The sequence below is a fragment of the Streptomyces sp. NPDC050211 genome, from assembly GCF_040656035.1.
Classification (GTDB): domain Bacteria; phylum Actinomycetota; class Actinomycetes; order Streptomycetales; family Streptomycetaceae; genus Streptomyces.
In genome coordinates this window covers 56,249-108,193 of the sequence record NZ_JBFALC010000032.1, presented here as the reverse complement: position 1 = coordinate 108,193, position 51,945 = coordinate 56,249, and the positions used below count along the sequence as shown (strand labels likewise).

The 51,945-nt window shown below is 69.9% G+C and carries 56 protein-coding genes (1 of these 56 running past the window's edge); 26 read left to right on the top strand and 30 right to left on the bottom strand.

What is annotated here, in order from left to right; translation table 11 throughout:
• The 3 genes from AB0I98_RS28430 to AB0I98_RS28420 form a co-directional block, all read right to left on the bottom strand.
• Positions 1-233: DNA cytosine methyltransferase (locus AB0I98_RS28430; RefSeq protein ID WP_362946765.1), on the bottom strand; the 233-nt coding region annotated here is incomplete at its 3' end.
• Complete coding sequence (locus tag AB0I98_RS28425) at positions 230-880, bottom strand: GGDEF domain-containing protein (protein ID WP_362946763.1); 651 nt, start codon at positions 878-880, stop codon at positions 230-232. The genes AB0I98_RS28425 and AB0I98_RS28430, both read right to left, overlap by 4 nt.
• The gene (locus AB0I98_RS28420) at positions 877-1,875 is read right to left on the bottom strand and encodes a DUF2637 domain-containing protein (protein ID WP_362946760.1); all 999 of its coding nucleotides are present in this window, start codon (positions 1,873-1,875) and stop codon (positions 877-879) included. Before AB0I98_RS28420 ends, AB0I98_RS28425 begins: the two co-directional genes overlap by 4 nt.
• Positions 1,876-2,045: 170 nt before the next feature.
• Here AB0I98_RS28420 and AB0I98_RS28415 point away from each other — a divergent pair, with 170 nt between their 5' ends.
• Positions 2,046-2,801: a helix-turn-helix transcriptional regulator gene (locus tag AB0I98_RS28415; protein WP_362946757.1), complete on the top strand. Its 756-nt coding sequence runs from the start codon at positions 2,046-2,048 to the stop codon at positions 2,799-2,801.
• 3 nt (positions 2,802-2,804) lie between these two features.
• On the top strand, positions 2,805-3,278 hold the full coding sequence (locus AB0I98_RS28410; protein ID WP_362946754.1) for an NUDIX domain-containing protein: 474 nt from the start codon (positions 2,805-2,807) through the stop codon (positions 3,276-3,278).
• Here AB0I98_RS28410 and AB0I98_RS28405 read toward each other — a convergent pair.
• The 9 genes from AB0I98_RS28405 to AB0I98_RS28365 form a co-directional block, all read right to left on the bottom strand.
• Complete coding sequence (locus tag AB0I98_RS28405) at positions 3,266-3,832, bottom strand: HD domain-containing protein (RefSeq protein ID WP_362946752.1); 567 nt, start codon at positions 3,830-3,832, stop codon at positions 3,266-3,268. The two genes, AB0I98_RS28410 and AB0I98_RS28405, sit on opposite strands and share 13 nt — an antisense overlap.
• 1 nt (position 3,833) lies before the next feature.
• Entirely contained in the window at positions 3,834-4,295 is a 462-nt protein-coding gene (locus tag AB0I98_RS28400) for a GntR family transcriptional regulator (RefSeq protein WP_362946750.1), read from the bottom strand.
• A 1,399-nt stretch (positions 4,296-5,694) separates the two neighbouring features.
• Entirely contained in the window at positions 5,695-6,318 is a 624-nt protein-coding gene (locus AB0I98_RS28395) for a TetR/AcrR family transcriptional regulator (RefSeq protein WP_362946747.1), read from the bottom strand.
• 96 nt (positions 6,319-6,414) lie between these two features.
• On the bottom strand, positions 6,415-6,828 hold the full coding sequence (locus tag AB0I98_RS28390; protein ID WP_362946745.1) for a hypothetical protein: 414 nt from the start codon (positions 6,826-6,828) through the stop codon (positions 6,415-6,417).
• A gap of 150 nt (positions 6,829-6,978) precedes the next feature.
• Complete coding sequence (locus tag AB0I98_RS28385; RefSeq protein ID WP_362946742.1) at positions 6,979-7,638, bottom strand: response regulator transcription factor; 660 nt, start codon at positions 7,636-7,638, stop codon at positions 6,979-6,981.
• A 79-nt stretch (positions 7,639-7,717) separates the two neighbouring features.
• On the bottom strand, positions 7,718-9,439 hold the full coding sequence (locus AB0I98_RS28380; protein WP_362946739.1) for a histidine kinase: 1,722 nt from the start codon (positions 9,437-9,439) through the stop codon (positions 7,718-7,720).
• A 91-nt stretch (positions 9,440-9,530) separates the two neighbouring features.
• Entirely contained in the window at positions 9,531-11,099 is a 1,569-nt protein-coding gene (locus AB0I98_RS28375; protein WP_362946737.1) for an alpha/beta hydrolase, read from the bottom strand.
• A 123-nt stretch (positions 11,100-11,222) separates the two neighbouring features.
• Positions 11,223-12,917 (bottom strand): bifunctional 3'-5' exonuclease/DNA polymerase, encoded by a 1,695-nt coding sequence (locus tag AB0I98_RS28370; RefSeq protein ID WP_362946734.1) that lies wholly within the window; start codon positions 12,915-12,917, stop codon positions 11,223-11,225.
• Positions 12,918-12,951: 34 nt separating this feature from the next.
• Complete coding sequence (locus AB0I98_RS28365; protein ID WP_362946731.1) at positions 12,952-13,719, bottom strand: Clp protease N-terminal domain-containing protein; 768 nt, start codon at positions 13,717-13,719, stop codon at positions 12,952-12,954.
• Positions 13,720-13,813: 94 nt separating this feature from the next.
• Between AB0I98_RS28365 and AB0I98_RS28360 the strand changes: the two genes are divergently transcribed.
• Positions 13,814-14,914 carry a DUF2786 domain-containing protein gene (locus AB0I98_RS28360; RefSeq protein ID WP_362946729.1) on the top strand — a complete coding sequence of 367 codons (1,101 nt, stop codon included), beginning with the start codon at positions 13,814-13,816 and terminating at the stop codon, positions 14,912-14,914.
• 6 nt (positions 14,915-14,920) lie between these two features.
• On the opposite strand, the gene AB0I98_RS28355 is transcribed toward AB0I98_RS28360, so the two are convergent.
• The 4 genes from AB0I98_RS28355 to rpmB form a co-directional block, all read right to left on the bottom strand.
• Positions 14,921-15,460 carry a DUF4232 domain-containing protein gene (locus AB0I98_RS28355; RefSeq protein ID WP_362946727.1) on the bottom strand — a complete coding sequence of 180 codons (540 nt, stop codon included), beginning with the start codon at positions 15,458-15,460 and terminating at the stop codon, positions 14,921-14,923.
• A 95-nt stretch (positions 15,461-15,555) separates the two neighbouring features.
• Complete coding sequence (locus tag AB0I98_RS28350; protein ID WP_362946724.1) at positions 15,556-16,035, bottom strand: hypothetical protein; 480 nt, start codon at positions 16,033-16,035, stop codon at positions 15,556-15,558.
• A 73-nt stretch (positions 16,036-16,108) separates the two neighbouring features.
• Positions 16,109-16,414, bottom strand: a complete 306-nt coding sequence (rpsN, locus tag AB0I98_RS28345) for a 30S ribosomal protein S14 (protein WP_362946721.1) — start codon at positions 16,412-16,414, stop codon at positions 16,109-16,111.
• Positions 16,414-16,650, bottom strand: coding sequence for a 50S ribosomal protein L28 (gene rpmB / locus AB0I98_RS28340; protein WP_210577944.1), 237 nt, complete (start codon positions 16,648-16,650; stop codon positions 16,414-16,416). Before rpmB ends, rpsN begins: the two co-directional genes overlap by 1 nt.
• Positions 16,651-16,712: 62 nt before the next feature.
• Here rpmB and rpmG point away from each other — a divergent pair, with 62 nt between their 5' ends.
• From rpmG to AB0I98_RS28315, 5 genes are all read left to right on the top strand, one after another.
• The gene (gene rpmG / locus AB0I98_RS28335) at positions 16,713-16,877 is read left to right on the top strand and encodes a 50S ribosomal protein L33 (protein ID WP_003999141.1); all 165 of its coding nucleotides are present in this window, start codon (positions 16,713-16,715) and stop codon (positions 16,875-16,877) included.
• Positions 16,878-16,886: 9 nt separating this feature from the next.
• Positions 16,887-17,135 (top strand): type B 50S ribosomal protein L31, encoded by a 249-nt coding sequence (locus tag AB0I98_RS28330; RefSeq protein ID WP_362946719.1) that lies wholly within the window; start codon positions 16,887-16,889, stop codon positions 17,133-17,135.
• Positions 17,135-18,343: a GTP-binding protein gene (locus AB0I98_RS28325; protein WP_362946717.1), complete on the top strand. Its 1,209-nt coding sequence runs from the start codon at positions 17,135-17,137 to the stop codon at positions 18,341-18,343. The genes AB0I98_RS28330 and AB0I98_RS28325 overlap by 1 nt, the downstream gene beginning before the upstream one ends.
• Positions 18,344-18,349: 6 nt before the next feature.
• Positions 18,350-18,583 carry a 30S ribosomal protein S18 gene (gene rpsR, locus AB0I98_RS28320; RefSeq protein WP_362946714.1) on the top strand — a complete coding sequence of 78 codons (234 nt, stop codon included), beginning with the start codon at positions 18,350-18,352 and terminating at the stop codon, positions 18,581-18,583.
• Positions 18,584-18,936: 353 nt separating this feature from the next.
• Positions 18,937-19,200, top strand: a complete 264-nt coding sequence (locus tag AB0I98_RS28315; RefSeq protein WP_362946711.1) for a DUF397 domain-containing protein — start codon at positions 18,937-18,939, stop codon at positions 19,198-19,200.
• Between the two features lie 116 nt (positions 19,201-19,316).
• Here AB0I98_RS28315 and AB0I98_RS28310 read toward each other — a convergent pair whose 3' ends face one another.
• Positions 19,317-19,820 carry an ATP-binding protein gene (locus AB0I98_RS28310; RefSeq protein WP_362946708.1) on the bottom strand — a complete coding sequence of 168 codons (504 nt, stop codon included), beginning with the start codon at positions 19,818-19,820 and terminating at the stop codon, positions 19,317-19,319.
• Positions 19,821-20,157: 337 nt separating this feature from the next.
• On the opposite strand from AB0I98_RS28310, the gene AB0I98_RS28305 reads away from it, so the two are divergent.
• From AB0I98_RS28305 to AB0I98_RS28280, 6 genes are all read left to right on the top strand, one after another.
• On the top strand, positions 20,158-20,982 hold the full coding sequence (locus AB0I98_RS28305; protein ID WP_362946788.1) for a helix-turn-helix transcriptional regulator: 825 nt from the start codon (positions 20,158-20,160) through the stop codon (positions 20,980-20,982).
• A gap of 89 nt (positions 20,983-21,071) precedes the next feature.
• Positions 21,072-22,532, top strand: coding sequence for an aldehyde dehydrogenase family protein (locus tag AB0I98_RS28300; RefSeq protein ID WP_362946706.1), 1,461 nt, complete (start codon positions 21,072-21,074; stop codon positions 22,530-22,532).
• Positions 22,533-22,645: 113 nt separating this feature from the next.
• A complete protein-coding gene (locus AB0I98_RS28295) occupies positions 22,646-23,194 on the top strand; it encodes a DinB family protein (RefSeq protein ID WP_362946703.1) in 549 nt (182 codons plus the stop codon).
• Positions 23,195-23,219: 25 nt separating this feature from the next.
• A complete protein-coding gene (locus AB0I98_RS28290) occupies positions 23,220-23,861 on the top strand; it encodes a PadR family transcriptional regulator (RefSeq protein WP_362946700.1) in 642 nt (213 codons plus the stop codon).
• Positions 23,862-23,934: 73 nt separating this feature from the next.
• Complete coding sequence (locus AB0I98_RS28285; protein ID WP_362946698.1) at positions 23,935-24,885, top strand: ATP-binding cassette domain-containing protein; 951 nt, start codon at positions 23,935-23,937, stop codon at positions 24,883-24,885.
• Entirely contained in the window at positions 24,882-25,643 is a 762-nt protein-coding gene (locus tag AB0I98_RS28280) for an ABC transporter permease (protein ID WP_362946695.1), read from the top strand. The genes AB0I98_RS28285 and AB0I98_RS28280 overlap by 4 nt, the downstream gene beginning before the upstream one ends.
• Positions 25,644-25,805: 162 nt before the next feature.
• Here the strand turns inward: AB0I98_RS28280 and AB0I98_RS28275 are convergent, their stop codons facing one another.
• Complete coding sequence (locus tag AB0I98_RS28275; RefSeq protein WP_362946694.1) at positions 25,806-26,432, bottom strand: Uma2 family endonuclease; 627 nt, start codon at positions 26,430-26,432, stop codon at positions 25,806-25,808.
• Between the two features lie 172 nt (positions 26,433-26,604).
• On the opposite strand from AB0I98_RS28275, the gene AB0I98_RS28270 reads away from it, so the two are divergent.
• Positions 26,605-27,366 (top strand): MerR family transcriptional regulator, encoded by a 762-nt coding sequence (locus AB0I98_RS28270; RefSeq protein ID WP_362946691.1) that lies wholly within the window; start codon positions 26,605-26,607, stop codon positions 27,364-27,366.
• Between the two features lie 21 nt (positions 27,367-27,387).
• Here the strand turns inward: AB0I98_RS28270 and AB0I98_RS28265 are convergent, their stop codons facing one another.
• Positions 27,388-27,753 (bottom strand): YbjQ family protein, encoded by a 366-nt coding sequence (locus AB0I98_RS28265; protein ID WP_362946785.1) that lies wholly within the window; start codon positions 27,751-27,753, stop codon positions 27,388-27,390.
• A gap of 135 nt (positions 27,754-27,888) precedes the next feature.
• Here AB0I98_RS28265 and AB0I98_RS28260 point away from each other — a divergent pair, with 135 nt between their 5' ends.
• Positions 27,889-28,749 (top strand): VTT domain-containing protein, encoded by an 861-nt coding sequence (locus tag AB0I98_RS28260; RefSeq protein WP_362946688.1) that lies wholly within the window; start codon positions 27,889-27,891, stop codon positions 28,747-28,749.
• Between the two features lie 105 nt (positions 28,750-28,854).
• On the opposite strand, the gene AB0I98_RS28255 is transcribed toward AB0I98_RS28260, so the two are convergent.
• Together AB0I98_RS28255 and AB0I98_RS28250 are read right to left on the bottom strand one after the other, a co-directional pair.
• Positions 28,855-30,522 (bottom strand): threonine/serine exporter family protein, encoded by a 1,668-nt coding sequence (locus AB0I98_RS28255; RefSeq protein WP_362946686.1) that lies wholly within the window; start codon positions 30,520-30,522, stop codon positions 28,855-28,857.
• 100 nt (positions 30,523-30,622) lie between these two features.
• The gene (locus AB0I98_RS28250) at positions 30,623-31,114 is read right to left on the bottom strand and encodes an inorganic diphosphatase (RefSeq protein ID WP_030599677.1); all 492 of its coding nucleotides are present in this window, start codon (positions 31,112-31,114) and stop codon (positions 30,623-30,625) included.
• A gap of 124 nt (positions 31,115-31,238) precedes the next feature.
• Between AB0I98_RS28250 and dacB the strand changes: the two genes are divergently transcribed.
• The 6 genes from dacB to folE all read left to right on the top strand — a co-directional run bounded on the left by dacB (position 31,239) and on the right by folE (position 38,792).
• Positions 31,239-32,810, top strand: a complete 1,572-nt coding sequence (dacB, locus tag AB0I98_RS28245; RefSeq protein ID WP_362946783.1) for a D-alanyl-D-alanine carboxypeptidase/D-alanyl-D-alanine-endopeptidase — start codon at positions 31,239-31,241, stop codon at positions 32,808-32,810.
• Between the two features lie 63 nt (positions 32,811-32,873).
• Positions 32,874-33,998, top strand: a complete 1,125-nt coding sequence (locus AB0I98_RS28240; RefSeq protein ID WP_362946683.1) for a zinc-dependent metalloprotease — start codon at positions 32,874-32,876, stop codon at positions 33,996-33,998.
• A gap of 210 nt (positions 33,999-34,208) precedes the next feature.
• A complete protein-coding gene (gene tilS / locus AB0I98_RS28235; protein WP_362946680.1) occupies positions 34,209-35,234 on the top strand; it encodes a tRNA lysidine(34) synthetase TilS in 1,026 nt (341 codons plus the stop codon).
• A 51-nt stretch (positions 35,235-35,285) separates the two neighbouring features.
• The gene (gene hpt, locus AB0I98_RS28230; protein WP_210578031.1) at positions 35,286-35,846 is read left to right on the top strand and encodes a hypoxanthine phosphoribosyltransferase; all 561 of its coding nucleotides are present in this window, start codon (positions 35,286-35,288) and stop codon (positions 35,844-35,846) included.
• 184 nt (positions 35,847-36,030) lie between these two features.
• On the top strand, positions 36,031-38,067 hold the full coding sequence (gene ftsH / locus AB0I98_RS28225) for an ATP-dependent zinc metalloprotease FtsH (RefSeq protein WP_210578032.1): 2,037 nt from the start codon (positions 36,031-36,033) through the stop codon (positions 38,065-38,067).
• A gap of 119 nt (positions 38,068-38,186) precedes the next feature.
• On the top strand, positions 38,187-38,792 hold the full coding sequence (gene folE / locus AB0I98_RS28220) for a GTP cyclohydrolase I FolE (RefSeq protein ID WP_362946678.1): 606 nt from the start codon (positions 38,187-38,189) through the stop codon (positions 38,790-38,792).
• 3 nt (positions 38,793-38,795) lie between these two features.
• On the opposite strand, the gene AB0I98_RS28215 is transcribed toward folE, so the two are convergent.
• From AB0I98_RS28215 to AB0I98_RS28190, 6 genes are all read right to left on the bottom strand, one after another.
• Positions 38,796-39,287 (bottom strand): DUF3180 domain-containing protein, encoded by a 492-nt coding sequence (locus AB0I98_RS28215; RefSeq protein ID WP_362946676.1) that lies wholly within the window; start codon positions 39,285-39,287, stop codon positions 38,796-38,798.
• An 89-nt stretch (positions 39,288-39,376) separates the two neighbouring features.
• Positions 39,377-39,988, bottom strand: coding sequence for a 2-amino-4-hydroxy-6-hydroxymethyldihydropteridine diphosphokinase (gene folK, locus AB0I98_RS28210; RefSeq protein ID WP_362946674.1), 612 nt, complete (start codon positions 39,986-39,988; stop codon positions 39,377-39,379).
• Entirely contained in the window at positions 39,985-40,344 is a 360-nt protein-coding gene (gene folB, locus AB0I98_RS28205; RefSeq protein ID WP_362946671.1) for a dihydroneopterin aldolase, read from the bottom strand. The genes folK and folB overlap by 4 nt, the downstream gene beginning before the upstream one ends.
• Positions 40,345-40,602: 258 nt before the next feature.
• On the bottom strand, positions 40,603-41,106 hold the full coding sequence (locus tag AB0I98_RS28200) for a nuclear transport factor 2 family protein (RefSeq protein WP_328359610.1): 504 nt from the start codon (positions 41,104-41,106) through the stop codon (positions 40,603-40,605).
• Positions 41,103-42,005 (bottom strand): dihydropteroate synthase, encoded by a 903-nt coding sequence (gene folP / locus AB0I98_RS28195; protein WP_362946669.1) that lies wholly within the window; start codon positions 42,003-42,005, stop codon positions 41,103-41,105. The genes AB0I98_RS28200 and folP overlap by 4 nt, the downstream gene beginning before the upstream one ends.
• A 92-nt stretch (positions 42,006-42,097) precedes the next feature.
• The gene (locus AB0I98_RS28190) at positions 42,098-43,909 is read right to left on the bottom strand and encodes a phosphatidylglycerol lysyltransferase domain-containing protein (RefSeq protein ID WP_362946667.1); all 1,812 of its coding nucleotides are present in this window, start codon (positions 43,907-43,909) and stop codon (positions 42,098-42,100) included.
• 223 nt (positions 43,910-44,132) lie between these two features.
• Between AB0I98_RS28190 and AB0I98_RS28185 the strand changes: the two genes are divergently transcribed.
• Both AB0I98_RS28185 and AB0I98_RS28180 read left to right on the top strand, forming a co-directional pair.
• A complete protein-coding gene (locus AB0I98_RS28185) occupies positions 44,133-45,260 on the top strand; it encodes an alpha/beta hydrolase-fold protein (RefSeq protein WP_362946664.1) in 1,128 nt (375 codons plus the stop codon).
• A gap of 97 nt (positions 45,261-45,357) precedes the next feature.
• Complete coding sequence (locus AB0I98_RS28180) at positions 45,358-46,638, top strand: hypothetical protein (RefSeq protein WP_362946662.1); 1,281 nt, start codon at positions 45,358-45,360, stop codon at positions 46,636-46,638.
• Positions 46,639-46,665: 27 nt separating this feature from the next.
• Here AB0I98_RS28180 and AB0I98_RS28175 read toward each other — a convergent pair whose 3' ends face one another.
• Both AB0I98_RS28175 and AB0I98_RS28170 read right to left on the bottom strand, forming a co-directional pair.
• Entirely contained in the window at positions 46,666-47,994 is a 1,329-nt protein-coding gene (locus AB0I98_RS28175; RefSeq protein WP_362946659.1) for a PH domain-containing protein, read from the bottom strand.
• Positions 47,991-48,494 carry a PH domain-containing protein gene (locus tag AB0I98_RS28170; RefSeq protein WP_362946656.1) on the bottom strand — a complete coding sequence of 168 codons (504 nt, stop codon included), beginning with the start codon at positions 48,492-48,494 and terminating at the stop codon, positions 47,991-47,993. Before AB0I98_RS28170 ends, AB0I98_RS28175 begins: the two co-directional genes overlap by 4 nt.
• A gap of 31 nt (positions 48,495-48,525) precedes the next feature.
• Here AB0I98_RS28170 and AB0I98_RS28165 point away from each other — a divergent pair, with 31 nt between their 5' ends.
• Positions 48,526-49,677: an NADH-quinone oxidoreductase subunit D gene (locus AB0I98_RS28165; protein WP_362946654.1), complete on the top strand. Its 1,152-nt coding sequence runs from the start codon at positions 48,526-48,528 to the stop codon at positions 49,675-49,677.
• A gap of 27 nt (positions 49,678-49,704) precedes the next feature.
• Here AB0I98_RS28165 and AB0I98_RS28160 read toward each other — a convergent pair whose 3' ends face one another.
• On the bottom strand, positions 49,705-50,706 hold the full coding sequence (locus AB0I98_RS28160) for an SAM-dependent methyltransferase (RefSeq protein ID WP_362946651.1): 1,002 nt from the start codon (positions 50,704-50,706) through the stop codon (positions 49,705-49,707).
• Positions 50,707-50,824: 118 nt separating this feature from the next.
• Between AB0I98_RS28160 and AB0I98_RS28155 the strand changes: the two genes are divergently transcribed.
• Positions 50,825-51,945, top strand: partial view of a sensor histidine kinase gene (locus AB0I98_RS28155; protein ID WP_362946648.1) — the 5' portion only. Its footprint extends 94 nt past the window's final position; 1,121 of the gene's 1,215 nt are visible here — the first part of the coding sequence; its start codon is at positions 50,825-50,827; its stop codon lies beyond the right edge, outside the window.

The following is a 51,945-nucleotide window of genomic DNA, read 5'->3' as shown; positions in this document are numbered from 1 at the left end:
AACGGCTGGCACGGATAGCCCCCGACGTAGATGTCGACCGGCTCGACGTCATGCCAACCGACAGCGGTGATGTCCCCGAGGTTGGGCACCCCGGGATGGCGGTGGGCCAGGATGCGGCTCGCGCCGGGGTCGTTGTCCGCCACCCAGGCCAGCGAGCCGCCGAACACCGCCTGGACGGCCTCGTCCAGGCCGCCGTATCCGGTGCAGACCGAGCCGATCCGCGGGGCCGTCATGCCGCCACCTCGATCACGGGTGCATCGGCGCGGGCGCCGGTCCGGCCGGCGCGGCGCCCGGCGATGGTGGCGAACAGCCTGCCGAGCCCCGCGCGCCGGGTTCCGGCACGGGCCTGCTTGGCCGCGTACATCGCCTCATCGGCTCGCCGCAGCAGACCGGACAGGTCGTCACCGGGGAAGTCCGCGGCGCGCACCCAGCCCAGCGAGACCGTGGTGCGCACGGCCGGGTCCTGGCCGTCGACGGGGCGGGCGAGCACGCCGTGCAGCACGGCGAGCATGTCGGCGGCGGTGCCGTGGTCGTCGATCAGGACGGCGGCGAACTCATCGCCCCCGAGCCGCCCGGCAACCCCTGAGCGGCCGACGTGGTGGGCGAGCCGGTCGGCGGTCGCCTTCAACAGGGCGTCCCCCGCAGGGTGCCCGTAGGTGTCGTTGATGTGCTTGAACTTGTCGACGTCCGCTAGCACCACGACCGCCCGCGGGTCCTTGAGCAGGGCCGCAGCGCGGCGGGTGAAGCCGTCGCGGGTGCGTAACCCGGTGAGCGGGTCACGCCGGGCGGTGTTCAGACAGGCTCGCAGCCACCACACATGGACCGCCCACCCGGCGGCGAGGGGCAGCGCGGACAGCAGGACCGTGGTCAGCGTGTTCACGCTGCCACCCCCTCGGCGCCGCCGCCGGACGCGGTGGCGCCGGGGCTGTCGACGGGGTGCAGGGCGCGGCCGTCGGCCCGCTCGGCGAGCAGGGCATCCCGCACCTGCCGGGCGGGACCGGAGCCGCAGTGCAGCGCCTTGCGCAACGCCTCGGCGTTGATCTGCGCGTCCGGCCAGTCGGCCGTGACCGTGCGCGCCTCGGCGAGCAGTTCGGCCGGCGTGCGCTGCGCCGTCCTGGCCTTGCCCTTGACCGGCCGCTTGCGCGGCGGCTTGGACGCCTCGCGCTTCGGCTCCGGGGCCTGCTCCGGCTCCGGACGGTCCTGCAAGTCAGCAGCAGCGGGGGCGAGTTCGCCGATGCGCAGCAGCACGCGCTCACGCCGCGGCGTCTGCGAGCGCCACCGGCGGCCGTAGCGCTCGCGCAACTCGGCACGGGCCAATAGCCGCTTGCGCTCACGGGCGAGCGCGTCGGCGTAGGAGGTGACCTCCCACAGCGTCATGCGCCGCCACAGCGCGAACGTTGACAGCGGCGCCAGCAGCCAGCGGGAGAACCTGATCTTTTCCATGCGGCGGCCGGTGGCGGCGCCGATGCGGACGGCGTAGATGTGCGCGCCGATCTCGGAGAACACCACCCACAGCAGCGGCATCGTGCCGTGCGCGACCTTGGCCCACACGTCGTGTCCGGCTGCGATGTTCAGCCCGCAGGTGATCAGGGTGAGCGCCCAGGGCACGAACCGCACCCAGGCGAGCGCCATATCCATGCGGATCAGCAGCAGGTTGGCGACGGTGAACACGGGGATGGCCACGTCGATACCGACCGGCAGCATCCACGGCTCACCGAACCCCCAGCGCGCCGCAGCAGCGGACACAGCGTCAAAGGAGGAGATCAGGCCCAGTGCGCCGACTCCGGCCGCGGCGAGCGCGCCGACTCCGGCGAGCCCCATTTCCGGGCGGGTCAGCGGCGGCACGGCCGGACGCTCGATGGTCTGCGTCGTCATGCCGCACCTCCCGCCAGCATTGGGCCCGCACCTCTTGGCTTTGCACCGGGACTTCTTGGTGCACCATCAGAATCGGTGCAGGTCAGGGGAGTTGGTTACCCCCTGCGTGGACAGCTCAGGTTGATCTGGCTACCTTCAAGAGGTCCCTAGACGTCCCATCGGGGGTGGAGATGTCCAACGAGCGTTTGCGGTCGGCCCTCTTGGCCCAGAACATGACCGTGCAGCAGCTCGCGGAAGCAATCGAGGTCAACCCGAAGACAGTCGAGCGGTGGATCACGCAGGGCAAAGTGCCTTACCGGCGCCACCAGTACGCCACTGCGTCCGCGCTGAACGTCGACGTGACGACGCTGTGGGATGACTCGCGCTCGCTCGACAGCGCAACTGACCTGTGCAAGGCGGAGATCCTGACGGTGTACCCGCATCGCCACGTCGTACCGACCGACCTATGGCGGGAGATGTGCGAGCGCGCGAAGGAACGCATCGACATCCTCGTCTACGCAGGCATCGGCCTGGCGGAAGACCCACGCTTCCTGTCAGTCCTCAAAGCGAAATCCCAGAGCGTCGTCATACGCGTCCTCATGGGTGACCCTGCGTGCGAGGCCGTCATCCGGCGCGGTATCGACGAAGGGCACCGCATCATGGACGGCAAGATCCGCAACGCGCTGGTCAACTACCGCCCCCTGTTCACCAGCCATCCGGAGATCGCGTTCCGCCTGCATGACACCGTGCTCTACAACTCGATCTACCGTGTGGATGACGAGATGCTCGTCAACACGCATGTGTACGGCATCGGTGCCTACCTGGCCCCGGTTCTGCACCTGCGGCGACTCCCCGGGGGCGGGCTATTCGACACATTCGCCAATAGCGTTCAGCAGACCTGGGAAGGCGCCAGGCCAGTAACTGAACACGACGTCACGGGAGCATGAGCCATGGGACGCATCGACTACCTTCACGACCCCGACGCCCCGCCGGCCAACTCGGTTGTGCCATCCGTCGTGGCGTTCGTGCAGAACGATGCGGGACAGGTATTGATGATCCAGCGGTCCGACAACGGCCGTTGGGCGCTGCCCGGTGGTGGGCACGACGTGGGCGAGTCCATCAGTGACACCGTCGTTCGCGAGGTCTGGGAAGAGACGGGAATCAAGGCGGAAGTCGTCGACATGTCCGGGATCTACACCGACCCTGGTCACCGGATGCAGTACGACGACGGCGAGATCCGCCAGCAGTTCAGCATCTGCTTCCGCGCGCGGCCGGTCGGCGGTGAGGTGCGTACGAGCAACGAGACGACGCAGGTCCGCTGGGTCGACCCGGCGGACCTGTCCAAGCTCGACATCCACCCCACGATGCAGCTCCGGATTGAGCACGCCATGGACCGGACGCGGACGGCTCCCTACATCGGCTGACGCTTGGCGGCGGCGACCCGTTCGAGCACGCGCGACGTGCTCGCGAGGATCTCCGGCTCGGCACGGCGAATGAACGTGCCGATCAGGCTGTCAGGCCCGTACCGACCGGCGATCTCGTTGACACGGTCTACCGGATTCGTGGGCGTGCCGTCCGGCGTGGTGTTCATGTCGCAGAAACAGAGGGCGTCATTGAGGTGCGCGGACTCGCGCGGGAACTCGCCCTCCAGCTCTTCGCGCAGGCCGCGCGCCTCGGCCTCCATCCATGCACATGAGTGATGAGCCACCAGGTTCACGACCCGTTCGTCGGCCTGCGCTACGTCGCGGAGATAGCGGGCGCCATCGAGTGGGTGGAAGCCTGTCTTGGCCAGATCCGGCGAGTAGCCGATGTCGTGAAGGACTGCTGAGGCTTCGAGCAGCTCGGCATCCTCCCCCAGGATGAGCGCAATGATGCGCGCTCGCTCCGCTACCCCCAGCGAGTGTCGCCACCGTCGCGGTAGCGGCTCGGCGAGCAGTGACTCAGCAAGGGGATAGGCCCACTCCGTCAGGTCCGACAAGCTACGAACGCTCCTCTCGAATCGGCACGGCACGGACGGTCCGCACCCTGCCCTGTCCCTCACTCGCCAATACTCCGGCGGCCTCCAGCTTGTCCAGAGCCTTGGTCACGGTGGGACGTGAGACTCCGAACCTCTTGGCCAGATCAGACGCGCTGGGGAACGGCGCCCCCACTTCGAACCGCTCGTCGACGACGATGTCCGCGATGCGCTCATCGAGCGGTCGGCGATCTACCTGCTCGCCCGCCCGGACAACACGCCACCGCCCGCCGGGGTTGGGCTCGGCGACACCTTCCTTTTTCAGTACCTCGAAAGCTCGGAGCACGGTCCCCCGGGAGACCCCGTAACGATGCTCCAGATCCACGACCGACGGCAGCTCGGTCATCTCCGGGGCGGCTGCAACTTGAGCCTTCACCGCCTCCGCGATCTCCAGGAAGGTCCCCCGAGGGCTGGCCTGCTGCGACACGCGCTCTCCTCCCGCCTTACCCGCAGTCTGGGTCAAGCTTCCCACGGTCGATTCGTGTTGAGTTTGGTCGCTCAATCGGGTTGTAGCGCAGAGTGGAAATTGTGTGATTCGCATCACATTTTCAGTGGGTTGCGTCCGCCGCGTCGGCTGTGCCGACTGTGCAGAGGTAACTCCAGCGAGGTGATTGCGGCATTCCGCGCCGTGCGGGCAGTCGCCACCTTCTCGCGCCTCGACTCGTGGCACGTGAGAGGCATTGCCAATTCAGGCGCGTCGGCGTGGACGGAACCCGCGCCTCCGTGGTCGCAACCTGCAGGTATCGCCACAGTAACTTTACTGGCATTGCATTGCAATGCCGGTGGCGGTGCTACTGGCCAACTGCAACCGTGATCGCAGGTCAAAAGGGTTGTCTGGGCAACCTGTATTTGCATTCACCCATTCACTTTAGGGAATTGGTGAATGCTTGCGCGGTGAAGGGTGCCTCTCTCTGCACCTCACGGTGCGGGCACACTGGTCCGGTGCCCGCCCTCGTGGCTACCAACCTGAACGAGGGCGGGCGTGACCAGTCCCAGCGAGAGAGAAAGGCCGGGTATGACATTACCGACCGAACGCGCACGCACCAGCTCCGAGCGTGCGGGGCGACAGGTGGCCGTTTCGCGTCAGGCGCCAAGGATCAATCGGCGGACGGTAATTGCCGTGTGGCTCGTGGTCTTGCCCCTGACGGTCGCATTGCTTGTTCTGGCGGTGCCTGCGCTGGCGGCCCCCATCGGCACGGCGGTGGCGGTTGCGGCTGTGGGTCTTGCCATTGCTCAGTGGCTCTGGCCTGGCAAGTCGGGCTCCCGCAACGGCCCAACGGACGTCTCGTGAACTGATGCCGCCGCTGGTGGTCTCAATTGTGGTCTCGAAAGCGCCCGGGTCCGGCACTGTCCGTCTTCGTCCGCTGAAGTCCAACAACCCCTTTGACCAGGCGCTAAGCCTGCTTCTAGGACGTTCACGGACGCCCCCGGACCAAGATCGGACAACTCGTAATGCGTAGGTCTCGGGTTCGAATCCCGAAGGCGGCTCTTTTGAAGCCCAGCCCAGACATTGTCTGAGCTGGGCTTTTGCGTTCAGTGGACGCGACGACAGCGCCGCGCACGTCTCCCGTGCGACGCCTCGCGTCCTTGGAAAGGCGCGATCTGCCCTTCAGCTACCGCTGCGTGACGTCATCGCGGAGGTGGCCCGCGAGGCCACCGTGCCGTGGGCACCCGTGCGGAACTGGTGGCCCAGGACCGATTGTTCGCGCGGCAGGCGGCCGCACAGCTCCTCTGCCGACTGGCCTAGTGAGGCACCGTCGAGGTGCGGGCCGCGGGGGCCTGGTGGCGTGCCGACGGTCTGGAGACGCCGTCCAGGCGCCCTGCCGTCAGCTCGTAGGCAAGGTCACGAGCTCCAATCGGCCTCCGGCGAGAGCGACGACAGCGGAGACCAGGGCCTGCAGGCAGGTGAGTTCGGCCTCCTCGTCGGGCAGTGAGAGATGCTGTTCCGCGAGGCCGTCGAAGCCGGCCAGGAAGAAGCGGGCGATGGTCTGCGCCGGCTGGGCGAGCTGGTGGCCGGTGCGCTCGGCCGTCTCGGTCACCAGCGTTGTCGTTACGGCCGTCACCTCGCGGTGGTGGCTCTCGAGGGTCTTCTGCAGCCGAGGTGTCCGGAGTGCGAACATGGACAGTTCCGTGAGCAACTGGTGGGTGGTCGGCTGCTCGCGCACGGTCCGCCACAGGGCGACTGCGAATGCCGCGACCGTCTCCTCGAAGCCGGCGTCCGCTTGCGCCGCCCCTTCGACCTGTGCGATCAGATCATGGGTGAGCTGCTCCATGACGGCGAGGTACAGATCTTCCTTCGTGCCGAAGGTGTAGTGCACCGTTGCCTGGGCCACGCCCAGCTCGGCCGCGATGGCACGGGTGCTTCCGGCAGCCACGCCCTCCCTCGTCATGAGGTCGATGGCGGCCTTGATCAGCTGAGGGCGGCGCTCTGCCGCGGAGACATGAGCCATGGGGACATCGTACCGACTTAGTCCAATGAGCAAGTCGTTCGATCAAGTAGCGATGGAACGAGGCGGGGCCTCAGCACATGCACCCCAGGCTCCCGATCAACGGTTGAACCACTCCCGCCCCGGCGCCCCCAGCATCGTCTTCGCGATCAGGATGGCGACGATCATCCCGACCACCGCGGTGGGCATCCCCCCGACGAAGAAGTTGATCAGCGAGAACAGCACGATCACGGCCTCGACCGCGACCACGGTGATCCGCACCCACCCGAACCGCTTCCACGCGAAGATCCCGGAGACGACGAGTGCGATCGCCGCGCACAGGGCGGAGTACGTGGAGAAGCGGACCAGTCCGAGCTGCTCGACTTCCTGATTGTGATCGAGACGGTCGTTCACCAGCATCATGAGGAAGAACGCGCCGAAGAGGTTGAACACGGCCTGGATCCACACGCCCACCAGCGCCGCCTTGACGCCGCCCGGCATACGCTTGCTGCGCTCCGACACCTGAGTGACCACGAGTCCCTCACCCCTTCCAGTGCACCTGAGGCCCGACGGCGCAGTTCCGCGCCACCGCCGGCCCACTGTGCTGGGTGCACCCCGGGACCGGTCCCCGCACGGCGGGGCCACAACGGGCATAGGGCGTCAGGGGGGTGCGTCAGGTGGGGATCACGACGCCGCCCTCAACCCCGCATCCCGCGCCAGCAGCGCCGCCTGTACCCGGTTCTCGCACTGCAGCTTCGTCAGGATCCGGCTGACGTACGTCTTGACCGTCGCCTCGCTGACATGGATCCGCTCGCCGGCGTCGGCGTTCGAGAGTCCCTCGCCGAGGAGCGCGAGGACCTCCAACTCCCGTTCGCTGAGCGACTCCAGGCGTCGCCGCGCCTCCTCCGCGCGGGCCGCCGCCCGGCCCGAGGCGAGCGAGTCGACGACGTGGCGGGTGGCGCCGGGGGAGAGGTACGCGTCCCCGGCCGCCGCGGCCCGTACCGCCTGGATCAGCTCGCCCGGTGCCGAGTCCTTCAGCAGAAATCCCGCGCCGCCGTGGCTCAGTGCGCGCAGTACGTTCTCGCGTTCGCCGAACGTCGTGAGGATCAGCGGGCGTACGGACGGCGCGACCCGCCGTAGCTCGGCCAGGGCACTCAGCCCGTCCAGCACCGGCATCTGGATGTCGAGCAGGGCCACGTCGACGGCGTGGGCCCGGACCAGCTCGACCGCCTCGCGGCCGTTGCCGGCCTCCGCCACGACGTCGATGTCGTCGGCGGAGGTGAGGATCATCCTGATGCCCGCCCGGATGAGCGGTTCGTCATCCGCGACGAGGACCCTGATCACAGCTCTCCCGCAAGGCTTTTGGACGCATAGGACGCGAGGACGCCCCTACCTTACTCACGCCCCAAGAGACGCCACATGCCTACGATTTGACCGTGTACGACTGCTTATCGATCAGCTTTCCGTCCCTGAAGCAGAACCGGAACAGCGGCTCGTCGTCCAGGTTGTCCGGTATCTCCGTCGACAGGAGGACCAGGCAGTCGGCGCCCTTCGGCTTCGCGGGTCCCTTGTCGCGCAGGCCGTCCGTCAGGAACGACTTGCCGTCCGGCAGCTTGCCTCGTACGGCCGTCTCGGTGTCGCCGACCTGCACGGACTTGTAGACGGACGGTTCGATCATGGCCTTGTCGCTCTCGTCCCACAGCTTGGCGATGCCCCAGACGGCCAGCGCTCCGAGACCGACGATGATCACGAGTGCGGCGCCGCACCCGATCGCGATGCCCCTCTTCTTGCTTCCCATGGCGAGGTCGAGCTCCTTCTGCTTCTCCGGCGGGCCGGACCAGTCGATGACCGCTCCACCGTCGCCGGGCCGCGCCCCTTCGCTCTGCCCCCGGAAGTCGTTCGTCGCTTCGACGAACGTCGTCACCTGCGGCGCCGAACCCGCCCGCTCCGCGCTCCCGTACGGCAGGACGCCCGCGACCCGGAACCCCCCGCCCGCCGCCGGCCCGGCATGCACCATGCCGCCGACCAGCCGGGCCCGTTCCTGCAGCCCGGTCAGCCCCTGCCCGCCGCTCACCACGAGTCGCCGCCCGCCATCCGCGGTCGTGGGCGTCGGCCCATTGGCGACCTCGACCACCAGCGAGTCCGGCTCATACCGCAGCTCTACGACGATCGGGGCGCCCGGCGCGTGCTTCAGCGCGTTGGTCAGCGCCTCCTGCACGATCCGGTACGCCGCATGGTCCGCGGCGGGTGCCAGCGACCGCTCCTCGCCCGCACGCCGCAGCTCTACGTCCGCCCCCGCGCCCCGCGACGCCTCCACCAGGCCGTCGATCCCCGCCACGCCCCGGGCCGCGGGAGCCGTATCGCTCACGTGCTCCTGCGCGTGCGTACCGTCGCGCAGGATGCCGACGGCCTCGCGCAGCTCGTGCATCGCGGCCACGGACGCGTCGCGCAGCACCCCGACGGCCTCGCGCTGCCGGTCCGTCAGCTTCCGGTCGACCTCCAGCGCGCCGGTATGCACGGCGATCAGCGCCAGCTGGTGGCCGAGGCTGTCGTGCATGTCCTGGGCTATCCGCTGGCGCTCCCGCAGGCGGGCATGGGAGGCGATGATCTCGCGTTCCCGCAGCAGTTGGGCGTTGTGCTCGTGCAACGCGTGCATGAGGGTGCGGCGTTGGGTGCGGTAGCGGGCGGCGAGGCCGGGCACGACGGTCGTTGCCACGAAAGAGAGCGTGGTGAAGACCAGCGTCTGGGCCGCGGGGAGGCTGGATTCCGTCTGTTGGACGGACAGCGCCGCATTGAGGACGTAGGAGAGCGTGAACGCCGCCAGTGCCCACCGCGGCGCCTTGATCCTCGGGCCCGCCGACCAGCCCGCGACCATCAACAGGGGCCAGAAACCGGCGAGTACGGCGGCGAGCGCGCCCGCGAGAACGAGCACGCTCGCCGGGAACACCCGCCGCAGCAGGGACATCGCGGCGGCGGCCAGCGCCACGCCGACCGTCGCCGCCAGGCCGTTGTCCTGCACGCCCAGCGTCGCCGACAGGGCCAGCACCAGGGCGAGGACCGTCTCGCCGACGATCCGCCGTCGGGACCACATCCCCGCCACGACCAGTCGTTTCCAGGCGCCGCGCGCCATCGTCGTCACATTCACAGGCCAAAGGTAGGTGTCGACGACCTTGCCCACAGCATCCCTTCGTCGCACCCGCGTCCGACGAAAGTCGCACCCTGCGCCGCGGCGGCGCTCACTTCCGGCAGGTCGGGTTTCCGGTGGGCAGCCGCCCGGACTTCAGGTACGCGTTCACCTTCCCGTCGACGCAGGCGTTGCCGTACTCGCCGAACACACCGTGCGCGATGGCTCCTTGCAGGGTCAGCAGGCGGGAGCCGGTCAGCAGACTGTGCATCGCCCTGCTGCCCCGGTAGGTGGTCGCGGTGTCGCCGGTGGCGGAGACGATCAGCGAGGGGGTGGCGTTGGCGATCGTGGTCGGCTCCTCGCGGGGCGGCTCGGGCCAGAAGGCGCACGGGGCGATGTTGTTGGTCATCGGTCCGAAGAGGGGGTGGCGGGCCCGGCTGCGCTCGACGTCGCGCCAGTAGACCTCGGGACCCCGGGGCGCGGCCGCGTCGCCGCAGATGATCGCCGCCGCGGGGCTGGCGAGAGGGGAACTCGAGGCGTCGAGCGCGAACCGCAGGAGACCCGCCAGCTCCGGGGTCGGTTCGACGGCGACCCCCTTGGCCGCCTTGTCCAGCACGCCCACGGCGCGTGCGAACGCGGCACGCTGCTCCTCCTGGTCGCTGCCGCTGCTGTTCGAGATCACATACGGCAGCACGTGCTCGTCGATGTCGTACGTGCCGACGCGCAACGGCCGTTCCGTCGCCGCGTCGACGATCCGCTGCACGGTGGCGACCACGGCGTCCCGGCTCGCGCCCAGGCCGTACGTCCCGTGCCGCGCCGCGGTCCAGGACGCCCAGGCGCGCAGCGCCCGCTCCGCGGGAATCTCCCTGCCCTGCAGCAGACGGGGGCCGTACGTGCGTGGATCGCCGGCGCTGTCGAGGACCACACGGTCGGTGCGGCCGGGGAACATCTGCGTGTACACGGCGCCGAGATAGGCGCCGTAGGAGTATCCGAGGAAGGAGATCCGGCGCTCGCCCAGCACCGAGCGGACGATGTCCATGTCGCGGGCGGTGTTGCGGGTGGTGACGTACGGCAGCACATCGCCGTGCCGGGCGGCGCACCGCTCGGCGAGGTTCTTCTGGAAGGCGACCTGGCGGTCGAACGCGGCCCGGCTGTGCCCGGCCGAGCGGATCCAGATGCCGGCGGGCCAGCCGCAGTCGAGTGCCTCACTGCGGCCCACGAACCTCGGGTCCATGCCGATGATGTCGTACCGGGCGGCCGTCTCGCCGAGGTGGGCGCGGGTCCTCAGCGGCATGCCGAGCGTCGGCTCGGCGGGACCGCCGCTGTTGAGCATCAGGGTGCCGATCCGGTGCTTCCGGTCGGCCGCGGGTAACCGGGACAGGGCGATCTCCATCGTCCGGCCCGTCGGGCGGGAGTAGTCGAGCGGCACGGTGACCCGGGCGCACCGGGCCCTGGCACGGTCCAGCGCGGTCCCCTCTTCGTCGTCCGGTCCCTGTCGGCAATCGGTCCAGGTGATGTGCTGGCGGTGGTAGGCGGCGAGCCCGGTGCCGGGGTCCTTGGCGGCGTGTGCTGCGGTGGCCGAGGCGGCGAGGGCGAGTGCGCCGGCGGCTGCGCCGAGGCGCTTTGCGGAGGCGCCCCAAGTCAGCGCGTGGGTGCGTGTTTTGCGTGTTTTCGTCGTCATGCGGCGCAAGCTAAGCGCTCTGCGGGTTGTGCCGCAATTGGTCGTCGGTTGTCTGCGGGTCCGTTGTGGCTGGTCGCGCAGTTCCCCGCGCCCCTGACGGGGCGCGATACAGCCCCGCGCTGATCACTTCGCGTCCGCATAACACTCCACCACCGCCGTCGTGAACGGAAACCGCACCGGCGTCTCGCCGAAGGTCAGCCGGCCCGCGAGGTCGGACGCCTCCCGGATTGCCGTCACGACCGTTTCGGCCTCCTCCTCGGGACAGTGCACGATGACCTCGTCGTGCTGGAAGAAGACCAGTTCCGCCGCCATGCCCGCACAGGCCTGACGCAGCGCGGCGAGGAGTAGGAGGGTCCAGTCGGCGGCGCTGCCCTGGACGACGAAGTTGCGGGCGAAGCGGCCGCGGGCGCGGGCGTTGGTGGAGGCGTAGCCCGGCACCCAGGCGTCGTCGCCGGGCGGCGCTTCGGACGGGTCGTCCTGCGGAATTCCCGCCTCCTCGGTGGTGGCGTCGGTCGCTCCGGCCGCCGGGGGACACGTACGCCCGAGCCAGGTCCGTACGAGCCGCCCCTCCTCGCCCTCCCGCGCCGCGTCGTCGACGTACGCCACCGCCTTGGGGAAGCGGCGTCTGAGGGCGGCGAGGTTCTTGAGGCCGTCGCCGGACGTCTGCCCGTACACCGCTCCGAGGACGGCGAGCTTGGCCTGGGCGCGGTCTCCGGAGAAGGCGCGGTCGGACACCGACTGGTACAGGTCGGTCTCCCGGCCGGCCACCTCCATCAGTCCGGGGTCGCGGGAGATGGCCGCGAGGACGCGCGGCTCCATCTGGTCGGCGTCGGCGACGACCAGCCGCCAGCCGGGGTCGGCGACCACCGCGCGCCGGATGACCTTGGGGATCTGCAACGCGCCCCCGCCGTTGGTCACCCAGCGGCCGGTGACGGTCCCGCCCGCGAGGAACTCGGGCCGGAACCGGCCGTCCCGGACCCAGTCCTGCAGCCAGGACCAGCCGTGGGCGACCCAGATGCGGTACAGCTTCTTGTACTCGATCAGCGGCTTCACGGCCGGGTGGTCGACGGACTCGATCTCCCAGCGGCGGGTCGATCTGACCTTGATCCCGGCCTGCGCAAAGGCCTTGATCACATCGGTCGGCAGATCGGGCCGCACCCGGCGCCCGAACGCGGCCGACACCTCGTCCGCCAGCTCCGCCAGCCGCCGCGGCTCCCCGCCGCCCGCATACCGCTCGCCGAGCAGTTCGTGCAGCACCCGGCGGTGGACGTCGGCGCTCCACGGCAGCCCCGCCCGGTTCATCTCGGCGGCGACCAGCATCCCCGCCGACTCGGCGGCCGTCAGCAGCCGCATCCGCCCCGGGTGCGCCGCCCGGTCGTGTCGGCGCTGCTGCTCGGCGTAGACCTCGATGAGATCGGCCAGCGGTACATGCACGGACTGCGGCTCGAAGAGGGGTGACTGGGCGCCGGGTTCGGCCGAGCGCTGGGGTGGATCCGGCGGTACGGGGCCGCGGCGCAGCCGGGCCAGGGCGGCGGCCGCCGAGCGGGGTTCGCCGGACCGCCCCTCGTGGCCTAGCAGGAGGGTCTCGGCGTCCTCGATGTCGTAGCACCGCTCCACTCGCACCCCCGTGGCGAGCAGGCGCGGATAGACCTCGGCGGTGGAACGCCAGACCCAGCGCGTGACCTCCGGCCGGCCGCGCACCGCCGCGGCCAGGTCCGGCTCCCGCACGACCGGTCCGGCGGGCAGCCCGTCCGAGCCGAGGGGGGCGAGCTCCGCGCCGCCGTCCTCGGCCGGAGCGAGCGCCCACCGATCGGTCATGCTGCGAGTGTGGCACCAGGGTCTGACAACGGCCTCAGCCTTGGTCTTCGCCCTCCGCGGCGGCCTTCTTGGTGGTCTCCTCACCGCTCTTCAGGAACTGGGAGAGCAGCCCGACGATGTACTCCTCCATCGCCTGCTTGGTGAGTCCGAGGCCGGACAGAACGCCGGTGCCGTTCTCGAACTCCAGCAGGGCCAGCAGGATGTGCTCGGTGCCGATGTAGTTGTGGCCGAGGCGCAGCGCCTCGCGGAAGGTGAGCTCCAGGACCTTCTTGGCGTCGGAGCCGTAGGGGACGAGCTCGGGGACCTCGTCGGCGGCGGGCGGCAGCGCGGCGGTGGCGGCCTGGCGTACGGAGTCCAGCAGGATGCCGTGCGCAGTGATCGCCTTCGCGGCCAGGCCGTCCGGGTCGGCGAGCAGACCGAGGACCAGGTGCTCCGGGCGGCCCTCGGGGTTGCGGGCCGCGACGGCCTCGTTGTGGGCGGCCATCACCGCGTTGCGGGCACGCCCCGTGTAGCGGCCGAAGCCCGCTTGCGGGTCGAGGTCGGCCGACTCCTTCGGCACGAAGCGCTTCTGCGCGGCCTGCCGGGTGACGCCCATGCTCCTGCCGATGTCCGTCCAGGAGGCGCCCGATCGCCGGGCCTGGTCCACGAAGTGGCCGATCAGATGGTCGGCCACCTCCCCGAGGTGATCGCCGGCGATCACCGCGTCCTGGAGCTGGTCGAGGGGCTCGTCGTGGACCTTCTTGATGGCCTCGATGAGTTCGTCGAGACGTACGGATGACGTGATGGTCGGGTTCGTCGACATGCGTCAACCGTAGGTTGCGCTCCCCGGCGGTGTCAACCCTTGGTTGACACTGGTCGCCGCCCACGCGCGCGTGCCCCCATGGCACGATCGCCGGGTGAGCAGCAGCACCGTCGAACGCGCCTTCCAGGCCGCCCTGTATGGCGACACCGACACCGCCCTCGACAGCGGCGCGTCCCTCCTCGCCGCCGACCCGAGCGCGGACGCCGAACTCGCCCGCCGCGGCCAGGAGTTCGTGGCGACGGCCTGGCGACGCGGCTGGCAGCCCGCCGACGTCGTACGGATCGTGCGGCGCGAGCTGGACGACGTACACGTACGCCTCGTATCGGCCCTCATCCGCGCGCAGTTGCCGGACGACCGGCCGCGCGGCCCCCGCTGGACCGCACAGCTCGACGAACTGACCGCCGAAGCCCCGCCCTCCACCGACCGCTTCTCGCACGCGACAGCCGTCCTGGAGCTGTACCGGCTGCTGCTGAGCCTGCCCGCGCTGGAGCCCCTGGACGAGCCGTCCAGCAGGCACCCCAAGTCCGAGTCCCGCATGCTCACCCGCATCCGCGCCCTGCTGGCGAAGGCGGAGGCGACCGGCTTCCCGGAGGAGGCGGAGGCGCTCAGCGCCAAGGCGCAGGAGCTGATGGCGCGGCACAGCATCGACGAGGCGCTGCTGGCGGGCCAGGCGTCCACCGCGGACGTGCCCGGCGCCTGCCGGATCGGGGTCGAGCCGCCGTACGAGCAGGCCAAGGCGGTGCTGCTGGACGCGGTCGCCACCGCCAACCACTGCCGGGCCGTGTGGAACGAGCCCCTCGGCTTCTCCACCGTCGTCGGCTTCGACCCCGACCTGGAGGCCGTCGAACTCCTCTACACCTCACTGCTGGTGCAGGCGCAGACCGCGATGACGAAGGCGGAGGCCGCCCAACGCGCGGGCGGACGCAGGCGGACCAAGACCTTCCGGCAGTCCTTCCTCGCGGCCTACGCCCACCGCGTCGGCACCCGCCTCGCCGCCGCCGCCGAGACCCAGGTCACCGGCGACCTGCTCCCGGTCCTCGCCTCCCGTGAACTCGCCGTCACCGGCCGCCTGGACCGCATGTTCCCGGAGACGACCACGACCCGGCTGCGCGGGGTCACGGACGCGGCGGGCTGGACCGAAGGGGCGGAGGCGGCGGACCGGGCGCAGGTCGGGCGCCGGAAGCCGCTGCGCTGAGCCTCCTCAGTCGCCCGTCTGCTGGAACCCGCTGAGCGAGGCGTCCGGCACGTCACCGCTCTTGAGGGCGACAGCGCCGTACTCCCAAGGGAAGTCGCGCGGGCTGGTGTCGCCGGGCAGGTAGATCTTCAGCGTCTTCGCGGCGAGGCTCTTCTCCCCGCCTTCCTCGCCCCGCACATAGGTGAGCGTGAAGGACACCTCGGCATCCTTGGCGAGCGTGAGCTTCTGGGGCTTCGCGGCCTTGTCCACGGGGACCTTGTTGACGGAGTCCCCGGTGTCCAGGCTGGCGGCGGGCAGGCCGTCCACGGTGCACTCGGCGTCGCGGTTGATGATCGTGACGGCGAGGTTGCCCGTGTCGCCGACGGCGGGTGCGCTGTTGGCGGGCCCGAAATGCATGGAGACGTTGTGCGTCTTGCAGGGCTCACCGGGTTTTGTGCTCTGCGTGACTTCTCGCTCCTCGGCGCTGTTGCTGCTGCCGCCGCCGTCGCAGGCGGTCAGCAGCAGGGCCGCGGCGAGGGCGGTGACGGCGAGAGGTGTGGCGCGCATGGGCTTCCTCAGGGGCGTGGGCGGTCGCGTGCATGGATCATCACGCATGAGGGTGGGGCGCGGTTGCGGACCCCCGCTCACAGAGCCGCCGGTGATCAGCCGAGGCTCGCCGTGGGCAGCCCCGAAGGCAGCTGCCCGCCCTCCGCCTTGGTGTACGTCTCCGCGCCGAGCCCGTCCTCCCAGGTCACCTTGAGCGTCTTTCCGTCGACGGAGTCGACCATCCCCGTCGCCCGGTCCTTGCTGCCGTCGGTGCACTTGAGGTGGATCATCGGCATGCCGGACTCCTCGCCCGCGGTCCCGCTGCACACGGTCCCGCCGGTCGCGAAGAGCCCGGCCTCGGTACCGGTGATGACCAGCGCGACGGCCTTGCCGTCGGTCGTGGCGAGCCAGCTGCCCGCCAGATCGCCGGACGCGGACGCCGACCCGCCGGTGCCGCCGCCCGTGTCCGCCGTCTCGGTGGAGGAGGCGGAGGCGCTGGGGTCGGGCGCGGAATCGTCGTCCGAGCCGCCGCCACCGCAGGCGGTCAGCACCAGCGCGCCCACCACGCCGGCGACCGCGAGTCGCACGTTCGTCACCGAAGTCACTGCTGGCTCCCAAGCTCTGGCCGGAAGGTCCGCAGCAAGCTACCAGTACTTACCAGTAGGGGACTTACCAGGAGGACTTCCGGACCCCCGGCAGGTACCCCGCGTGCGCCTGTCCACGCAGGTTCACCCGGGACAGCCCGAAGGCACGGAAGTAGCCGCGGGGCCGCCCGTCGACGCTGTCGCGATTGCGTACGCGGGTGGCGCTGGCGTCGCGCGGCTGCCTGCGCAACTCCTCCTGGGCGGCGAGGCGTTCGGCCTCCGTCGAGGACGGCCGGCGGATGATCTCCTTCAGCTCGGCCCGGCGCTCGGCGTACCGCGCGACGATCTCCTGTCGCTTGTCGTTCTTCGCGATCTTGCTCTTCTTCGCCATCAGACCTTCACTCCCCGGGCGCGGATCCGGGCCACGGCGGCCTCGATGCCGATCGTGTCGATGGTCTTGATGCCCTTCGTGCTCAGCTTCAGCCGGACGTAACGGCCCTCGCTGGGCAGCCAGTAGCGCTTGGACTGGATGTTCGGGTCGAAGCGGCGGGAGGTCCGCCGGTGCGAGTGGGAGATCGTGTTGCCGAAGCCCGGCTGGGCTCCGGTCAGCATGCAGTGGGCGGACAAGGGTGACGCACCTCTCTCGACGGTGTTGTGTAAATGGAATTCATTTTCAGTAAGATACCAGCATGGCACGCAACGAACTCCGACCGGTCATCAAGCTCCGGTCCACGGCGGGGACCGGCTACACGTACGTGACCCGCAAGAACCGCCGCAACGACCCGGACCGTATGACCCTGCGCAAGTACGACCCGGTCGTCGGCCGCCACGTCGACTTCCGAGAGGAGCGCTGAACCACCCCCATGCGCAAGGAACTCCACCCCGAGTACGGCCCCGTCGTCTTCCGTGACCGTGCCGCGAACTACGCCTTCCTCACCCGCTCCACGATGACCAGCGAGAAGACCATCGAGTGGGAGGACGGCAACACCTACCCGGTCGTCGACGTCGAGATCTCGAACGTCAGCCACCCCTTCTACACCGGCACCGCCCGCGTCCTGGACACCGCAGGCCGCGTCGAGCGCTTCGAGCGCCGGTACGGAAAGCAGGGCTGATGCTCTCCGTCGTCATCGTCGGCGGGCTGCATGCCGACGCCCGCAAGGCGACCGTGGAGCGGTTGCTCACCGACGTGCCCGGCAGCGTCGTACTCCATCACGACCTGGCGACGGCCGTCGCCGGCACGGTCGTACGGACCGTGCGCGACGCCACCGGCATCCTGTCCGCCGGTGAGGCCCCACTGGTCAACGACTGTGCGTGCTGTGCGCTGCGGGAAGACCTGGTGCCCGAACTGCTGCGCCTGCGCGACGCCGGAACGGTCCGGCTCGCGATCGTCGAGCTGTGGGACTCCGTAGAGCCCAAGGCCATGGCCGAGGTGGTCACCGGCGGTGGGCTCACGGTCACCGGCGTGATCACCGCGGTCGACCCGGCGCTCCTGCTGCCGTACCTCGGCAACGGCGACGACCTGGCGGAGCGCGGCCTCGCCGCCGCGGCCACCGACCAGCGCACGGTCGCGGACACCTTCGCGCGACAGCTGGAGTACGCCCCCGTCCTCGCCCTCGTCGACTCCCCGGAGGCCGACGACGAGGACCGCGAGCTGCTCGCCCAGCTGCACCCGACGGCCCGTCAGGTCCCGATCGGCCACGGTGACCTGGCGGGCGCTCATGGCGATCCCCCGCCGGACGCGTCCGACGACGGCCTGACGGTGCCCGCCCCGCGCCGCCGTCTGACACCCCTCGCGCAGGCGGCCCTGGCCGGCTTCGACGTCGAGTCGGCCGCCGCCGCCCAGCACCCCGCGTGCGCGCTGCTCCCCGCCGAAGCCGACGCGCACGGCGTCTCCACGCTGGTCTGGCACCGGCGCAGGCCCTTCCACCCCGAGCGGCTGTATGCGGCGCTGGAGGACCTGACCTGCGCGGCGGCCCGCAGCCGCGGCCGGTTCTGGCTCGCCGACAAGCCGGACACGCTGCTGCACTGGGACGCCGCGGGCGGTGCGCTGTGCGTGGAGAGCGCGGGCCCCTGGCTCGCCGCGCTGCCGGACGCGGCCTGGGAGATGGTGCCCCCGGTGCGCCGCGCCGCCGCCGCGATGGACTGGCATCCGGAGCACGGCGACTGCTGCCAGCACCTGGTCTTCACGTCCCCCGGCCTCGACCGCGACGGACTTCAGGAGTTGCTGGAGTCCTGCCTGCTCACCGACGCCGAGTACGCCGCCGGGCGCGACGCCTGGAAGCGGCTGCCGCCCGCCTTCGACACCCTCCTGGAGGTCTGACCCCCCATGGCCCGCAAGCTCGAACGCAAGCCCGCCAAGCCCCGCCCCAACCCGCTGGACCAGGCCAAGATCACGTACATCGACTACAAGGACACCGATCTGCTGCGGAAGTTCATCTCCGACCGCGGCAAGATCCGCAGCCGCCGCGTCACCCGCGTCTCCGCCCAGCAGCAGCGCCTGCTGGCCCGCGCGATCAAGAACGCGCGCGAGATGGCACTGCTGCCGTACGCGAGCCGCTGAGGCTTCGCGCTCCCCTCAAGACATCGCCGGGCTGTGGTGACACCCGGCGCCGACGCGGGGCCTGCTCTCCCCAGCAGGCCCCGTTCTGCTCGTGCAGTGGCACGATCCCCCGGCCGATGGAACAGGAATGGCGTGGAACGCGTCTGTTCCTAGGACACGAGGAATCCGATCCGGTCCCCGGGGCAGACGCTGGAGAGCTTCGGTAGAGCGGTCGCCAAAGCTGTAACCGCAGGACCACCGCGCGTGCACGTGCATCTGCCCATGCATCTGCACGGGAACACGGTTATGATCCGGGTCAAGTTGACCACTGCATCAATGGCCTCACCAGCCAGTGCACCACCGGGGAGCGACCTGTGGACCACGACGTGTACGACGTTGACGCGTCCGGCGTGTACAACGGCATGGCCGCCGCCCAACTGCGGGTGGCCTGGCAGAAGAGCAGGCACAGCAACTCGCAGGGCTCCTGCGTGGAGTTCGCGCGGCTGCCCGGAGGCGAGGTCGCCGTGCGCAACTCGCGCTTCCCGGACGGCCCCGCACTCGTCTACACGCGTGCGGAGATCGAGGCGATGCTCCTGGGCATCAAGGACGGCGAGTTCGACCACTTGATAGCGGGCTGAGATCCGGTCCGGGTAACGGACCGGGAACCGGCCGGCCAGGCGACAACTGAGTGTGGTCGTCCCCTGGCCTTGCGTAACGCGCGTAGAACCGCGGCCCCAGAAAGGGCCGCGGTGGATCACTCGGCCGCGCTCGGCGCCGACAGCAGGAACAGCGCCCAGACGACCTTGCCGCCCATGGTGCCGGCCAGCGGATGCCAGCCCCAGCTGTCGCTGAACGAGTCCACCAGGAACAGGCCGCGGCCGGACTCCGCCGAGAAGTCGTCCGAATCGCGCGCGACCGGGCTGTCGTCGCTGGGATCACGCACCGCGCACACCAGCCGCTCGGTCCAGCGCATCAGGTGCAGCCGCACGGGCGGTATCTGCTCCGTGACGCAGGCGGGCGCCGGCAGCGCGTGACGCAGGGAGTTGGTGACCAGTTCGGAGACGACCAGGCACACGTCGTCGAAGCGGTCGCCCAGTTCCCACTGGTCGAGCGTTCTGCGGGTGAACTGCCGCGCCTCGCGCACCGCTTCGTAGCGGGCGGGAAGGGCACAGGAGGCGGCGTTGGACACGGCCGCGGGATCCAGCGGCGGAAGGCCCTGCCGTAACGGCTCGAGCATGGTCGATCCATTCGTCCCCATGCGAGGCACTCCCGGGAATCGCGGTCGTTGCGATGCAGATGCAGCGGTGGCGCGGGACCATGGTTTCGGATGCGCCAACCAGATGCAAGGGCAGATGCACGTGCACGCGACCGAATTGGACCCTCCCGTACCGCTTCTTGGTCATTTTTTCTGCCCACTTCTCTCCTCTTGGTGGCCCCTCCTCCCTTGAACCCGGGTGGAATCTTTGGCTTCTTTCCATCTCTGTAATCGGACGAGTACTGCTCGGAGTGTTTTAGTGGCAGACTTCGGGCCCTGAAGACGGTTGGGGAGGCTGGCGAACGTGAGCGCGGGAGAGCCCGGATCGGTGGTGCGGCGGATGCTGCTCGGCTCGCAACTCAGGCGACTGCGTGAGACGCGTGGCATCACGCGCGAGGCCGCGGGGTACTCCATCCGTGCCTCCGAGTCGAAGATCAGCCGGATGGAGCTGGGCCGGGTGAGCTTCAAGACGCGGGACGTCGAGGATCTGCTGACGCTGTACGGCATCACGGACGAGTCGGAGCGCACCTCGCTGCTCTCACTCGCCAGGGAGGCCAACGTGGCGGGCTGGTGGCACAGTTACTCGGACGTCCTGCCGAGCTGGTTCCCCACCTATGTGGGCCTGGAGGGCGCGTGTTCCCTCATCCGCGCCTACGAGGTGCAGTTCGTGCACGGACTGCTGCAGACCGAGGCATACGCCCACGCGGTCGTCCGGCGCGGCATGAAGGGCGCGAGCGAGGCGGACGTGGAGCGCCGGGTCGCGCTGCGCCTGGAGCGGCAGAAGTACCTCGTCGACGAGAGCGGCCCCGAGTTCCACATCGTCCTCGATGAGGCCGCCCTGCGCCGGCCGTACGGCGACCGCGAGGTGATGCGCGGTCAGCTCCAGCACCTCATCGAGGTCTCCGAGCGGCCCAACGTACGACTGCAGATCATGCCGTTCAGCTTCGGCGGCCACTCCGGCGAGTCCGGCGCGTTCACGATCCTGTCCTTCCCGGAGTCCGACCTGTCGGACGTGGTCTACCTGGAGCAGCTCACCAGCGCGCTGTACCTCGACAAGCACGAGGACGTGGCCCAGTACGAGAAGGCGCTGAAGGAACTTCAGCAGGACAGCCCGGGGCCCGGCGAGAGCCGCGATCTTCTCCGGGGTCTCCTTCAACTCTCTTGAAACACAAGTACGATGACTTGTGATCAGACCGTGAAGTCGATCGACGGTGATGGCAGTCGATCGGTGTCTGCTAGGGATTGAGGGATCACATGTCGTCCTACTTCACCGACCTGGCTCAGCAGTACATCGACGGTGAGTGGCGCTCGGGCACAGGCTCCTGGGACATCATCGACTTCAACCCGTACGACGGCGAGAAGCTGGCGTCGATCACCATAGCCACGGTCGACGAGGTCGACGAGGCGTACCAGGCGGCGGCCCGCGCCCAGAAGCAGTGGGCCGCGACCAATCCGTACGCGCGCCGAGCGGTCTTCGAGAAGACCCTTCGCCTGATCGAGGAGCGCGAGCAGGAAATCACCGAGGTGATCATCGCCGAGCTCGGCGGCACCCATCTGAAGGCCGGCTTCGAACTCCACCTCGCCAAGGAGTTCCTGCGCGAGGCGATCCACCTGGCGCTGCGCCCCGAAGGCAAGATCATCCCGTCTCCGGTGGACGGCAAGGAGAACCGCGTCTACCGCGTGCCGGTCGGCGTCGTGGGCGTGATCAGCCCCTTCAACTTCCCGTTCCTGCTGTCCCTGAAGTCCGTGGCCCCCGCCCTCGCGCTGGGCAACGCCGTCGTCCTCAAGCCGCACCAGAACACGCCGATCTGCGGTGGCTCCCTGATCGCGAAGATCCTCGAGGACGCGGGCCTGCCGGCCGGTCTGCTCAACGTCGTCATCACGGACATCGCGGAGATCGGCGACGCCTTCATCGAGCACCCGATCCCGAAGGTCATCTCCTTCACCGGCTCCGACAAGGTCGGCCGCCACGTCGCCACCGTCTGCGCCGCGAACTTCAAGCGCTCGGTCCTCGAACTGGGCGGCAACAGCGCGCTGGTGGTGCTCGACGACGCCGACATCGACTACGCGGTCGACGCGGCGGTCTTCAGCCGGTACGTCCATCAGGGCCAGGTCTGCATGGCCGCGAACCGTGTCCTGGTGGACCGCTCCGTCGCCGACGAGTTCACCGAGAAGTTCGTCGCCAAGGTCAGGACCCTCAAGGTCGGCGACCCGAGCGACCCGCAGACGGTCATCGGCCCGGTCATCAACTCCTCCCAGGCGGACGCCCTTTCGGCCACCGTCGAGCAGGCGATCGCCGAGGGCGCGACGGCCCTGGTGCACGGCACGACCACGGACAACCTGGTCGAGCCGTCCGTCCTGACCGGCCTCCCCGCCGACTCGGCCCTCCTCAAGCAGGAGGTCTTCGGCCCGGTCGCCTTCCTCGTCCCCTTCGACGGCGAGGCCGAGGCTGTACGCCTCGTCAACGACACGCCGTACGGCCTCAGCGGCGCCGTGCACACCGGCAACATCGAGCGCGGCGTGAACTTCGCCAAGCAGATCGACACCGGCATGTTCCACGTGAACGACGGCACCGTCCACGACGAGCCGATCGTCCCCTTCGGCGGCGAGAAGAACTCCGGCCTCGGCCGCCTCAACGGCGAGACCATGCTGGACTCGTTCACCACCATGAAATGGATCTCCGTACAGCACGGGCGGAGCCGGTTCCCCTTCTAGGTTCACGTTCCCGGACCGAGGCGGGCCCTTGCGGACAGAAGCTGACCGCAAGGGCCCGTAGCTTCATCGGTGTCAGGGGGAGAGCCCCCCGGTCCCGATGAAAGGTGACGGTCATGGTCACTCACGTTCCGGCCGAGGCGCACGGCGACGAGCGCGGAGCGCTGCTGTCCTTCCTGGAGGAGCAGCGCGGTGGCATCCGGCGGTCGGTGCTGGGGCTGAGCGACGAGCAGGCGTCGAGCAGGCCGAGCGCGAGCGAGCTGTCCCTGGCCGGGCTGCTCAAGCATGTCGCCGAGATGGAGCAGGGCTGGATCGCACGGGCCAAGGGCGAGCCGCCGGCGGTGAAGCGGGACGAGTCGAACTGGCGCGAGTGTTTTCAGCTCGTGGCCGGCGAGACCGTGGAGTCGCAGCTCGCGTACTGGGAGAAGGTCGCCACCGAGACGGAGGCGTTCATCCGCTCGGTACCCAGCCTCGATGACACCTTCGCCCTGCCGAACGAACCCTGGTTCCCGCCCGACGAGCGCGTCTCCATGCGCTGGCTGGCGCTCCATCTGATCCGCGAGACGGCCCGGCACGCGGGGCACGCCGACATCATCCGCGAGTCCCTGGACGGTGCCACCGCCTTCGAACTGGTCGCCAAGGAGCAGGGCACCTCCTGGGGCTGACCCTTATCGGCCTAACCTGGACCGCATGTCAGCGATCCGTCTCCTCGTGCTCGGTGCGGTCCGTCAGCACGGGCGGGCCCATGGGTACCAGGTGCGCAACGACCTGGAGTACTGGGGCGCGCACGAGTGGTCCAACGCCAAGCCCGGCTCGATCTACCACGCCCTGAAGCAGATGGCGAAACAGGGACTGCTGCACGCGCACGAGATCGCGCCGTCCACGGCCGGCGGGCCGCCGAGGACCGAGTACGAGATCACCGAGACGGGCACCGAGGAGTACCTCCGGCTGGTGCGCGAGGCGCTGACCTCGTACGACCAGAAGATGGACGTCAAGTCGGCCGCCGTCGGCTTCATGGTGGACCTGCCGAGGGCCGAGGCGGTCGCCCTCCTCAAGGAGCGGATCCGGCGGATCGAGGCGTGGCGATCCGCCGTCACCGAGCACTACAACCCTGCGGACGGCCCCGGACAACTCGGTCACATCGGCGAGATCATGAACCTCTGGATCCACACCGCCGACGGCGAGGCCGCGTGGGCGCTGGGGCTCATCGAGCGGATCGAGGGCGGGGCGTACACGTTCGCGGGGGAGGGCGAGCCGTTCGTCGGTGTTCTCGCCGAGGGGCAGGAGAACCCGTTCGCGACGGAGCAGCCGCATCCCGAGGACAACCGTTAATCAAGTTTGACTAACCGAGTTCGGGGTACTACCTTCGAGCTGGTAGTCAAGTTTGACTAGCGAGGGAGTCCCAGTGGCCGACACGGCGATCACCGTCGAAGGCGCACACAAGAAGTACGGCGACAAGAAGGCACTGGACGGGCTCGACCTGGCGGTCGGGCGCGGCACGGTGCACGGAGTGCTCGGGCCGAACGGCGCCGGCAAGACGACCCTGGTCCGCATCCTGTCCACCCTGCTGCGACCCGACAGCGGCCGAGTCGAGGTGGCGGGACACGACGTGCTGACCGAGGCCCAGGCGGTCCGCTTCCGCATCGGCCTGCTCGGCCAGCACGCCGCGCTCGACGAGGAACTCGGCGGCCACCAGAACCTGGAGATGTTCGGCCGCCTCTACCACCTCGGCGCCCGCCACGCGCGCGTGCGGGCCGGCGAGCTCCTGGAGCGCTTCGGCCTCGCGGACACCGGACGCAAGGCGGTCAAGCAGTACAGCGGCGGCATGCGGCGCCGGCTGGACCTGGCCGCTTCCCTGATCACTGACCCGGAGGTGCTCTTCCTGGACGAACCCACGACCGGTCTCGACCCGCGCGGCCGCGCCGAGGTGTGGACCGCGGTCCGCTCACTGGTCGGCGGCGGTACGACGGTCCTGCTCACCACTCAGTACCTGGAGGAGGCCGATCAACTGGCCGACCGTATCTCGGTCGTGGACTCCGGCCGGGTCATCGCCGACGGCACGGCGGACGAGCTGAAGCGGCTGATCGGCGGCGACCGCATCGACGTCGTCCTGCGCGAGGCGGGACAGCTGGGAGCCGCCGTGGCACTGCTGCCCGTACCGAAGGACGACATCTCCGTCGACCCCGACCGCCGGCTGCTCAGTGCCCCGGTCACCGACCGGATGGCGGCGCTCTCCGGGGTCGTACGGGCCCTGGAGGCGGCCGGGATCGAGGCCGAGGACGTCGCGCTGCGGCGCCCGACGCTGGACGAAGTCTTCCTGCACCTGACGGCGGACCGAGCCAAGGAGGCCGTATGACCACATACGCACTGACCGACTCCTGGACCATGACCCGCCGTGAACTCGCCCACTGGGCACGGCAACCGGTCCAGATGATCGTCGGGCTCGTCTTCCCCGTGATGCTGCTGGTGATGTTCGGCTACCTCGTCGGTGGCGGCCGTGGCGTGCGCGGCGACTACATCGACTACCTGATGCCCGGCATGCTCGCGCTCACCATGGCCTTCGGCCTGGAGAGCACGATGCTCGCCGTCACCCAGGACCTCAACAAGGGGGTCATCGACCGCTTCCGTTCGATGCCGATGACCAACGGGGCGGTCCTGGTGGGCCGTTCGGCCGCCGACATGCTGCAGTCGGCGGTCGGCCTGGCGGTGATGATCGGCGTCGGCCACGCGCTCGGCTGGCGGGCGAACGGCTCGGTGGGGGGCTTTCTGGGCGCGGTCGGCCTGTTGCTGCTGTTCCGGTTCGCGATGCTGTGGATCGGCATCCACCTGGCGATGGTGGCGGGGAAGCCGGAGATGGTGATGGCCGTCCAGATCCTCGTCTGGCCGGTCGGCTTCCTCTCCAACGCCTTCGCCACCCCCGACTCCATGCCCGACTGGCTGGGCACGGTCGTCGAATGGAACCCGATGTCCCAGACCGCGACCGCAGTACGAGACCTCTTCGGCAGCCCAGGCGGCGAACCGGGCCACGTCTGGGCAGCCGTCGTATGGCCACTGCTCCTGCTCGCCGTGTTCTTCCCGCTGGCGGTACGGCGGTTCGGGCGGCTCAGTCGCTAGACGTTCCGCCAGCGGCGAGTGTCTCGTCTGCGGGCCCGTTGTGGCTGGTCGCGCAGTTCCCCGCGCCCCTTCGGGGCGGCCTCAGTGATGGAAGCCGGTGGCCGCCTCCCTGTCGTGTGTCAGGGGGTGCGGCTGCCGGCGCAGCTCCGGCAGCCTGGTGGGTCAGTCCTCGATCAGGGACCGTAGGTCGATGTTGACAGGGAAGGGGACGATGGTGCTGAGCTTGTCGGTGTGGACGGGGCGGTCCGGGCGGGGGACGATGACCCCGCTGTCCGTTTCGATCCAGAACTGGTGCACCACCGGAATGTCGTTCTCGCCGCGCTCAACGCGCCAGTAGTGGGCGATCCCGGCTTCGTTGTACATGGCGGGCTTGAGGAAACGGTCCACGCCACGAGAGCCGGGGGACACCACTTCAATGGCGAGGACCACGCACGCGACCGGCGTGCAGTCCAGGGTGCGGATGTCGATCCCGGTCTTGTCGTACACGATGATGTCCGGCTTGGGGACGTTACTGTCGTCGAGCCGGGTCCAGCGCTCGATGTTGACGCCGTACGGCGGCTGCTTGGCGCGTTCCAGTGAGAAGTACAGCTTGTCCCGGACCTGGTCGTGCCACCAGCTCGTAACCCCACGTACCACGATCTTCCCATCCACGAGTTCCCAGTCGAACGGGACGTCCAGCTCCTTGACCTGGTCCCAGGTCCAGCCCTCCTCGGGCGGGAACATCCAGTTCTCAGGAGTGGCCCGCGCGTGCTGCTCGGTGTGTGCCTCTGCGGCCATGACTGCTCCCATGGGGAAGATCGTGTGTGGTGGCGCTTGTATCTGTTCCCGATACGACGGTAGCGGCACCCGTACGAGTGATGCGGCATCGTTCCTGCATACGGGTGCAGGCGGGAATCGGGCTTGCACCTCACGCAACGTGAGGGCCCAGCCTGGAGCGCGTAACCCGAAGGGAGCGGAAACCGTGAGCTACTCGGTGGGCCAGGTCGCCGGATTCGCCGGTGTGACCGTGCGCACGCTGCACCACTACGACGACATCGGCCTGCTCGTTCCGAGCGAGCGCAGCCACGCGGGGCACCGGCGTTACAGCGACGCCGACCTCGACCGGCTGCAGCAGATCCTGTTCTACCGCGAACTCGGCTTCCCGCTCGACGAGGTCGCCGCCCTGCTCGACGACCCGGAGACGGACCCGCGCGCACACCTGCGCCGCCAGCACGAACTGCTGACCGCCCGGATCGAGAAGCTGCAGAAGATGGCGGCGGCCGTGGAACACGCCATGGAGGCACGCAAGATGGGCATCAACCTCACGCCCGAGGAGAAGTTCGAGGTGTTCGGGGACTTCGACCCGGACCAGTACGAGGACGAGGTGCGGGAACGCTGGGGCGACACCGACGCCTACCGGCAGTCCCGGCAGCGCTCGGCGTCCTACACCAAGGAGGACTGGCAGCGGATACAGCGCGAGGGCGACGAGGTCACGCGGCGCTTCGTCGCGCTGATGGAGGCCGGCGAGCCCGCGGAGTCCGAGGCGGCGATGGACGCCGCCGAGGAGCACCGCCAGTGGATCTCCCGCAATCACTACGACTGCGGATACGAGATCCACACCGGCCTCGGCGAGATGTACGTCACCGACGAGCGGTTCACGCGGAACATCGACAAGGCCAAGCCAGGCCTCGCGGCCTACCAGCGCGCGGCGATCCTCGCCAACGCCGCCCGGCACACCGCGTAACCCCCTGGCCCGGGCGTCGCCCTACTCCCGGGCCAGGATCACCGCCGTCCCGTACGCGCACACCTCCGTGCCGACGTCCGCGGCCTCCGTCACATCGAAGCGGAACGCCAGCACTCCGTTGGCTCCACGCGCGCGTGCCTGCTCGACGAGGCGCTCCATGGCCTGGTTGCGGGTCTGCACCAGCGTCTTCGTCAGTCCTCGGAGCTCGCCGCCGATCATCGACTTCAGCCCGGCGCCGATCTGACTGCCCAGGTGCCGCGACCGCACGGTCAGCCCGAAGACCTCGCCCAGAACCTCCTGGACGCGATATCCGGGGACGTCGTTCGTCGTCACGACCAGTACGTCCGGCTGGGGCCCCTGGCCGCCGCCGTAGTCCTCGATGCCCATGACCCACAGCTTCGCCTCACTGGCCGCACAGTGCATCCTGGAGACACCGGTGGAACCTGGGACGGACACCTTGCGTTGATAGCTTTGTCCGGCCGCACCGGCCACCGCACTTCCCAACCTCAGGAGCCCGGAACCGTGACGACGCTTGCCCTCGGACCGAGCTGGCTGGATCCGAACACGCTGCTGGACAACTTCGGGATCTGGGGCCTGCTCCTCATCGTCTTCGCGGAGTCGGGTCTGCTGATCGGCTTCTTCCTGCCGGGTGACTCCCTGCTGTTCACGGCCGGTCTGCTGATCACGTCGAAGCAGCTGGACTTCCCCCTGTGGGGCGCCATCGTCCTGATCTGCGTCGCCGCGATCCTCGGCGACCAGGCGGGCTACATGTTCGGCAAGAAGGTCGGCCCGTCGCTGTTCACGCGCCCGGACTCCCGCTTCTTCAAGCAGGAGAACGTCACCAAGGCCCACGACTTCTTCGAGAAGTACGGCCCCAAGTCCCTGGTCCTGGCCCGCTTCGTGCCCATCGTGCGCACCTTCACGCCGATCATCGCCGGCGTCAGCGGCATGCGGTACCGCTCGTTCCTGATCTTCAACGTCGTCGGCGGCATCCTGTGGGGCGCCGGCGTCACCGCGCTCGGCGCCTGGCTCGGCGACATCGACTTCGTCAAGAAGAACATCGAAGCGATCCTCATCCTGATCGTCTTCATCTCCGTGGTCCCGATCATCATCGAGCTCCTCCGGGCCCGCTCCAAGAACAAGAAGACCCCGCCCCAGCAGCCGCAGCCCCCCCAGCCCCAGGTCATGGACGACGCCACGACCCAACTCCGCCGCATCTCCCCGACCGACCAGGGCCAGCAGCAGTACGGCGACTACTACCACCAGCCCCAGCAGTCGTACGCCCCCCAGTACCCACAGCAGCAGTACCCCCAGGGTCAGGGCCAGGGCGGCTACCAGCACCAGTACCCGCCGTACAACGAGAACGGCTACCCGCAGAACTAGGGGTGCGTAGAGCGCCCGATAGGGGCGCGGGGAACTGCGCGACAAGCCACAACGAACCCGCGGCCGCCGATGGCCAGAACCCCCGAGCTCCTAGGCGCCCGGCGCTCAGAACCCCCGCGTCCGCTTGGCCGCCTTGCGACCCGCCCCAGCCCCGCCGGGAATCCGCAGGAACAACCGAGAGATCTCCGACCCCAGATTGACCCCAATGGCGATGGCCATCGCCAACGACGCGGCCTTGGCCAACGAAACCAACCCCTCGTCAATCTGGTTCTGCGCGATCGACAACAACCCGAAATACGTGGCCGACCCCGGCAACAGAGGCCCGATCGCCGCGGTCGTGAAGGGCAGCGCGGAAGCGAACCGATACCGCGACAACAGCTGCCCGAACAGCCCCACCAACCCCGCCGCCACGGCCGTAGAAGCGACCGGCGACAGATTGCCCGGGTAGTGCATCGCGCCGTACACGGTCCAGGCGACACCTCCATTGAGGGTCACCCACAGCACCGTGGACCGCTCCTGCTGCAACAGCACCGCGAACGTCAGTGACAGCAGCATCGACGCACCGATCTGCCACAGCGGCCGGTTCGTGTCCCCCAGCGCCGCGTCCGGATTCAGCTCCGCACCCAGCTTCACCCCGAAGTAGAGGACCAGGAGCACCCCGACCACGATGCCCACGAAGAAGTACATGACCTCCAGCAGCCGCGCCGCCGCGGTGATGTAGAACCCGGTCAGCCCGTCCTGCACGCCCGCCACCAGCGCCCGCCCCGGCAGCAGCGCGAACAGCCCACCGGTGATGACGGCGGACGCCTTCACGTCCACGTGGGCGACGGTCAGCGCGACCCCTATCGCGGCCGGAGGCATCGCGGCGACGGTGAACTGATAGAACTCCGGCAGCCCCCGCCCCGCGCACAGCCACGCCAGCCGGTCGCCGAGCATCGCGCCGAGCATGGCCGCGACGAACACGATCAGATCACCGCCGACGAGCACGGAGGCGGCCCCCGCGAGCAGCCCGCTGGCCAGAGTCAGCACCCAGGTGGGATACGGGTGCCGGTTGCGGCGGATCTCGGCGAGCCGCCGGTACGCCTCCTCCAGGGAGATCGAGATCTCCGGATCACTGAGGTCGTCCACGAGGTGGAACACGGCCGCGAGCCGCGTGTAGTCGGTGGCCCGGCGCCGCACGGTCCGGGACGCCGTCACCGGATCGTCGACGAGGGACGGCTGGTAGGAGATCGCCAGCAGCGTGAAGGTGACGTTCGGCTCACAGCGGTCGAGCCCGTAGGACCGGCAGACCGCGAACATCGCCGTCTCCACGTCCTCCGCGCCCTCACCGCCCGCCAGCAGCAACTCGCCGATACGCAGGGTCAGGTCGAGGACGCGTGGGACAGCCGGGCCCTCGTCCTCCGACTTGTGCACCGCCTCCGGCGCGGGCCGCTCGGCCACCGGCAGACGCAGCATCGTGCGCATCCGGTCCTGCCAGGGCAGATCCTTCGTCAGACTGACGACGGGGATGCCGCTCGGCGGCGTGAACGCGGGCGGCGCCTGCCGCGCGCGGTACATCTTCGGCGTACTGAACGCCGACCCCTCCGGCTCGTCGAACGCCGGCGGATGCACCTCCAGCCCGTCCGGCACCGCGAACTCGGACGTCGTCTCCGACTCACCGCCGGCCCTGGGCGTAGCCAGCCCCTGAGGGATCGCGAACTCCGACGTGACCTCGGAGTCGTAGACAGTCCTCGCTTCGTCCGACCGCGGCTTGCGGTCCTCCGCGTCCGTCACTGCGTAGCGCTCCCTGTACGACCCGTATCGCAGCCCTCAGTATGCGCACACATACGCGAAGGGGCCGCACGTGCGTGCGGCCCCTTCAGCGACGGCAGGATCAGTGACCGCCCTGGTCCTTGAAGCGCTTGTACGACCGCTCGATCTCGGCCTCGGCCTCGGTGCGGCCCACCCAGTCGGCGCCCTCGACGGACTTGCCGGGCTCCAGGTCCTTGTAGACCTCGAAGAAGTGCTGGATCTCCAGGCGGTCGAACTCCGACACGTGGTGGATGTCACGCAGGTGCTCCACCCGCGGGTCGTGCGCGGGCACGCACAGCAGCTTGTCGTCGCCGCCGGCCTCGTCGGTCATCCGGAACATGCCGATCGCGCGGCACTGGATGAGGCAGCCGGGGAAGGTCGGCTCGTCCAGGATGACCAGCGCGTCCAGCGGGTCGCCGTCCTCGCCGAGGGTGTTCTCGACGAAGCCGTAGTCGGCCGGGTAGCTGGTCGAAGTGAAGAGTCGACGGTCCAGGCGGATCCGACCGGTCTCGTGGTCCACCTCGTACTTGTTCCGCGAACCCTTCGGAATCTCGATCGTGACGTCGAACTCCACCGGTGGCTCCTCCATGATCAACACATAGTTCTGGTGGTTAAGTGTCCCTCACGCAGGTGTGTGATCGCGAAAGGGGCTGGTGGTCGTGCCAGAGCAGAGGCCGTGGCGGGTCGCGAAACCGCATGTGGTGCGGATCGCGAACGCCGTACGACCGCGTCTCGCACGAGCAGCGGACGCCGTACGACCGCGCGTCGCACGGGCCACGGCAGCCGTGCGGCCGCGGATCACGCGGCTGGCCCGGGCCGCGAAACCGCAGGTCGCGCGGGGTACGGGGCTGAAGACCTGGCAGTACACCACCGGTGCCGCCATCGCCGGACTGGCCGTGGCCGCCTCTGTGGTGACCGCGGCCGGCCCCTGGGACTCCTCCGGTCAGCGTACGGCCGAGCGGGACCGGGCAGCCGCCCAGGAGTCCACGGGTGGCGCAGATCACGGTCGTAATTCCGGTACGACGGCCAGGGCACCCCGGCCCGCCCCCAGCGCCGCGTCCGTGCTCACCGGCCTCGGCGGTACCGCCAACACGGTGAAGTCCGCGCCGAACGGCAGGGCCCTCGCCGACGTCCTGGACCCCCTCCTGAACAACGCCGCACTCGGCCGGCACACCGCTGCGGTCGTCGACCTCGCCACCGGCAAGCAGCTGTACGCCTCCGGCGCCGGCGAAGCGCTGACCCCCGCTTCCACCACGAAGATCGCCACCGCGGTCGCCGCCCTCTCCGCGATGGGCGCCGACCACCGCCTCACCACCCGCGCCGCCCTCGAACCCGACACCAAGGAACTCGTCCTCGTCGGCGGCGGCGACCCCACCCTCACGGCTCGCGAGGACGCCGAGGGCTGGGCCAGCCTGCGCACCCTGGCCGACAAGACGGCCGCGGCCCTGAAGAAGCGCGGGCTGCGCGAGGTGACGCTCTCCTACGACACCACGCTGTACGCCGGTCCCGAACTCCACTCCATCGGCGAGAACCCCAACCTCGCCCTCGTCACCGCCCTGATGGCCGACGAGGCCCGCACGGACGACTCGACGAGCGGCCAGGTCGAGCGGGTGCCGGACCCGGCGGCGGACGCGACGCGCACATTCGCGGACTTCCTGAAGGACCACGGCATCAAGACGACCGCGCCCGGCCCCTCCAAGGCGACGGGCCGCGCCGACACCCTCGCCACGGTGCAGTCGCCCCCGCTGTCCGCCCTGGTCGAACGCATGCTGACCAACAGCGACAACGACATCGCCGAGGCCCTGGCCCGCCAGACCGCCATCGCCACGGGCGAGGAGGCGAGCTTCGACGGCGCGGGCAGGGCGATCCAGGCCCGGCTGAAGATGCTCGGACTCCCCGTGGCGGGTGCGCACTTCAAGGACGGCAGCGGCCTGAGCCGCGACGACCGCCTCACCGCCGGCCTCCTCACCGGCCTCCTGTCGAAGTCCGCCGACCCCGCCCACCCCGAACTCCGCCCCGCCCTCACCGGCCTCCCCGTGGCGGGCTTCACGGGCACCCTGACCAGCCGCTACACCGACGGCGCGGCAGGCATCGTACGAGCCAAGACCGGCACCCTGACCGGCGTGAACGCGCTGGCGGGAACGGTGGTGGACCAGGACGGACACCTGCTGGCGTTCGCCTTCCTGGCATCGGACACGACCGATCCAGAGGCGGCGCAGAAGGCCCTGGACACGGCGGCGACGGCGCTGGCGAGTTGTGGTTGCCGCTGATCCGGCCCCCGTCCGACTCCGCACGGCCTGCCCCAAGTGGGAACGCTCACGTACCGTTGACGCATGACGAGCATCGGTGGTGCCGAGATGGTCGACTGGAATCTCGCGGTGGCGACCGCGACCCGGCTCGTAAGGCCGGGCCCCGAGGTGAGCCGCGACGAGGCCAGGGCCGTCGTCGCAGAGCTGCGCCGGCATGCCAAAGCCTCCGAGCAACACGTTCGGGGCTTCACCCGAATGGGCACGGACAGCGCCCATGACACTCCCGTACTCGTCGTCGACCGCCCCGGCTGGGTCCGGGCGAACGTCGCCGGGTTCCGGGAGATCCTCAAACCGCTGCTCGACAAGATGCAGGAGCGGCGCAGCAGCACCCCCGGCGGAGCGGTCCTCGGCGCCGTCGGCGGCAAGGTCACCGGCGTCGAACTGGGCATGCTGCTGTCCTTCCTGGCCTCCCGCGTCCTCGGCCAGTACGAGACCTTCGCCCCGGCCACCCGCGAACTCCCGGCGGGGGAGAACGGCGGCGGCAGGCTGCTGCTCGTCGCGCCGAACATCGTGCACGTGGAACGCGAACTCGACGTACAGCCGCACGACTTCCGGCTCTGGGTGTGCCTGCACGAGGAGACGCACCGCACGCAGTTCACGGCCGTGCCCTGGCTCCGGGACCACCTGGAGGGCGAAATCCAGTCGTTCTTGGGAGAGACCGACGTCGACCCCATGACCGTCCTGGAGCGCATCCGGGAAGCCGCGCAGTCCCTCGCGGGCGGACGCCCCGAGGGCGAGGAGGACGACGGCGGCCGCTCCCTCGTGGAGATCGTGCAGACCCCGGCCCAGCGGGAGATCCTCGGCCGCCTCACCGCAGTGATGTCCCTGCTGGAGGGACACGCCGACTTCGTCATGGACGGTGTCGGCCCGGCCGTGGTGCCGTCCGTCGCCGAGATCCGCGAGAAATTCCAGCAGCGCCGCGCCAAGGGCGCCTCCCGACTGGACATGGCCCTGCGCAAGTTGCTGGGCCTGGACGCCAAACTCAGGCAGTACCGGGACGGCGAACGCTTCGTACGCGCCGTCGTCGACGAGGTCGGCATGGACGGCTTCAACCGCGTATGGACCTCCCCGAACACACTGCCGACCAAGGTGGAGATCGCCAAACCGGCGGACTGGATCGCGCGGGTGCATCGCAAGGCCGAGTCGTGAATCGGCGCGGTACGTGGTGAAAGGAAGCCGTGCGTGGTGAAAGGAATTCGGCCGACGACGGGCGAACGCCCCTCCAATCACCCGTCCGAGGGACCGTGAGCCCTGGGTAGGCGTGCGATGCTCGGGGAACGGCCCGGCTCTGTCACCATCTACACACTCTGAGTGACCGAACCGAGTTCACCCCCGAAAACTTCATGAAGGGAACCGGACATGGGTCCCCATCCTGCGGTCGCGGCGATACGCCTGGCGGTTCGCCGCGTCCTCCACGACATCCTCAACGAACACAGCCACCCCACCACCGAGACCGCGCACGAGCGCCCGTCCTCGCCGCTCGTGCTCGTGGCGTGCTCCGGCGGCGCCGACTCCATGGCCCTCGCCTCCGCCCTCGCCTTCGAGGCCCCCAAACTCGGCATCCGCGCGGGCGGCGTCACCGTCGACCACGGCCTGCAGCCCGGCTCCGAAACGCGCGCGGCAGAAGTCGTCCTGCGCCTCACCGAACTCGGCCTGGACCCGGTCGAGTCCGTCGCCGTGCGCGTCGGCCGCGAGGGAGGGCCCGAAGCCGCCGCCCGCGACGCCCGGTACGCCGCCCTCGACGCCGTCGCCGTCCGCCACGGTGCCGATGCCGTCCTGCTCGGCCACACCCGCGACGACCAGGCCGAAACCGTCCTCCTCGGCCTCGCCCGCGGCTCCGGCATCCGCTCCCTGTCCGGAATGGCTGCGGTCTCGGGGGCCGACGGCCGTTACCGCCGGCCCTTCCTCCACCTCGACCGGCAGACCGCCCGCAAGGCCTGCATGGTCCAGTCCCTCCCCGTCTGGGACGACCCTCACAACGCCGACCCGGCCTACACCCGCTCCCGGCTGCGCCACGAGGGCCTGCCCGCCCTGGAGAAGGCGCTCGGCAAAGGCGTCGTCGAGGCCCTCGCCCGCACCGCCCAGCTCTCGCGTGACGACGCCGACGCCCTCGATGCCTGGGCCGGCCAGGCCGAGGCCGCCGTCCGGGACGCCGCGGGCCGCCTGGAGTGCGCGAAGCTCTATGCCCTGCCGCCCGCCGTGCGCCGCCGGATCCTGCGCCGCGCCGCCATCGAGGCAGGTGCCCCCGCCGGTTCGCTCTTCGCCCGCCACATCGAGGAAGTCGACAAGCTGATCACCGGCTGGCGCGGCCAGGGGGTCATCAATCTCCCCGGCAAAGTCGTCGCCCAGCGGCAGGGTGGCAGACTGGTGATTCGGCAAGGCTGAATCCTTGCCCCCCTTCCGGGGGGTGGGTGGCCGGTGGGACGACCGAAAGTGATGCGGGTGGACGCGAAAGACATGGGTGCCGACCTCAAGTCGGTACTCATCACCAAGGAAGAGATCGACGCGAAGCTGGTTGAGCTGGCCGCGAAGATCGACGCGGAGTACGCGGGCAAGGACCTGCTGATCGTCGGTGTCCTCAAGGGCGCGGTGATGGTCATGGCGGACCTGGCGCGTGCGCTGTCCACCCCGCTCACGATGGACTGGATGGCCGTCTCCTCATACGGAGCGGGCACCCAGTCCTCCGGTGTCGTACGGATCCTCAAGGACCTCGACACCGACATCAAGGGCAAGCACGTCCTCATCGTCGAGGACATCATCGACTCCGGCCTGACCCTGTCCTGGCTGATCTCCAACCTCGGCTCCCGCGAGCCCGAGTCCCTGAAGATCTGCACCCTGCTCCGCAAGCCCGAAGCCGCCAAGGTCGCCATCGACGTCGAGTGGGTCGGCTTCGACATCCCCAACGAATTCGTCGTCGGCTACGGCCTCGACTACGCCGAGAAGTACCGCAATCTCCCGTTCGTCGGTACGCTCGCGCCTCACGTCTACGGCGGCTGAGCCACTCGGGCCAAGCCCTGTAAGACGATCGGGAACCCCAGCGGGTTCAGCGGCGTTGGAGCATGCAGACGGGATTGCCTGCAGCCCTGTGCGGCTTCGGCCCACAATGCTGGGGTACCGTCAGAAGAACTGTCTTATCAAACTCACTATGGCAGGAGGGACGGGGCGGCACCGCTCCGTATGGATGGACGTGAAGCGATACTTCCGTGGGCCGGTCATGTGGATCGTGCTGGCCGTCCTTGCCGTGGTCGTGTTGATGCAGGTCGTCGGCTCGTCCGGCGGCTACAAGACGGTGGACACCGGCCAGGTCGTCCAGGCGATCAATGAGAACAAGGTCGAAGCGGCCAAGCTGACCACCGGCGACGAGCAGACCATCAAGGTCACGCTCAAGGACGGCCAGAAGATCGAGGGCAGCTCCAAGATCCAGGCCAGCTATATCGGCGACCAGGGCGTGACCATCGCCGGCACGCTGCAGCAGAAGTACCAGGACAAGCAGATCACGGACGGCTACACAGTCTCGCCGTCCAAGCAGAACCCGTTCGTCGGGATCCTGCTCTCCCTGCTCCCCTTCGTCCTCATCGTGGTCGTTTTCCTGTTCCTGATGAATCAGATGCAGGGCGGCGGCTCCCGAGTGATGAACTTCGGGAAGTCCAAGGCGAAGCTCATCACCAAGGACACCCCGAAGACGACGTTCTCGGACGTCGCAGGCTCGGACGAGGCCGTCGAGGAGCTCCAGGAGATCAAGGAATTCCTCCAGGAGCCGGCGAAGTTCCAGGCCGTGGGCGCCAAGATCCCCAAGGGCGTACTGCTCTACGGGCCTCCTGGCACCGGCAAGACGCTGCTCGCTCGCGCTGTCGCGGGCGAGGCAGGTGTGCCCTTCTACTCGATCTCCGGTTCCGACTTCGTCGAGATGTTCGTCGGTGTCGGTGCCTCCCGAGTCCGTGACCTGTTCGAGCAGGCCAAGGCGAACGCTCCGGCGATCGTCTTCGTCGACGAGATCGACGCGGTCGGCCGCCATCGCGGCGCCGGCCTCGGCGGCGGTCACGACGAGCGCGAGCAGACCCTCAACCAGCTGCTCGTCGAGATGGACGGCTTCGACGTCAAGGGCGGCGTGATCCTCATCGCCGCGACGAACCGGCCCGACATCCTCGACCCGGCCCTTCTGCGCCCCGGACGTTTCGACCGCCAGATCGCGGTCGACCGCCCGGACATGCAGGGCCGTCTGGAGATCCTCAAGGTTCACCAGAAGGGCAAGCCGGTCGCTCCGGACGTGGACCTGTCGGCGGTCGCGCGCCGTACGCCGGGCTTCACGGGTGCGGATCTGTCGAACGTGCTGAACGAAGCCGCGCTCCTCACCGCGCGCGGCGACAAGAAGCTGATCGACAACCACTTCCTGGACGAGGCCATCGACCGCGTCGTGGCGGGCCCGCAGAAGCGGACCCGGATCATGTCGGACAAGGAAAAGAAGATCACCGCGTACCACGAGGGCGGCCACGCCCTGGTCGCGGCGGCTTCCCCGAACTCCGATCCGGTCCACAAGATCACGATCCTGTCGAGAGGCCGGGCCCTCGGCTACACGATGGTCCTGCCGGAGGAGGACAAGTACTCCACCACCCGCAACGAGATGCTGGACCAGCTGGCTTACATGCTGGGCGGCCGGGCGGCGGAGGAACTGGTCTTCCACGACCCGACGACGGGCGCTGCGAACGACATCGAGAAGGCCACCGCAACGGCCCGCGCGATGGTCACGCAGTACGGCATGACCGAGCGTCTCGGCGCCATCAAGTTCGGCGGCGACAACACCGAGCCGTTCCTCGGACGTGAGATGGCTCACCAGCGCGACTACTCGGAAGAGGTCGCCGCGCTGGTCGACGAAGAGGTCAAGAAGCTCATCGAGACCGCGCACAACGAGGCCTGGGAGATCCTGGTCGAGAACCGCGACGTCCTGGACAACCTGGTCCTCGCGCTGCTCGAGAAGGAGACGCTGAACAAGGAGCAGATCGCCGAGATCTTCGCTCCCATCGTCAAGCGCCCGCCGCGTCCTGCCTGGACAGGCTCGTCGCGTCGCACCCCGTCCACCCGCCCGCCGGTGCTCTCCCCCAAGGAGCTGGCACTGACGAACGGAGCCAACGGCGCGACCCCGGCGATCACCACCGCCAAGGCCACCACCTCGGCGGAGCCCGTCCCGGAACCGGCCCCCGAGGAGCGTCCGGAAGGCTGACCCTCCCGGCCTCGGTGGTCTCACCAGGCCCGGAATGATTGCCGCGCCCCCCTGGTTTTAGCCTGGGGGGCGCGGCATCTTCGTATGCCTATGCACGACATCTAGGAACGAGGCACGACATGACCGACCCCGTGACGCTGGACGGCGAGGGCTCCATCGGCGAGTTCGACGAGAAGCGCGCCGAGAACGCCGTGCGCGAACTGCTGATCGCGGTCGGCGAGGACCCGGACCGGGAGGGGCTCAGGGAGACGCCGGGGCGGGTGGCCCGTGCCTATCACGAGCTTCTGGCCGGGCTGCGGCAGGAGCCCGAGGACGTTCTGACGACGACGTTCGATCTGGGGCACGACGAGATGGTCCTGGTGAAGGACATCGAGATCGTCAGCCTCTGTGAACATCACTTGCTGCCGTTCCATGGCGTAGCTCACGTCGGCTACATTCCGGCCGAAACGGGCAAGATCACCGGCCTGTCGAAGCTCGCGCGCCTCGTCGAGGTGTTCGCCCGCCGCCCTCAGGTGCAGGAACGACTCACCACGCAGATCGCCGACTCGCTCATGCGGATTCTCGAGGCGCGGGGTGCGATCGTCGTCATCGAGGCCGAGCACATGTGCATGTCGGTACGCGGCATTCGCAAGCCGGGTGCCAAGACGACCACGTCGGCGGTGCGGGGGCAGCTTCGGGACGCCACGACCCGCGCCGAGGCGATGAGCCTGATACTGGCGCGCTGACCGTCACGCCGCGGAAGCCGCCCCTGGGGTGTGGTGGTCATCGTCGTCCTCCGGGAGCTTGCAGACCCGCTCCAGGAAGATGGCCGCCGCTATGACGGCGATACCGGCCACGACCGAGAAGCCGGCGTAGATGGCCTGGTCGCGGCGGGCGGGGATGTCGAGGGATTCCAGAAGGAAGACGCCGGCGCCGCCGTACATACCGGCGACGAGGGCGGCGACCAGGGCGCTGGCCTGGCCGAAGACGACCGCTCGGGCTGCCATGAGTGGGTCGACGCCCTTGGCCTCGGGGCGGCGCTCGCGCTGGGCTTTGAGACGGGCACGCAGCGAGAGCGCCGTGGCGAGGAGGATCGCGGCGATCACGGCCAGCACGATAGGCGCGGCCAGCGGGACGCTGGGGAGCGTCCCGATCGAGTTCCAGAGGCGGGCGCCCGCCCAGGACAGGACGCCGGCGACGACGAAAACGCCGGCCAGCACCCTGATGCGCAGCTCTCTCACGGTGTCCCTTCAGCTCCCCGGATCGGTGCCGACCCTGCGGTCGAGGTGACCCGGCCGGTCCGACCCTGTGGTCGTGTCGACCTTAACGACTATTCAGGCAGCCGGAGTTCCAGGTCCTTGCGGGGGGCGACGCCTTCTCGGGTGACGTGGTCGAGGAGGTCGGCGACCGCGCCGCGGCCGGGGAGCTGGGCGCCCGGCTCCAGGTCGTACCAGGGGGCCAGGACGAAGGCGCGTTCATGGGCGCGCGGGTGGGGGAGGGTCAGCTGGGGATCGTCGGAGACGACTTCGGCGTACGCCACGATGTCGACGTCGAGGGTGCGTGCGCCCCAGTGCTCGTCCCGGACGCGGTGGAAGGCCTCCTCGACGGCGTGCGCCCGCTCCAGGAGGGAGGACGGGGGGAGGGTGGTCTTCAGGACCACGACCGCGTTGAAGTACGAGGGCTGGCTGCCGGGCTCCACGCCCCATGGCTCCGTCTCGTACACCGGCGAGACCGCCTTGATGCGGACGCCGGGGGTGTCCTCGAGGGCGTCGATGGCGCCCTGGAGGGTCTCCAGACGGTTGCCGAGGTTGGCGCCGAGGGAGATCACGGCCCGTTTGGGATTCTGCAGGGTGGTGTCGGCGGCGTCGACCTTCTCGACGACGGAGGCGGGTACCGGCTGAACGGTCGGGTCGCTGTGGCCCTCGGTGAACGATGCGGTCATACTCGGCTCCGGGTGATGGTGACGGTCACGTCGTCGAAGGGGACCGTGATCGGCGCGTCCGGTTTGTGGACGCAGACCTCGACCTCCTGGACCCCTTCGTGCTTCAGACAGACCTGGGCGATGCGCTCGGCGAGCGTTTCGATGAGGTTGACGGGCTCGCCCTCGACGACGGCCACGACCTCCTCCGCCACGATGCCGTAGTGCACGGTCTTCGCCAGGTCGTCGTCGGCGGCGGCCGGCCGGGTGTCCAGGCCCAGGACGAGGTCCACGATGAACGTCTGGCCCTCTTCACGCTCCCAGGGGAACACACCGTGGTGCCCGCGGGCCTTGAGGCCGCGCAGCGCGACACGATCCACGCGAATCACTCCTGCAATCGTCGGTAACGGCCGATGTGCACCGGGTGCGGGCGGCGCACCGGCCTCAAACGAATCTACCTGCGGACACTGACAGGGCCGGGCCACGGGGGTCCGTGCCCGAGTCGGGCTCGCAGCTTTCATCGTGTGTTTCCCCGGGGGAACCCGGCGGCTCACGGGTTGGTAGCCGCCCATACCCGGGGCTCGGTGATTCCAACCACTTCTCGCATCCCCTTGGTCCCTCAAGGTGCGCCTACCCACTCAGGCGGGTGTGTCGTCGCCTTCCTCCTCATCGGTTTCGGCCAGAACCGGGGAGGCGTGGTGCGACCAGAGCTTCCAGCCGGCGGGGGTCCGGCGGAACACGTTCGTGGCGACGACGAGCTGTCCGACCAACGGGCCGAGTTCCTCGGTCCCCTCGGGGGCGGGGCCGCCGCTGAGGATGTTCTCGGTGCAGGTCACCAGGGCGGTGTCACCGGTGACGGAGACATGCACATCGGTGAGGAAGAACTGGATGTAGTCGGTGTTCGCCATGATCAGCGCATACGAGCGCAGGACCTCGCCGCGGCCGGTCAGTACCGGCCAGCCGGGGTGCACGCAGGAGATCACGCCGGAGTCCGCCGGGTCGTGGTAGGTCTCGTCGACACCGAGGTCGGACGGGGTGAGCCAGAGCGAGGACAGCTCTTCGAAGTCGCCGCGTTCCATCGCTTCGTAGAAGGCGGTGTTGGCGAGCTCGACCTGCTCGACGTCGGTGTGGGGGGCGCTCACCGGGCTCCTTCGGCGCCGCGCGCTCCTTCTGCGCCGGTGGTACGCGCTCCCTCCACGGCGCGCGCGACCCGTACGGCGTCCGCCGTGGCGCGTACTTCGTGTACGCGGACCGCCCATGCGCCGGCGTGCGCCGCGAGTGCGGAGACGGCTGCCGTGGCGGCGTCGCGCTCGCGTGCGGGCGGGGGTGCGCCCTCCGGTCCGGCCAGGACGCGGCCGAGGAAGCGCTTGCGAGAGGCGGCGACGAGCAGGGGATGGCCGAGGGCGTGCAGGCGGTCGAGGTGGGCGAGGAGGATCAGATCGTGTTCGGCTTCCTTGGAGAAGCCGAGGCCGGGGTCGACGATGATGCGGTCGGGGGCGATGCCGCCCGCCAGGACGGCGTCCACGCGCGCGTGGAGCTCGTCGAGGACTTCGCTGACGACGTCGGCGTAGACGCCCTTGACGGTGCTGCCCTCCAGGAAGCCGCGCCAGTGCATGACGATGAAGGGGGCGCCCGCTTCCGCGACGACGGGGATCATCGCGGGGTCGGCGAGGCCGCCGCTGACGTCGTTGACGAGGGCGGCGCCGGCCGCGAGGGACTGCTGGGCGACGGAGGCGCGCATGGTGTCCACGGAGACGGTGACGCCCTCGGAGGCGAGTTCGCGTACGACGGGGATGACGCGCCTGAGTTCCTCCGCCTCGTCGACGCGTGTGGCGCCGGGCCGGGTGGACTCGCCGCCGACGTCGATGAGGTCCGCTCCCTCGGTGACCAGGGCGAGGCCGTGCTTGACGGCGGCCGTCGTGTCGAACCAGCGGCCGCCGTCGGAGAAGGAATCGGGGGTGACGTTCACGACTCCCATGACCGCGCAGCGGTCCCACTCGGGAAGACCGGCGACGTGCCCGCGTCCGCTCTGCTTGCTCATACGTTCAGCGTAGGCCCCGGTGGGGCCGCCGAGCTCCGGCGGCCCGAGCTCAAGCCCCGGGCTTGGCGGGCGGGGCTTGCGCTCGGGCCTGTCTATGCCGCGCGGACGTCCCTCTCCCCGACCGCGTGGGCGCACGGGCGCGGGGTGGTCCTGCGGCGGCGCAGGAAGCGGGGGAGGGGGAAGGCCAGGTTGACGAAGCCTTCCGCCTGCATGGCGGCGAAACCGATGCGCGGGAGGTCGGCGGAGGCGCGGTAGACGACGAAGCGAGGCTCCCAGCGGGGCCGGAACTTCGCATTGAACTTGTACAGGGACTCGATCTGGAACCAGCGCGAGAGGAACACCAGCAGGCCCCGCCAGGCGCGCAGCACCGGTCCCGCGCCGATCTTCTCGCCGCGTGCCAGCGCCGAGCGGAACATGGCGAAGTTGAGCGACACGCGCGCGATGCCGAACTTCGGGGCCGCCTGGAGAGCCGCCACGATCAGCAGTTCGTTCATGCCGGGGTCGGCCGAGCGGTCGCGCCGCATCAGGTCCAGGGACACCCCGTCCGTGCCCCAGGGCACGAAGTGCAGGACCGCCTTCAGGTCGCCGTACTCACCCGGCTCGTCGTCGGCCTTGTGGGCGGTGGCGATGAGGCAGTCGCCGTCGGCCGCGTCGCCGATGCGGCCGAGGGCCATGGAGAAGCCGCGTTCGGTGTCGGTGCCGCGCCAGTCGTCGGCGGCGCGGCGGATGCGCTCCAGCTCGGTCTCGCCGAGGTCACGCACGCGTCGTACCCGGGTCTCGTAACCGGCGCGCTCGATGCGCTTGACCATCTGACGCACATTGCGCATCGCACGGCCGGTGAGGGAGAAATCCGGGACGTCCACCACCGCCTCGTCGCCCAGTTCGAGGGCGTCGAGGCCGGTCTCACGGGTCCAGACCTCGCCGCCGGTCTCGGAGCAGCCCATGACGGCGGGCGTCCAGGAGTGCGCCTTGGCCTCGTCCATGAACCGTTCGATGGCGCCCGGCCAGGCCTCCACGTCACCGATCGGATCGCCGCTTGCCAGCATCACGCCGGACACGACGCGGTACGTCACCGCCGCCTTGCCGCTGGGGGAGAACACCACCGCCTTGTCGCGGCGCAGGGCGAAGTGGCCGAGGGAGTCGCGGCCGCCGTGCTTGTCCAGGAGGGCGCGCAGCCGGGCCTCGTCCTCATCGGTGAGGCGTGCGGCCGGGTGTTCGGGGCGGAAGGCGAGGTAGATGGTCGTGACCGCGGTGAGCAGGCCGAGGGCGCCCAGGCACATGGCGACCGTCCACGACGTGGTGCCCCGGTAGTCGACCGGGCCCTCGAAGCCGAACAGGCCGTACAGGACGTGCGTGAGGCGGTCGGCGAGGCTCGGGTCGCCGACCAGGGTCTTGGGATGGGCGTTGACGATGAGCAGCCCGAGGAGGAGCGAACCGGCGCCCATGAGGACGAAGTTGGCGAGCGCGCGCCATCGGCTGCGCGGGTCGGGCAGGGCCCTGAACTGGTCGCGGTGGCGCACCAGCGGCGCCAGCAGCGCCAGCGAGATCACCACGCCGACCACGGAGTGGCGGTACGTGAACTGCGCCAGCGCGCCGAACGGCAGCAGGGCGACGGCGGCCCGCCAGGCCCGGCGCTTGCAGCGCCGCAGGCCGTGGGCGAGCAGCAGCAACAGCACGCCGGCGCTGAGCGAGAGTGCGGCCGCGAACGGGCCGAACGAGCCGGGCAGCACCTCGGCGAGCGTGTGCATACGGCTGTGCCTGAACCGTGGGAAGACGCCCGCGGCGATGTCCAGCAGGCCCACGAGGGCACACGCTCTGGCGACGAGGACGGGAACGGCTTCGGGGCGCGGGCCGCGCAGCACGTGCCGTACCCGGTGTGTTCGCTGCGGAACCCCACCCGACATTTCCACATCTGTCCTGACAGACATCGCATCCCGTAGTTCTGCGAGAGACCTTGGATCCGGTACCGATTCGGGCATCCGGCGACATTGCGCCCTCTAGGACGGTGTCTCGGAGGGAGAGGTTCACTCGTCTCCTCAAAGCTGTTGAAAAGGCCGGGGAAAGCCCCGGACAAGCCCTTGCGAAGACGTGCGGGGCGAGCCGGAGAGCGCAGGCAGGGAACGGTTCATGGGTCTCACGAGCAACAAGGTGCTGGCGCTGGCGGTCTGCACCGCCGTCCTGCTGTTCGCCGGCACGGTGTGGCTGTGGCCGCGGCTGGCCCGGCGGACCTGGCGGGCCGTCAGCGGCCGGGTCGCCCTGCTCCTCGCCGTCCAGCTGACGCTCTTCGCCTCGGCCGGCCTCGCCGCCAACCAGGCCTTCGGTTTCTACGCCAGCTGGGCGGACCTGCTGGGCCAGGAGACCGACGAGGGCGTGGTCGTCGACCACACGCCCGGCGGCCCCGCGGACGACCCGCTGCGAGTCGTCGACACGGGGAGCGTTCCGGGGGCGGGCAGCCCCGGCGCGCGTACCGGGGGCCGGATCCACGAGGTCGAGCTCCTCGGTCGTACGACACACATCGCCACGCGCGCGTACGTGTACTTGCCGCCGGAGTACTTCCAGGCGCGATACCGCACGCGCACATTCCCCGCGGCCGTCGTCCTCACCGGCTATCCGGGCACCGCCAAGGCGCTCGTGGACAAGCTCGACTATCCGCACACCGCCCGTGGGCTCGCCAAGGAAGGCCGTATGCGGCCGATGATCCTGGTGATGCTGCGGCCGACCGTCGCACCGCCGCGGGACACCGAGTGCGTGGACATCCCCGGCGGGCCGCAGACGGAGTCGTTTTTCGCCAAAGATCTGCCGGACGCCGTGGCCGGGCACTACAGGGTGGGCGGAAAACCGGGGAGTTGGGGCATCATCGGCGACTCGACGGGCGGCTACTGCGCACTCAAACTCGCCATGCATCACCCCCGGGTCTACGCCGCCGGAGCGGGCCTGTCCGCGTACTACAGGGCGCCGATCGACCCCACCACGGGCGACCTCTTCCACGGCGACAAGACGCTGCGGAACCGCGCCGACCTGTTCTGGTACCTCAAGAACATGCCCGCGCCCGACACTTCACTGCTCGTCAGCAGCAGCAAGATCGGTGAATCCAACTACAAGGACACACTGAAGTTCATAGAGGGTGCCAAGGCGACCAACCGGACGCGGATCTCGTCGATCATCCTGGAAAGCGGCGGGCACAACTTCAACACCTGGCGGCGGGAGATTCCGGCGACACTGGAGTGGATCAGCGGGCGATTGAGCGACCGGTGAACCCGAAACCCGCTTGAGCCGTATGAATGAGACGGGATGGCTGTGTTTTTGCGGGGCGGGCCACCAAGATTCGCCTACGCGCGGTAAGTTTCTGGCCATGCCACGTGGACGTCACCGCCATTCCCCGCCCTTGCACAGGCTCCTGCCTCCGTCGGCGATCGCAGGCGTCTCGGTCGTCTGCGCGCTAGGCCCGTGGGTGTTCTCGGAAACGACGGTGCTCCGCGGCCTTGCCGCGGCCGCCGCGGCGACGGCGGTCATCGGTGCGGTCGTGCTGCGCCGTTGGGACACACAGGCCGGCAAGCAGGTCGCCGACCTCACGCGCGCGCGTGCGAGCGACGAGTGGCGGCACGAGGAGCGCGTCGCCGAACTCGAGACGGACCTCGAGGAGTCCCGCGAACTGCGCGCCAAGCTGGAGCAGCGGCTGCGCGCGAAGCGTGCGGAGCTGGCCGGACTGCGCAATGAGCACGCGGCGTTGCTGCGCCGGTACGCCACCGCGGAGACCGAGCGCGCGACCGCCCTGGAGGGCCGCCGCCTGCTGGAGATAGAGGCCACCACCACGCCGGCCCGTGCGCTGCCGCCCGTGCCGGCGCAGGCGTCCGCTCCCGAGGAGGAGACCGACGCGGTGGCTGCCTCGGACGAATCCGCCGAGCCGGTGGACGCCGCCGAGGACGAACAGACGGGACAGGCGGAGCAGGCAGAGCAGGTCGAGCCGACGGCTCCCGCGGTGTTCTCTCCCGAGGGGTCCAAGCTCTTCCTGCGCGCCAAGGTGGCGTTGGCGAAGTTCGACGCGGACAGTGCGCCCAAGGGGGACGCCGAGGCCGCGCCCAAGGGGGACACCGACAGTGCGCCCAAGGATGGCGACGACGCTCCCAAGGGTTCGCCCGACGACGACGGTTCGCCCAAGGGCGGGGCTCCGGGCGGGCAGGAGCCGGTGAAGGCCGGTGCCGGGGAGGCCGCGCAGGAGGACGACGCGCAGGGGAAGCCCGAGGCGGTCGACGGGCACCAGCGCGCGGCCGCCACCTCCATGGGCAAGTCGGCCCCGTCCGGGCAACAGCCCTCCGGGCACTTCACGGTGCCGACCGCCGTGGCCGTCGTACCGGCGACGCCCGTGCGGCGTCCGGCGGTCGAGGGCGGCTTCGACTTCTTCGGTACGAAGACGGAGTCCGAGTCGGAGGCCGCCGCGCTGGAAGCCGTGCAGAACGAGGACCTCGCCGACGTCGTCGGCCAGGAGGCGCTCGCGCTCCACAAGGCGGAGACCGAGGCGGAGTTCAAGCCGGCGGACGCGGAGTCGCGCGGTGTCGGGCAGGTCATCGACCTGACGGCGCACGACGAGACGGAGCAGATCGACGTGCAGGGGCTGCGCAGCGCAGTTTCCTGAAGCCGCTCACCAGCTGGGCGGCTCGGCTCAGGCCATCCACCGGTCCGGCCGCGCGTCCCTGCGTCCCGTCCGTGACCGCTCCGCCTGCCCGCGCAGCAGCTCCGCCGCCTCCTCAGCGTCCCGCAGCCGCGCTGTGACGGTCTTGTTGGCCCCCGTGTCCACATGTACGTCAGCAAGCCGCCAGACGCGCTTCCAGGGCCCCTGAGCCAGCCGCACGCTCTGGACCTTCGCGTGCGGTACGAGCGCCAGGCTCCGGCGCAGCAGCCCGTGCCGGGAGGCGAACACGGTGTCGGTGACCGCGATGCCGTAGCCGCGCCACCACAGCGGCAGGCACCGGCCGGCGCGGCGCGGCGGCCGGGACAGGGACGGCGGCACCGTCACCCCGGGCAGCACGCGCGCGATGACGGCCTCGGCGATCTCGCGCGGGGCGACCGGCAGCAGCAGAGAGTTCGAGGACCCGGCGACATCCAGCTCGACCCGCACCCAGCCGCGCCTCCGCCACAGCAGCGGCTCCACGATCCGTACGGTCTGCACCCGCCCCGGCGGCACCGTCTCGTGGACGCGGTCCAGCAGGCCGCGGTCGATGCGCAGCCCGTCCGGGGACTCGGCGACCGTCCAGTCGTACTCCGCGACGAACCGTCCCACGCTGCTCGCGCCCGCCGCGCCGAGCAGCGGCAGGGCGACCGCGAGGACCGTCCACACGCTGTGGGTGGCGAGCCATATCAGCGGCGGGACGACGAGCGCGGCGGCGAGGGTGCCCCAGGTCGCGCCGGTCAGGACGAGGGAGACAGCGAGGACGCCCGGAGGCGTGCGCAGCAGCTCCTGCGCCGGTGCTTCCCCGACTTCGTGCGCCGTCTCGGGCGCGAAACCCGCCGCGCGCGCGAGCAGTTCGGCGCGCAGCGTGCGCGCCTCGTCCGCGCCCAGGAAGGCCAGTTCGTCCTTCTTGTCCGTGCCGACGACGTCGAGTTTGAGCTTGGCGACGCCCGCGACCCGCGCGAGCAGCGGCTGGGTGACGTCGACGGCCTGGATGCGTTCGAGCCGGATGTGCGCGGCACGCCGGAACAACAGGCCGGTACGGATGCGCAGTTCGGTGTCGGTCACCGCGAAGTGCGTGAACCACCAGGTCAGAAAGCCGTACAGGGCGGCGGCCGGGAGGATCACGGCGAGCGCGATCAGCAGTGTGGTCGTCGTCAGCCTGGTCAGCTGGCGCTGCGTCTGGTCGGGGTCGTGGAGCGCCCACCCGATGATCACGGCGACCGGCGCCCACGCCCGCCTCAGCGGTGTCACGGGATGCAGCCGCCGCTCGGTGACGGGTTGCTTCTCGCGTACGGCGCCCTCGACGCCCGGCGCCGTCACAGCCCCGCCGATCGGGCCTCGCCCAGCTCGGTGAGCCGGTCGCGCAGCCGTTCCGCCTCCACCGGATCGAGCCCCGGAATCGTCGCGTCGGTCGCGGCGGCCGCGGTGTGCAGCTGCACGCTGGCCAGCCCGAAGTGCCGTTCGACGGGCCCGGAGGTGACCTCGACCAGCTGCATCCGCCCGTACGGGACGACGGTCAGCTCACGCCACAGCACACCCCTGCTGATCAGCAGGTCGTCGGCGCGCTCGGCGTACCGCCAGGAGCGCCAGTTGCGCTCGACCATCACCCAGCCCCATATCAGCAGGGCCAGCGGCAGCACCGCGAACGCGGCCCACGCGGGACCCGCGAACAGACCGGGCAGCAGACCGGTGGCCGCCGTCAGCAGCCCCAGCCACACCACCAGCAACAGCCTGCGCATCCGCAGCAGCCCGGGCGGCAGCCCGATCCACGCCGACTCGACCCCCGCCGCCTCCGGGTTCTCCCGGCTCCCCGTCTCCATACGGCAAGCGTACGTAGGGGAGACTGGGGCCATGACTCCTACGACGGAGACCACGGTCGGTATCGGCGGTGCCGCGGAGAGCACCGACATGGTGCTCAACATCGGGCCCCAGCACCCGTCCACGCACGGCGTGCTGCGGCTGCGGCTCACCCTCGACGGCGAGCGCATCACGAGCGCGGAGCCCGTGATCGGCTATATGCACCGCGGCGCGGAGAAGCTCTTCGAGGCGCGCGACTACCGCCAGATCATCATGCTCGCCAACCGCCACGACTGGCTGTCGGCCTTCTCGAACGAGCTGGGCGTGGTCCTCGCCGTGGAGCGCATGCTCGGCATGGAGGTCCCCCCGCGCGCGGTGTGGACGCGCACGCTGCTCGCGGAGCTGAACCGGGTGCTCAACCACCTGATGTTCCTCGGCTCGTATCCGCTGGAGCTGGGCGGGATCACTCCGATCTTCTACGCCTTCACCGAGCGCGAGGAGCTCCAGCACGTCATGGAGGAGGTCTCCGGCGGGCGGATGCACTACATGTTCAACCGTGTCGGCGGCCTCAAGGAGGACCTGCCCGCGGGATGGACCACGCGCGCGCGTGCCTCTGTCGCAGCCCTGCGCTCCCGTATGGACCGCTTCGACGACCTGGTCCTCGGCAACGAGATCTTCCGCGGGCGCACCCGCGGGGTGGGCGTTCTCGCGCCGGAGACCGTCCACGCGTACGGCGTGAGCGGGCCGATCGCGCGCGGCTCCGGCGTCGACTTCGATCTGCGGCGGGACGAGCCGTACCTCGCGTACGGCGAACTCCAGGACACCCTCCAGGTCGTCACCCGGAAAGAAGGCGACTGCCTCGCCCGCTTCGAGTGCCTCCTGGCGCAGACCCACAACTCCCTGGACCTCGCCGACGCCTGCCTGGACCGGCTCGCCGAGCTGCCGCCCGGCCCGATCAACCAGCGGCTCCCCAAGGTCCTGAAGGCGCCCGAGGGCCACACGTACGCCTGGACCGAGAACCCGCTCGGCATCAACGGCTACTACCTCGTCAGCAAGGGCGAGAAGACGCCGTACCGGATGAAGCTGCGGTCGGCGTCGTACAACAACATCCAGGCGCTGGTGGAGCTGCTGCCGGGGACGCTGGTGGCGGACATGGTGGCGATCCTGGGGTCGCTGTTCTTCGTGGTCGGGGACATCGACAAGTAGTCGGGGACATCGACCAAGTAGGAGCCCCTAGGTGAGCGGGTTCGGAATTCCAACCGGCTGCACCAGCCATCCGAAGTCGCCGAGGCCGCCGACCGCTGTGAGTTCGGCGCCCTCTCCCGCGTTCGCGAGGGCGCGCACATAGGCCGCGGGGTGTGTGGTCGCCAGCGCGAGCGGGGGCCGGGCGCCTGCGATGCCCAAGGCGCGCAGAGCTTCGCGCTGGCGCACGAGGAGCGCGCCGGGGAGCGCGTCGAGGGACGCGCACGCGTCCAGCGCGACGTGCGCCGTTATGTCGCAGGACCCGTCCGGCACGGGCCGCGTCTCGTGCCCTTCCCGGAAGCCGGTGAGCGTGCCGAACGGCGGGCGGGCGTCGGCCGTGTGCACGTAGTCCACGGCGACCGCGAGCCCCCGGTCGAGCGTCGCGACCGCCGCCGCCCAGGCCTCGTCCCGGGGCAGCCCGATCTCGGCGCGCAGCCCCTTCTCGGCCGACAGCGGCCACCACCGGCTGAGCCACTCCGCCTCCGCCCCGGAGACGCGCTCGCCGAGCAGCTCGGCCCCGTCCTCCCGGACGAGCACCAGCCGGGGTATGCCCGAGGAGTCGACCTCGGCGACCTCCACGGGCACGTTGTCCAGCCACTCGTTGGCGAACAGCAGCCCGGTCGCGCCCCGCGGGGGTGCGCTGAGCCACTCGATGCGGTGGTCGAGGCCCGCGGGGCGGTCGGCGACCTCGACGGCGTACGCGCGCGTGCGGGCGGCCACGCCGGCGGGCAGCGCGGCCAGCACGCCGGTGACCAGCTCCCCGCGCCCCGCCCCCATGTCGACGAAGTCGAGCGACTCGGGCCCGCCCAGCGCCTCGTCGACCAGGCACAGCAGCCGGGCCACGGCACCGGCGAAGAGCGGCGACGCGTGCACGGACGTACGGAAGTGGCCGGCCGGGCCCTCGGGCCTGCGGTAGAAGCCGTCCGGCCCGTACAGGGCGGCCTCGGCCGCCGCCCGCCAACCGCGCCAGTGCCCCGCTGTCTCGTCCGTCACGCCGTCAGGTTAAGCGCACAGGGGAACGGAGCCTCCACCTTGCGGAGTATGCGCGCCCGATGCGGATCGACCCTCCGGTTGACCCCTGCACGCATCTTGCTTCCCTACGCTGGGTTACGTGCAGCGCCTCTACGACTTCCTCCGCAGGCACCCGACATGGGTGGACAGCTTCTGGGCCGTCCTCCTCTTCGGGATCTCTGTGGTGAGCGAAGCCGTCCGGCAGGAGGCCGGGCAGTCGGCTCCGGGTACCGACTCCGAGGCGGCCATCGTCCCGGTGCTCCTCCTGTTGTCGCTAGTCATCGCGTTGCGCAGGCGTATGCCGGAGAAGATGCTGCTGCTCGCCATCGGCGTGGGAGTGGCGCAGCTGGCGCTGAACGTGGCGACGACACCCGCCAACTTCGCCTTCCTGGTGATCACCTACACGGTGGCCGCGACCGGCGCCCGCTGGGCCTCCCGGCTCGCGCTGGCCGTGGGCCTGACCGCGGCGCCGCTGGCGCAGGTGCGCTGGCCGGAGAAGGAATCGAGCGTCCTGGGCAGTATCGCCCTGATGATCTTCATGACGGTGCCCTTCGCCCTCGCCTGGGTGCTCGGCGACTCGATCCGCACCCGCCGCGCCTATTACGAGCAGCTCGAGGAGCGCGCCACCCGGCTCGAGAAGGAGCGCGAGGCGCAGGCCAAGGTCGCGGTCGCCGCCGAACGCGCCCGGATCGCGCGTGAGCTGCACGACGTCGTCGCGCACAACGTGTCGGTGATGGTGGTCCAGGCCGACGGCGCCGCCTACGTCCTCGACTCCGCGCCCGACCAGGCCAAGAAGGCCCTGGAGACGATCTCCTCCACCGGCCGCCAGGCCCTCGCCGAGATGCGCCGCCTGCTGGGCGTGCTGCGCACCGGCGAGCACCAGGAGAGCGGTGAGTACGTCCCGCAGCCCGACGTCGAGCAGATCGACGAGCTGATCGAGCAGTGCCGCACCTCCGGCCTGCCCGTCGACTTCAAGGTCGAGGGCACCCCACGGCCACTGCCCAGCGGCGTCGAGCTCACCGCGTACCGCATCGTGCAGGAGGCGCTCACCAACACCCGCAAGCACGGCGGGCCCAACGCGGGCGCCAGCGTGCGCCTGGTCTACTTCGACGACGGCCTCGGCCTGCTGGTCGAGGACGACGGCAAGGGCGCCCCGCACGAGCTGTACGAAGAGGGCGGCGCCGACGGCCAGGGGCACGGCCTGATCGGGATGCGCGAGCG

Coding starts and splice junctions, on each gene's coding strand:
- AB0I98_RS28420 (WP_362946760.1), bottom strand. CDS start 1,875: ATGACGACGCAGACCATCGAGCGTCCGGCCGTGCCGCCGCTGACCCGC.
- AB0I98_RS28415 (WP_362946757.1), top strand. CDS start 2,046: ATGTCCAACGAGCGTTTGCGGTCGGCCCTCTTGGCCCAGAACATGACC.
- AB0I98_RS28410 (WP_362946754.1), top strand. CDS start 2,805: ATGGGACGCATCGACTACCTTCACGACCCCGACGCCCCGCCGGCCAAC.
- AB0I98_RS28395 (WP_362946747.1), bottom strand. CDS start 6,318: ATGGCTCATGTCTCCGCGGCAGAGCGCCGCCCTCAGCTGATCAAGGCC.
- AB0I98_RS28375 (WP_362946737.1), bottom strand. CDS start 11,099: ATGACGACGAAAACACGCAAAACACGCACCCACGCGCTGACTTGGGGC.
- AB0I98_RS28370 (WP_362946734.1), bottom strand. CDS start 12,917: ATGACCGATCGGTGGGCGCTCGCTCCGGCCGAGGACGGCGGCGCGGAG.
- AB0I98_RS28365 (WP_362946731.1), bottom strand. CDS start 13,719: ATGTCGACGAACCCGACCATCACGTCATCCGTACGTCTCGACGAACTC.
- AB0I98_RS28355 (WP_362946727.1), bottom strand. CDS start 15,460: ATGCGCGCCACACCTCTCGCCGTCACCGCCCTCGCCGCGGCCCTGCTG.
- rpsN (WP_362946721.1), bottom strand. CDS start 16,414: ATGGCGAAGAAGAGCAAGATCGCGAAGAACGACAAGCGACAGGAGATC.
- rpmG (WP_003999141.1), top strand. CDS start 16,713: ATGGCACGCAACGAACTCCGACCGGTCATCAAGCTCCGGTCCACGGCG.
- AB0I98_RS28330 (WP_362946719.1), top strand. CDS start 16,887: ATGCGCAAGGAACTCCACCCCGAGTACGGCCCCGTCGTCTTCCGTGAC.
- AB0I98_RS28325 (WP_362946717.1), top strand. CDS start 17,135: ATGCTCTCCGTCGTCATCGTCGGCGGGCTGCATGCCGACGCCCGCAAG.
- rpsR (WP_362946714.1), top strand. CDS start 18,350: ATGGCCCGCAAGCTCGAACGCAAGCCCGCCAAGCCCCGCCCCAACCCG.
- AB0I98_RS28310 (WP_362946708.1), bottom strand. CDS start 19,820: ATGGGGACGAATGGATCGACCATGCTCGAGCCGTTACGGCAGGGCCTT.
- AB0I98_RS28305 (WP_362946788.1), top strand. CDS start 20,158: ATGCTGCTCGGCTCGCAACTCAGGCGACTGCGTGAGACGCGTGGCATC.
- AB0I98_RS28300 (WP_362946706.1), top strand. CDS start 21,072: ATGTCGTCCTACTTCACCGACCTGGCTCAGCAGTACATCGACGGTGAG.
- AB0I98_RS28295 (WP_362946703.1), top strand. CDS start 22,646: ATGGTCACTCACGTTCCGGCCGAGGCGCACGGCGACGAGCGCGGAGCG.
- AB0I98_RS28290 (WP_362946700.1), top strand. CDS start 23,220: ATGTCAGCGATCCGTCTCCTCGTGCTCGGTGCGGTCCGTCAGCACGGG.
- AB0I98_RS28280 (WP_362946695.1), top strand. CDS start 24,882: ATGACCACATACGCACTGACCGACTCCTGGACCATGACCCGCCGTGAA.
- AB0I98_RS28275 (WP_362946694.1), bottom strand. CDS start 26,432: ATGGGAGCAGTCATGGCCGCAGAGGCACACACCGAGCAGCACGCGCGG.
- AB0I98_RS28265 (WP_362946785.1), bottom strand. CDS start 27,753: ATGGGCATCGAGGACTACGGCGGCGGCCAGGGGCCCCAGCCGGACGTA.
- AB0I98_RS28240 (WP_362946683.1), top strand. CDS start 32,874: ATGACGAGCATCGGTGGTGCCGAGATGGTCGACTGGAATCTCGCGGTG.
- tilS (WP_362946680.1), top strand. CDS start 34,209: ATGGGTCCCCATCCTGCGGTCGCGGCGATACGCCTGGCGGTTCGCCGC.
- hpt (WP_210578031.1), top strand. CDS start 35,286: ATGCGGGTGGACGCGAAAGACATGGGTGCCGACCTCAAGTCGGTACTC.
- ftsH (WP_210578032.1), top strand. CDS start 36,031: ATGGACGTGAAGCGATACTTCCGTGGGCCGGTCATGTGGATCGTGCTG.
- folE (WP_362946678.1), top strand. CDS start 38,187: ATGACCGACCCCGTGACGCTGGACGGCGAGGGCTCCATCGGCGAGTTC.
- folK (WP_362946674.1), bottom strand. CDS start 39,988: ATGACCGCATCGTTCACCGAGGGCCACAGCGACCCGACCGTTCAGCCG.
- folP (WP_362946669.1), bottom strand. CDS start 42,005: ATGAGCAAGCAGAGCGGACGCGGGCACGTCGCCGGTCTTCCCGAGTGG.
- AB0I98_RS28190 (WP_362946667.1), bottom strand. CDS start 43,909: ATGTCGGGTGGGGTTCCGCAGCGAACACACCGGGTACGGCACGTGCTG.
- AB0I98_RS28185 (WP_362946664.1), top strand. CDS start 44,133: ATGGGTCTCACGAGCAACAAGGTGCTGGCGCTGGCGGTCTGCACCGCC.
- AB0I98_RS28180 (WP_362946662.1), top strand. CDS start 45,358: ATGCCACGTGGACGTCACCGCCATTCCCCGCCCTTGCACAGGCTCCTG.
- AB0I98_RS28170 (WP_362946656.1), bottom strand. CDS start 48,494: ATGGAGACGGGGAGCCGGGAGAACCCGGAGGCGGCGGGGGTCGAGTCG.
- AB0I98_RS28165 (WP_362946654.1), top strand. CDS start 48,526: ATGACTCCTACGACGGAGACCACGGTCGGTATCGGCGGTGCCGCGGAG.